The following is a 56,697-nucleotide window of genomic DNA, read 5'->3' on the forward strand; positions in this document are numbered from 1 at the left end:
CCCTCTTTGTGCGCCTCTCTCCCCTCAAAGATGCAGAGCAGGCCATCGCGCTACTGCAACAAAATCTCTTCTCGGCCAATCCCGCCAGCCCGCGTATCGCACTCTCTCCGGATAATCATCTCATCCTCTGGAGCCAGCATCCCCTGAGCGCCATGGATGGCAGCACCCTCTATCAGGCCCTGACCACCCTGCATCACCATAGTCTGAGCGGATTATCGGCCTCCTCTGACATCAGTGAGTCAGACAGACATGACTACTCGCCATCCCCTCTGCTGAAGGTCTAGACAACCGAAAAACCAATACAGGGCCGCTTGCAACGGGCGGCCATGTCACCGGCCTGTGATAGCAAAACCGTTCGCCAAGCTGGCCACTTCGCCATCAATCTGGCCTGCTCAATGTGATCCTCTTCACGCTTGGGGGCCAAATCGGACAAAACTAGGAAAATTTCCTAGCCCCACTAGGGATGGCTCTCAAGCCATTTATTTCCCCCCTGATTAGAGTCACCTCACCTGATGTCGTGACCCGCACCGCGACGGGCAATGTGCCCCGTCATCCCGTGCCGGGCCCGGGTTTATATGGATGGAATGTCGAGCGCAGCAACGGCTGGCAGCCCCTGACGTTCCGTTCCCCCTTCCGTGGCGTGACCTCTTACAACCTATTTACAAATGAGGGGCGCGGCGGAAATACCGTCTATCTCGCAGAGGATGAACGAAGATGTTGAAATTTCTCCAACAGGTCCGGGTCCCCACCCTGGACCTGCCGGTCGAAGCCCGGCGCAAGCTCTGGTTCAAGCCGTTTATGCAATCTTATCTGGTTGTATTTATTGGCTATTTGACCATGTATCTGATCCGCAAGAACTTCAACATTGCGCAAAACGACATGATCCAGGAGTACGGTCTCTCCATGACCGAGCTCGGCATGATCGGTCTTGGCTTCTCCATCACCTACGGGGTGGGCAAGACCATCGTCTCCTACTACGCCGATGGCAAGAACACCAAGCAGTTCCTGCCACTGATGCTGATCCTCTCCGCGCTCTGCATGCTGGGCTTCAGTGCCAGCATGGGCGGCACGGGTTTTAGCCTCTACTTCATGATCTTCTTCTACGCGGCCAGCGGTTTCTTCCAGAGCTGTGGCGGCTCGTGCAGCTACTCCACCATCACCAAGTGGACCCCTCGCAACAAGCGCGGCACCTATCTGGGTATGTGGAATCTCTCCCACAACGTGGGCGGTGCCGGTGCGGCCGGTGTGGCGCTGTTCGGTGCCAACTACCTGTTTGATGGCAACGTGCTCGGCATGTTTATCTTCCCGTCCATCATCGCGCTGGTCGTCGGCTTTATCGGCCTGCGTTTTGGTAGCGATTCACCGGAAGCCTATGGCTTGGGCAAGGTGGAAGAGCTGTTTGACGAAGTGGCGAGCGAAGAAGATATCGCCACCGAAGAGCAGAAGCTGACCAAGGGTCAGATCTTCGTGAAGTACGTGCTGCTGAACAAGGTGATCTGGCTGCTCTGCTTTGCCAACATCTTCCTCTACGTGGTGCGCATCGGTATCGACCAGTGGTCCACCGTCTACGCTCACCAGGTACTGGGCTTCTCCAAAGAGATCGCCATTCAGGGCTTCACCTTCTTCGAAGTGGGCGCACTGGTCGGCACCCTGATGTGGGGTTACCTCTCCGATCTGGCCAATGGCCGTCGTGGTCTGGTGGCTTGCGTGGCGCTGGCGCTGATTATCGCAACCCTGGGTCTCTACCAGCATGCGACCACCCAGTTCATGTTCCTGGGCTCCCTGTTCACTCTGGGCTTCCTGGTGTTTGGTCCGCAACTGCTGATCGGCGTGGCCGCCGTGGGCTTCGTACCCAAGCAGGGCATCAGCGTGGCCGATGGCGTCAAGGGCACCTTCGCCTACCTCATCGGTGACAGCTTCGCCAAACTGGGTCTGGGCATGATCGCCGATGGCACCCCCATCTTCGGTCTGACCGGCTGGACCGGCACCTTCGCTGCGCTGGACATCGCCGCAGCCACCTGTCTGGTGCTGATGGGCTGTGTTGCCGTGGCCGAAGAGCGCAAGATCCGCCGCATCAAGCGCGAACTGAAAGCCACCGAGCTGGCTGCCCAGACCGCCTGATCCCCTCAAGATTGTCGCTGATTGTTCAGGGCCACCCACACGGGTGGCCCTTGTTGTTTTGGGAAACCAGACACCCGACTGGCCCGACATCTGCCTGCACTGCCGCTCAAGGGGCAGGCATATCCCCATCAAGATCCCACTTTTCATATGGACTTTTGGTAAAAGCCCCCCGCTGGCGCTATCTTGTGGCTCCCCCTTGTCAGCATCACAGAGAGCAGATGAAGATCGTCGCCGTCACCGCTTGCCCGACCGGTATTGCCCATACCTATATGGCTGCCGATGCCCTGCAAAAAGCCGCCACTGCGCTGGGGCTCAAGATCAAGGTCGAAACACAGGGCGCCATGGGCATGGAGAACATGCTGACCGCCCGCGATATTGCCAGCGCCGATCTGGTGCTGATTGCCTCCGATATCGAGATCGAGCAGAAAGAGCGTTTCCTCGGCTGCCCCGTCCATCAGGTGACACTGGAAACCGTGCTGCTGGATGCCAACGCCGTACTCAAGGCCCTGCCGATCCCGGCCTGATGCTGACCCGCGAGATCACCTTCTACTGCCAGCAGGGGTTGAGCATCACCCAGGCCAAGCAGTTGAACCGGCTGGCGGGGATGTTCAAATCCACCATCCGCTGCGCCAACCTCACCCGGCGCCAGACCGTTGCCGCCAGCAACCAGCTCTCCCTGCTGACCCTCGCCACCCAGCCCGGCGATCTCTGCCAGTTGCAGATTGCTGGGTGCGATGCCGAGCTGGCCCATATGGCCTTCACCTGCTGGTGCGGCGAACTGGGTCAACCGCTGGTGCGCCCGCGCACCGCCGCGCTGGCGGAGTTGCGACTGGCCAACGCCCTGCCCGACTACCATTTTGCCCTGCGCCAGCTGGCCCACAGCCCCGAACCGCTGAGCAAGGCCGAGGCCCTCGAGCATCTGATCGATCTGCTGCCCGCCGAGCTGGTCACCAACCGCGCCACCCTGACCGCCTCAGTGGAGCGGCGCGAGCAGGTCTCTGCCACCATCATTCGCCCCGGCCTTGCCATGCCCCATGTATTGAGCGAAGGAATAAGCCAGCCAGCGCTGACCCTGCTTAGCTGCAAAGAGTCCATCGAGTGGGGCTCTCAAATCGGGCCGGTGCAGACCATCATTCTGCTGGCGGTGCCGGTCGGCTGCGGACGGGAGACCCTGCGCCCCCTCACCCGACTGGCGCAGGCGATGATCGACGATGTGGTCAGCCACGCCCTGTTGCAGGCAGGCTCGGCCCCCGCCCGTCAGGCTATCGTGATCGAGAGCCTGCTGAGCTAAGCCTGCGACACTAAACCACCCGGCCCCATGTCATACGGGGCTCTTTGCACGCGTCTTGTCACGCAGCCATTCATCCTGCCCTCAGCACCCTGTGGTACACTCGCTGCCATCGTCTGTCTGAAGTGTGTATCCGATGAAATCTCCCCGTTCCCGTCTCTCTGTCAGCCGTTCGCCGCGCGATAACGCCCCGCGCTCGGCGGCCAACCCAGCCGCACCACACCATGCCGCCACCCGCAAACCGGAGCTGGCGCCAGCGGATCGCAAGCTGTTGCTGCTGAACAAGCCCTACATGGTGCTCTGCCAGTTCACCGACGAGGCGGGCCGGGAGACCCTCAAGGATTACATCACCGAACCCGGCATCTACGCCGCCGGGCGGCTCGATCGCGACAGCGAGGGATTGCTGCTGCTCACCAACGACGGCAAGCTGCAGGCTCGCCTCACCCAGCCGGGGGAGAAGACCCCCAAGACCTACTGGGTGCAGGTGGAAGGGATCCCCAGCGAAGAGAAACTGGCTACCCTGCGCGCCGGCGTCGAGCTCAATGACGGCATGACCCTGCCCGCCGGGGTGCGCATCATGGATGAACCTGCGGTGTGGCCGCGCAATCCGCCCATTCGCGAGCGCAAGGAGATCCCCACCAGCTGGCTGGAGATCACCATCATCGAGGGGCGCAACCGCCAAGTGCGGCGGATGACCGCCCATATCGGTCACCCCACCCTGCGCCTTATTCGCTACGCCATCGGTGACTGGACGTTAGATGGTCTGGCGCCGGGGACAAGCCGCAGCCTGCCCGCCCCCGAGCTGGCACTGCTCTCCACCAGCCGCCCGCAGCCATCGTCCTCCCGTTCGGGCGCTCATACCGCCAAACCGGCAGGGGCTGCACCACGGCGGGCCAGCCAGCCGGGACGGGACGAGCGTCCCCGCAGCACTCACCCAACCGAGCGCGTAACCCCAAACCCGACCGGCGGCAAACCCCGCAGCAGCGGGCGCGGTACGGCCCGTAGACCGGCGCGCGCAATCAATCCCAATAGCAGCGACAAGGAGTCATGATGAGCAATCAGGCAGAGCAATCGTCCACCAGCCATGCCCGCATGGAGGCGCGCCTGACGGTCGCCGCCCTGGTGCAGTGGCAAGGCCGCTTTCTGGTGGTGGAAGAGGAGATAAAAGGCCAGCGCCGCTTCAACCAGCCCGCCGGTCATGTGGAGCCGGGGGAAAACCTGCTGGAAGCGGCCTGCCGCGAACTGAAAGAGGAGACGGGGCTGACCGCCACGCCGACCGCTTGGCTCGGCACCTATCTGTTCAAACCGGCCGACAGCGAGGCCACCTATGTGCGCACCGCCTTGATCTTCGACCTTGAAAAAGCGCCCGGTCAGCACCATCCAGAGGATCCTGACGGCGATGTGCTGGCGTGCCACTGGCTCACTCTGGAAGAAATAGCGGAATGCAAACCGGTCCTGAGAAGCCCGCTGGTGTGGCAGTGCATCGAGGATTATCTGGCCGGCACCCGCCTGCCGCTCTCGGCGCTCAAGGCCTTTATTTGAGGCCATTTGACACTCTTTTTTGGCGACACAGGCCAACAACAGAAAAACGATTTCCTGCTATCAGGTTCCTGATGGGAACTGCGGCATGGATATGTGACCGGGGGCGCAAAACTCTGGTAGAATACGCCCCGTTTAAACGAACTGGTAACTTCGACTAATGACAGACAACAGCCAAATCAAGGTGATCGTCGGCATGTCCGGCGGCGTGGATTCTTCCGTCTCGGCCTACCTGCTCCAGCAGCAGGGCTATCAGGTCGAAGGCTTGTTCATGAAGAACTGGGAAGAAGACGACACGGACGAGTACTGCTCTGCCGCCCAGGATTTGGCTGATGCCAAGGCCGTCTGCGACAAGCTGGGGATGAAACTCCACACCATCAACTTCGCGGCCGAGTACTGGGACAACGTGTTCGAGCACTTCCTCGAAGAGTACAAGGCAGGCCGCACGCCGAACCCGGATATCCTGTGCAACAAGGAGATCAAGTTCAAGGCGTTCCTCGAATTTGCCGCCGAAGAGCTGGGTGCCACCTACATCGCCACCGGCCACTATGTGCGCCGTGACGACAGCACCGGCCGCCCGCGCCTGCTGCGCGGTCTCGATACCAACAAGGATCAGAGCTACTTCCTCTATACCCTGAGCGAAAAGCAAGTGGGTCAGAGCCTGTTCCCGGTTGGCTGCCTGGAAAAGCCGGAGGTGCGCCGCATCGCCGAGCAGCTGGATCTCATCACCGCCAAGAAGAAAGACTCCACCGGCATCTGCTTTATCGGTGAGCGCAAGTTCAAGGACTTCCTGGCCAAGTTCCTGCCCGCCCAGCCCGGTAAAATCGAGACCGTGGATGGCAAGGTGATCGGTGAGCATCAGGGTCTGATGTATCACACCCTGGGCCAGCGCAAGGGGCTCGGTATAGGTGGTCGCAAAGATGCCACCGAAGAGGCCTGGTATGTGGTCGACAAAGAGGTCGAACGCAACGTGCTGGTGGTGGCGCAGGGCGAGCATCCCCGTCTCTACTCCGATGGTTTGATTGCCAGCCAATTGCACTGGGTGGATCGCACTCCCATTCGCGAGCCGCGTCGCTGCACCGTCAAGACCCGCTACCGTCAGCAGGATATCCCCTGCCTGATCCAGCCCATCGACGACGAGACCATCCGGGTCATCTTCGACGAGAAGCAGGCTGCGGTGACCCCGGGCCAGTCCGCCGTCTTCTACGACGGGGAAGTGTGTCTGGGCGGCGGCATCATCGAACAGCGTTTCAGCCATCCGGTTTGAATCCTTAACAGAAGGCAGCAGACGTGAGCGATACATTCCAAGGCCGGATCATGACCTGCTGCGGGCATCTGCCAGTGAATGAACAGAACAGGGCCGTGAAGATATGAGCGACAAATTCCAAGACAGAACTATGGCCTTTGCCGGCATCTGCCAGGCCGCGTATCTGGTGCAGAAGGTGGCCCGTGACGGCAGCTGTGACGAGGCCGCCCTGCGCGAGAGCCTCTCCAGCATTCTGGTGACCAACCCGAGCCAGCCGCTCGAGGTGTTCAACAACACCCATCTGGCCATTCGCGACGGCTACCGCGCGCTGGTCGAGCAGCTGGGTGCCGATGGCAGCCAGAAGAATGCCGAGCTGACCCGCTACGTGGTGAGCCTGATTGCGCTGGAGCGCAAGCTGGCCAAGCGCAAGGACATTCTCAACATGCTGGGTGAGCGGATCAGCCAGATTGGCCGCCAGCAACAGCACTTCGATCTGCTCGACGAGCAGATCCTGGCCAACATGGCGAGCATCTACAGCGATCTCATCAGCCCCATCGGCCCCAGAATCCAGGTTGCGGGCACCCCGCTGTTCCTGCAGCAGCCGCTGGTGCAGCACAAGGTGCGCGCCCTGCTGCTGGCGGGCATTCGTGCCTGCGTGCTGTGGCGTCAGCTCGGTGGCAGCCGGACCCAGATCATCTTCGCTCGCAAGAAGATGGTGGAGCTGGCCAAACGTTACTAATCATCGGCTCGCGCGGGCAAGTCGAGGTCGACATCAGGGTGAACAGCCGCACATCCGCCTTGATGACGACTCAGCCCCACGCGCGAGTGGATACGGATACCCCCACACAAATCATCAGGAGTTCACCCCATGGAGCTGTCCGCGCTGACTGCTGTTTCCCCGATTGACGGTCGTTATGGCGACAAGGCCGATGCCCTGCGCCCTATCTTCTCCGAATTCGGCCTGCTGCGTTTTCGCGTCGAAGTCGAGGTGCGCTGGTTGCAAAAACTGGCCAGCCACGCCGGGATCCCGGAAGTCCCTGCCCTGAGCGCGGCCGCCAATGCCCTGCTCGATGGCATCGTCAGCAACTTCAACGAGAGTGACGCCGCCCGTATCAAACAGATCGAGCGCACCACCAACCATGATGTGAAAGCGGTGGAGTACTTCCTCAAAGAGAAAGTCGAAGTGAACCCGGAGCTGGCGGCTGTCAGCGAGTTCATCCACTTCGCCTGCACCTCGGAAGATATCAACAACAACTCCCACGGTCTGATGCTGAAAACCGCCCGCGAAGAGGTCATCAAGCCTTATTGCGAGAAGCTGATCAGCGAGCTCAAGCGTCTGGCTCACGAGTACCGTGACATGCCGCTGCTCTCCCGTACCCACGGTCAGCCGGCCACTCCAAGCACCATGGGCAAGGAGATGGCCAACGTCGCCTACCGTCTGGAGCGCCAGTACAAGCAGATCATGGCAGTGGAGATCCTCGGCAAGATCAACGGGGCGGTCGGCAACTACAACGCCCACATCAGCGCCTACCCGGATGTGGACTGGCACCAGTTCTCCGAGGAGTTTGTGACTTCCCTGGGCCTTTCCTGGAACCCCTACACCACCCAGATCGAGCCGCACGACTACATCGCCGAGCTGTTCGATGCCATGGCCCGCTTCAACACCATCCTGATCGACTTCGACCGCGATGTGTGGGGTTACATCTCGCTGGGTCACTTCAAGCAGCGCACCATCGCGGGCGAAATTGGCTCCTCCACCATGCCGCACAAGGTCAACCCCATCGACTTCGAAAACTCCGAAGGCAACCTGGGTCTGGCCAACGCCGTGTTCCAGCATCTGGCGAGCAAACTGCCTATCTCCCGCTGGCAGCGCGATCTGACCGACTCGACCGTGCTGCGCAACCTGGGTGTGGCGGTGGGTTATTCGCTGATCGCCTATCAGGCGACCCTCAAGGGTATCTCCAAGCTGGAAGCCAACAGCGATGCCATGGCCGCTGATCTGAACGCCAACTGGGAAGTGCTGGCCGAGCCGATCCAGACCGTGATGCGCCGCTACGGTATCGAGAAGCCTTACGAGAAGCTCAAAGAGCTGACCCGTGGTCGCCGCGTCGATGCCGAAGGGATGCGTACCTTTATCGACACGCTGGAGTTGCCGGAAGCGGTGAAGGTTGAGCTGAAAAAGCTGACCCCGGCCAACTACATCGGTGACGCCCAGCGTCTGGTTGATCTGCTGAAATAAGCGGATAAATGACACAACCGGGGCCCTGTGCATGATCTGCAACAGGGCCCCGGTTATTTTATGTGGCACCCTATACAGGGTTTGCAAGAGGGCTTGCCCGAGCTTGGCAGCCGCCTCTGGCAAGACCTCTCCTGACCTTTGTCGAACCCTTTGACGAGAAGATCTATGTACGAACTCAATCTGGATATCGCTCACTTCCTCGAGCACTACTGGCAGAAGCGCCCGCTCCTTATCAAGGGCGGCTTCACCGACTTTCAGGATCCCATCAGCCCGGACGAGCTGGCCGGTCTGGCCATGGAAGAGGTGGTCGAGTCCCGCCTCGTCACCCGTTTCGACGGCAAGTGGGATGCAGCCCACGGCCCCTTCGAATCCTACGACCATCTGGGCGAAGAGAACTGGACCATTCTGGTACAGGCTTGCAACCACTGGGCGCCCGAGGTGAACGAGCTGGCCGTGCCGTTCCAGTTCATCCCCGGCTGGCGACTGGACGATGTGATGGTGAGCTTCTCCACCCCCCACGCGGGTGTCGGCCCCCACATCGACCACTACGATGTATTCATCACCCAGGGCCTGGGCAAGCGTCACTGGCGGGTTGGCGATGCGCTGCCGCTCAATGAGTTTGCCGCCCATGCCGCGCTGCTGCACTGCGAACCGTTCGAGGCGATCATCGACGTCATCATGGAGCCGGGCGATATCCTCTACATTCCGCCCGGATTCCCCCACGAAGGCTACGCCATCGAACCCTCCATGAACTTCTCGGTGGGCTTCCGCGCACCGGATGCCAAGGCACTTATCTCCTCCTTTGCCGATCATTTGATCGACAACGAGGTGCGTACCGAGCGTTACACTGACCCGGATCTCAAGCCTCGTGCCCGTCATGGCGAGATCCAGCCCCACGAACTGCACCATCTGCGTGAGCTGATGCAGCAGGCGCTCGATGACGAGACCCTGTTCAAGGAGTGGTTCGGCACCATGATCTCCGAGGCCAAACACGATCTGGATGTCAATCCGGTCGAGCCGGACTATAGCGCCGAAGAGGTCGCCGATCTGCTGACCCAGGGCGAGCCCGCCATCAAGGTGCCGGGTCTGCGCAGCGTCTGGTTCAGCGGCGATAGCCAGCAGTGCTATATCGACGGCGAAGCCTGGACCCTGCAAAGCGAAGATGCGGCAGCTATTTCGCTGCTGTGCGACAAAGACATCATCACTCAGGCAGACATGGTGGAGCTGGCCGATCAGGCCGGTTTCCTGCAACTGCTGACCCGTCTGGTCAACCGCGGTTACTGGTTCTTCAACTGATCCTGCGGTAACCGAAGGATAAAAAGGCGCCTTTTGGCGCCTTTTTAATGGCTCCGCAGCTGCTCAATTAACAATCTATTCGCGAAGCTGAACCTACTCTTGATGAACCGGCAAGTGGTGCTTTGTTGAACGAAAGCGGCCACGTATCATGCGGCCGTTCCTGTTCAGAAGAGAAGCGCCACCATGCAGATCACCTCCCAGCCCATGCCACTGCCCGATTACAGCAAATACCCCTCCTACCCCGATGTGACACCCGAGCAGATCAATAAAGCCCGCAATGAAGCGTTGGCCAAGAAGGATGAATTGCAGGCGCAGAGCGAGGAGAAAGCAACGGCTCGCAGAACCATGGCCGTCTCCTATACCGCCCACCAGCAGGATAAAGCCGTGGTGGAGCGCTACCTGGAAGCCAGCGGTCAGGAGACCGACAGCAAGTCGGGCCCGAGCACTGCTGAAGTGTATCAGGCGGCGAATCGCTACCAGCGCCAACAGAATCTGAGCGACTACATGCAATTCCAGCAGAGCCCGCTCGCCCGGCAGATGGGCGACATAGTGGGCGAAGATAATCGCAAGGGCACCCAGCTCGACATTATCGCCTGAGTGAACTGCTCGAATAAGCCCAGCAGGGACCGATATAAACTGAAAAAGCCCTCGATGAGGGCTTTTTCGTTATGGCTTGTCGCTGCGACTTCTCGCTATAGATGGGCCTCTTCTGTCAGCGCATCCGGTAACTCGTCGGGAAGTTCATCAAACAGCGGGTGGTAGAGCACCTCACCCTGCACTCCCGCAAAACCGCGTTCCTGCAGCTCCATCGCCATAAAGCAGTCGGCAGGCACCTCATAGATGCAGTGCAGGCCAAACTCGCTGGCCGGGCGGAAACCGAAACGGCTGTAGTAGACCGGATCCCCGAGTACCACCACCCCTTTCCAGTCCATCTCGAGCGCCGTATCAAGCCCTTCACGGATGAGATCAGAGCCAATCCCCTGACCTTGCCAGTCGGGATGAACCGCGACCGGCGCCAGACCGAGCCAGGGCCCTTCCATGCCGTTAATGGTGATCGGGCTTAGCATCAGGTGCCCCATAAACTCGTACTCTTCCTCTTCGACCATGGTTACCACGGCAGCGCCACATTCGCGCAGGCGGTTGACCAGTTCGGCCTCATCGGAACGACCGAAGGCGGCACTCAGCAGCTCATAAACCGGCAGCATGTCACCGGGGCGCTCGGTTCTCAACATCTGGTATTACTCCTCGTACAGCAGAGCAGGCATTATTCCACATAACGGCTGGTCACTCTGAGTACCTTTGTCCAAAAATGGGAGGGTGCACTCAGGAAAACGAGCTGCAAACTGCTGCTGCAAGGCTGACAGCGTAGCCGGGGTGACCCGGTTCATCGCCTCGCAGTAGGCCAGCCAGAGGGCGGGAACCTCCTTCGCCAACCGCGCGAAGGTCAATTCGCGCGCTTGATGCCAGCAGCCATCCAGCTCGTCGACCAGCTCCGGCAGCTCCACAAGCAGCCGTAACTGCTGATAACGTATCTGCGGCGAGTCACCCTGTTCCTCCAGCGCCTGCGCCATCAATTGGTTGAACCAGTGGAGCCGTGATGCGCGCTCCTCGCGGCTAAGCAGATCGGGCCCCTGGCGCTGCAGCGCAGCCAGTTGCAGCAGCCATGCCAGCCCCTGTTCGTCCCTGTCTTTCAGCAACACACCACCAAGATGGGACAACTGCTCCGGCTCGGCCTGCTCCAGCAGATCAACGGGGTAACAGCGCTGCTCCAGCGCCCCCTCAGGAGGCGGTGGACAGCAGGGCTCCTCCCCCGTTCCGGTCTCATCCACAAAAAGCGAGATGGCCAGCTTGCCGTTGGCACTCTGCCGATCGCTCATTGCGGGATCCCACAGGATCACCACGGCGATCCGCTCATCAGCAAGCCAATGGGCAATGTCTGCGGGCAAGGGATTGGGCAAGGAGAAGGCGCGATCCAGCCGCCAGTAGCTCACCTCGCACGGTTGACGACCGCTGAGCTGGCGCAGCCCGCGATAGTGCATCCCCAGTTTTGCCATCACCCGGCCGGAGGCTAAATTATCTGGCATATGGCGAGCCGTCAGCGCGGGCAGTTGCAGTTGGTCAAAGGCGAACCCCTTGACCAAGCGTGCGGCCCGGGTGGCCAGACCGCGATTCTGCCAGGGCACGCCAACCCACCAGGCCAGCTCGCCATTCCAGTGCAGGGAGATCACCCCGACCAGCGCAGTCCCTTGCTCCTCTGGCAAGGTGATGGCCCAGCTCCAGCCAAGACCAAGCGCCGCCTTGCGCCAGCTGAGCGCCAGCCAGTCGCGGGCCCCCTCCGGCGGATAGGGATGAGGAATATTGAGGGTGTAGCGGGCCAGCGCCTCGTCGTTGCAGTAGCGCACGATCTCGCGGTCATCGGCGGCCTGCAGTGGTCGCAGCACGACACCTGATAGCGGATGACCCTCAACCAGGGTCGGCACCGTCACGCGGCGCGCCAGCAGGCGATTGAGCACGGCGCCCAAATCGGCCTCGGGGGTGAGCGGCAGGTCAGCCCCCACCGGGCCAAGGGTCAGCAGCCCCTGCTCCCTGGCGAGGGTCAGCAGCGAGGTGGAGGCGCTGATCAGGATCTGGCTGCTGGGATCGACATGAAAATCCGCCAGCAGATCGCCATCGAGCCAGGCGGCCAGCAGGGCCCCCGGGCAGAGCACCCCGTCAGGGGGACAACTCGCCCAGGGAGCATCGCTTTGATCGAGGGCGGACGCCGCCTCTTTGCCCAGCAGCAGTTGCCAGCGATGGCCTCGCTGCTGCCAGTGCCGCAACAGCGCAGTCCACTGCGGTTGCCACAGAGTCGCCTCGATCAGCAGTTCCATCAGCTGGCCTGACAGGCCGCAGGCAGCGTCAGGTGACGGGGATGAGCTTCGATACGGGCGATCCAGCTACGGATAGCTGGCCACCCCTGCAGGGAGAAGATCCCCTCCTCTGCCACGTGGGTGTAGGCATAAAGGGCGATATCGGCAATGGTCGGCGCATCACCGCACAGGTAGGGGCTCTGTTTCAGCTGCTGTTCCATTACCGCCAGCGCCTTCTCGCCACCGGCTTTCAGCCCGTCGAGCCGCGCCTCCTGAGACTCGGGGCGGCCAAGATAGTGAACGATAAAGCGGGCCACCGCGATATAGGGCTCATGACTGTACTGCTCGAAGAACATCCATTTGAGCACCTCGGCCTGCTGGCGCGGATCGGTGGGCCACAAGGCGCTGCCTTGCGCCAGATAGAAGAGGATGGCATTGGATTCCGCCAACGCATCGCCTTGGCCCATCTCCAGCACCGGGATCTTGCCGTTGGGGTTCATGGCCAAAAACGCGGGGGTACGGATATCCCCCGCCTGAATATCCACCGCTACCCACTCAAGGGGCAGATCCAGCCAGCGGGCCAGCAGCCACACCTTGTAGCAGTTGCCGGAACGCAGATCACCATACAGACGCATACACACTCCTTGTGAAAACGAATTTGAACAGCGCGATCAGGGGGCCAGACGCTCGATATGCCAGCCATCCCCTTCGCGGGTGTAGTAGAAACGGTCGTGCAGCCGGTGTTCGCCACCCTGCCAGAATTCCACCGTTTCGATCACCACCCGGAAGCCGCCCCAGAAGCTCGGCAGCGGCACTTCGCCATTGGCAAACTTCTGCTTGAGCTCGAGGAACTTGGCCTCCAGCACGCCACGGGCCGAGATGCGGGTCGACTGTTTGGAGACCCAGGCGGCGATCTGGCTATCCTTGGGACGGCTGTGGAAATACTTCATCACCTCGAAGGTGCTCATCTTCTCCACCCGGCCAGTCACATGAACCTGTCTGTCCAGCGTGTGCCAGGGGAAAAGCAGGCTGATACGGGGGTTGCCTTCCAGCTGCTGCGCTTTGCGGCTGCCCATGTTGGTGTAAAAGACCATCCCCTGGGCGTCGTAGTGCTTGAGCAGCACGGTACGCTGCCAGGGCTGACCCTCGGCATCGACGGTCGCCACCACCATGGCGGTGGGATCGGTCAGTTTGGCCTCACAAGCCTGCGCCAACCACTTCTCGAACAACACCAGCGGATCGCTCGGCAAGTCGGCCCGGTGCAGCCCGCCACGGGAGTATTCACGGCGCAGATCAGCAACATCCATCATCTTGATTTTCCTTCAAATAAATAATGGTTCCACGACCATCAAGAGAGTGACGCAGGCATTGTGCTCCGCCCGTCTGCCAGTGACAAGCCATAACGCAGCCGAGCATTCGACCGATGAACATAGAACGCTTCGGCAATCGCTCTTGCCAATTTTCAGGCGTAGTCACTGTCAAAAACAGAGTCACACTCAACCACACCTTATATATCCACCTTGCACCGCATGACCCTTACACCTATCATTGCGCCGGTTTATCTGTTTTAGAATCATCCCCAGCTACTCGGATGGTTCATCTTTATCTGGCCAAGGTTAATCTCATGCTCAAATCCCCACTGTTGCCCCGTTTCGGGGATCTGGTCGTTGCCATTGTTGACGATGTGCTCGGTCAGGGTCTCACCCTCGACCGCGCTTATGCCCGTCACTTCTCCGGCATCGAACTCAAACCGCAAGAACAGGCAAGGATTGCCCTGGTCACCGGCGATCTGCTGCGCCGTCTCAGCCTCTATTGCTTCCTGACCGGCATCCAGGTCCGTCAGGCCGAGAAGAATGTCTGGCCGCTGCTGCACAGCTGGCACGCCTTCCACAAAATTGCCCAGCCCAACAACCCGACCCTGGATCGCTTCAATGAAGAAGCATTCCGCCGCCGTCTGACCGAGGCGAAGAAGAACCCGGTATTGATGGATGGTTGCCCGAGCTGGCTGGAGAAACTGGGCAGCGAGCAGCTGGGTGAAGCCTGGCCTGCCGAGCGTGCCGCCCTGGCCTGGATGCCCAAGCGCTACCTGCGGGTCAACACCCTCAAGTGCACCCGTGATGAGCTGCAAGCCATTCTGGCCAAAGAGCAGGTCACCACCATTCCGGTTGACGGTGTGGAGACTGCCCTGCAGGTCACCTCCGATGCCGCCCTGTTCCGCACCAAGGCCTTTGCCGATGGTTGCTTCGAACAGCAGGACGCTGGCTCCCAGCTGGTTGCTGCTGCGCTGGAAGTGACCCCGGGCATGCGCGTTATCGACGCCTGCGCCGGTGCCGGTGGCAAGACCCTGCACATCGCCGCCATGATGCAAGGCAAAGGCCGTCTGCTGGCGATGGATGTGGAAGAGTGGAAGCTGGAGAACCTCAAGCAGCGCGCCCGTCGCGCCGGTGCCCACAACGTGGAGACCCGGGTCATCACCAGCAGCAAGACCGTCAAGCGCCTCAAAGAGAGCGCCGACCGCGTACTGCTGGACGTGCCCTGCTCCGGTCTTGGCGTCCTCAAGCGCAATCCGGATGCCAAGTGGCGCGATACCGCCGAGCGCCTGCCGGTGCTGGTCGCACTGCAAGAAGAGATCCTGCAGCGTTACAGCCAGATGGTGAAGGTGGGCGGTCTGCTGGTCTATGCAACCTGTTCCATCCTGCCCCAGGAAAACCGCCAGCAGGTGGACAAGTTCCTCGCGGCCAACGAGAACTTCCGTCTGCGTGACGATCACACCGTAAGCCCGTCCGAGACCGGCTTCGACGGTTTCTACATGGCTCGTATCGAACGGATCGCCTGATCTGCCAGATGACCAGATAGAAAAAGCGGCTGCCTATGGCAGCCGCTTTGTTTTGGCTTGCTGACCCACACCCGATGGGCTTACAGCGCAGCAATCGCCTCAATCTCGATCTTCACATCCTTCGGCAAGCGGGCCACTTCCACGCAAGAGCGCGCCGGATACATGGCATCGTGCTTGGTGAAAAAGTCGTTGTAGACCTGATTCACCGCAGCAAAGTCGTTCAGATCCGAGACAAACACCGTGGTCTTGATGATGTTGCGCACCTGGCCGCCTGCCGCCTCGACAATCGCCTGAACGTTTTGCAACGAACGCAGGGTCTGCGCCTCGATGCTCTCCGGGATCTCGCCACTCACCGGGTCCAGCGGGATTTGGCCCGAGGTGTAGATCATGTTGCCGGTCACGCTGCTTAAGGTAACGCCCTGCACATAGGGGCCGATGGCACCCGGTGCCGCTTTGGTACTGATAACCTGTCGCATCTTTAGCTTTCTCCTTGATTTCATATAAGTGGTCAGCCCGGAGCAAACCAGCTCACTCCGGGCACATCAATCAGATCATGTTGGTGAAGGTTCTGGAGATGACATCCTGCTGCTGCTCGCGGGTCAGGGCGTTGAAGCGCACCGCATAACCGGAGACCCGGATGGTCAGACTGGGGTACTTGTCCGGATTCTCGATGGCATCCAGCAGCATCTCGCGGTTCATCACGTTGACGTTGAGGTGCTGACCCCCTTCTACATCCCGCTCATGGTGGAAGTAGCCATCCATCAGCCCCACCAGATTGTTCTCACGATTGGCGGGCTCCTTGCCGAGCGCCCCCGGCACGATGGAGAAGGTGTAGGAGATCCCGTCCTTGGCATATTTGAACGGCAACTTGGCCACCGAGGCGAGCGAGGCAACCGCCCCCTTGCGATCCCGACCGTGCATCGGGTTGGCCCCCGGCGCAAACGGCGCACCGGCGCGGCGACCATCCGGGGTGTTGCCGGTCTTCTGGCCATAGACCACGTTGGAGGTGATGGTCAGGATCGACTGGGTCGGCACCGCATTGCGGTAGGTCGGCAGTGCCTGGATCTTCTTCATGAAGCGCTCGACCAGATCGCAAGCGATGGAGTCGGCCCGCTCGTCGTTGTTGCCGTACTGGGGATACTCCCCCTCAATCACGAAATCGACCGCCAGCCCGTCAGCATCGCGCACCGGCTTGACCCGGGCGTACTTGATGGCCGCCAGCGAATCGACCGCCACCGACAGACCGGCAATGCCGCAGGCCATGGTGCGATAGACGTCGCGATCGTGCAGCGCCATCAGCGAGGCCTCGTAGCTGTACTTGTCGTGCATGTAGTGGATAAGGTTGAGCGCGCTGATGTACTGCACCGCCAGCCAATCCATAAAGCTGTCGAGGCTGGCCATGACGGTCTCGTAATCCAGCACCTCGTCCATGATGGGCGCCACTTTCGGGCCAACCTGGATCTTCAGCTTCTCGTCCACCCCACCGTTGATGCAATAGAGCAGGGTTTTGGCGAGGTTAGCGCGGGCGCCGAAGAACTGCATCTGCTTGCCGACCACCATGGGGCTCACGCAGCAGGCGATGGCGTAGTCATCGCTCTCGAAGTCGGTGCGCATCAGGTCATCGTTCTCATACTGCAGGGATGAGGTATCGATGGAGACGCGGGCCGCATAGGTCTTGAAGGCACGTGGCAACCCTTCCGCCCAGAGGATGGTGAGGTTGGGTTCGGGTGCCGGCCCCATGGTCTTGAGGGTATGGAGGTAACGGAAAGAGTTCCTGGTCACCAGCGTGCGACCATCCAGCCCCATGCCGCCGATCACCTCGGTGGCCCAAATGGGATCACCGGAGAAGAGGGAGTCAAACTCGGGGGTGCGCAGGAAGCGCACCATGCGGATCTTCATGATGAAGTGATCGACCAGCTCCTGGGCATCCTGCTCGCTGATAAGCCCCGCCTTCAGATCCCGCTCGATATAGATGTCGAGGAAGGTGGCGGTACGACCGAGGGACATGGCCCCGCCATTTTGCGACTTAACCGCCGCCAGATAGGCAAAGTAGAGCCACTGCACCGCCTGCTGGGCGGTGCGGGCCGGGGCGGAAATATCACAGCCGTAGCTCGCCGCCATCTGCTTGATCTGCACCAGTGCCCGCTTGTGCTCTGCCAGCTCCTCGCGCTGACGGATCACCTGCTCCAGATTCTCGCCACGCTCGAGGGCCGGCTGCAGATCAGCGAACTGCAGATCCCGCTCACGGATAAGATAATCTATGCCATAGAGTGCAATCCGACGATAATCTCCGATAATGCGACCACGGCCATAACCGTCCGGCAAACCGGTCAAAATTCCCGACTTCCGGCAGCGCAACATCTCGGGAGAGTAGACATCGAACACCCCCTGATTATGGGTTTTGCGCAATTCGCTGAAGGTATATTCAAATTCAGGATCCATCTCCCGACCATATGCCTCAAAAGAGCTTCTGATCATATTTACACCACCAAAGGGGTGCAGCGCTCTTTTCAGCGGTTTATCTGTTTGCAGACCAACGATCTTTTCCAACCCCTGCTCGATATAACCGGGTCCGTGGGCAGTAATGGTCGTGGCAATATTGGTATCAAAATCGACCGGCGCGTGGGTCGCATTCTCGATGCGGATCCCATCCATCACCTTGCTCCACAAGGTGGTGGTCGCCTCGGTGGCATCGGCCAGAAACTGTTCATCGCCTTCATACGGGGTATAGTTTTGCTGAATGAAATCACGAACATTGATTTCATGTTTCCAGTTTTCACCGGCAAAACCTTGCCACGCCTGGATATAACTATCCTGCTCCAATTGCACATCAATTTTCATTCAATAAACCTCGTTCACGATTCATGACATTACAGTTGAAATATTCAGACACACTCGGCCTGACGGATCTCTTGACCCAGGCGAATGGCATCCAGCGCAATCATTTTTTCTTCATTGGTCGGAATGACGGCGGCGAATATTGCCGAAGCAGGTGCAGAAATAATCCGGCATCCCATGGCATTGGGTTGTTTATTCAACGCCTCGCTCATGGCGATGCCAAATACCTGCAGCCGTTCGCACACCAGTCTTCTGATAAACGTGGAGTTCTCGCCAATACCGCCGGTGAAAATAACGGCATCCAGTCGGCGCAATGAGGTGGCATGACCGCCAATATGGCGGGCAATACGGTGGACAAAGGCGTGGATCGCCAGTTTCGCCCCAGGGTGCCCTTCGTGATAAGCAGCCTCCAGTACGCGCATATCCGAGGAGAGGCCGGAAATACCGAGCAAACCGGAGTGCTTATTCAATATCCGCTCGATATCCTCGATGGATTGCCCGGTCTTGCTGGCGATATAGGCCAGCGCACCAAAGTCGATATCACCGCTGCGACTGCCCATAATCAGCCCCTCCAGCGGCGTCATCCCCATCGAGGTATCAACGCTCTTGCCATCCTGCACCGCGCAAATAGAGGCGCCATTACCGAGATGAGCGATGACCAGACCGACATCTTTGCCATTCAACCCAAGGAAGGAGACCGCCTGCTCGGCGACATAGCGATGAGAGGTGCCATGGAAGCCATAACGGCGCACACCGTAATCCTGCAAATATTGATAAGGTAGCCCATAGATATAGGCTTCCGGCTTCAAGGTCTGGTGAAAGCCGGTATCAAATACCGCAATTTGGGGCTGTGTCGGAAATAGCTGACGAGCAGCCATCACACCGCTCAAATTGGCGTGGTTGTGCAGCGGGGCCAGTGGCGAGACCTGCCTGATTTTGGCCAGTACCCGCTCGTCAATGATGGCCGCTTCGCTGAACTCATTGCCGCCATGGGCAATGCGATGGCCCACCAGGGTGATGGCATCGAGTAAACCGCGCAGTTTCAGCTCTTCTGCAATCGCCGCCAGTGCGCAGCTATGGTTGTTTTCCGGCAAGGGAGTGGCCGGGTTTTTATCAATTTTCAGCTGGGGATGTTCGGTCTCGATACCATCGGCCATGCCGGAGATCACCACCTCGCAGGTTTTACTATCCAGTACCGAGAATTTGACCGACGAAGAGCCGCAATTGATAACCAGAACCAACGAATCACACTTCATTACATCGCCTCGATATTTATGATGTCGAGTCACTGCAGTCAGAACATATTTACCACTGCGTGGTGGCCAAATAACGGATAGCCTTGCCCTAGGCCCAAATAATTGGGCCAACCAAGAACCGGTTATTACGCGCTTCTGACTACGCCATGCAGACCCCGCCAAGGGGTCAGGGTCTGAATGGCTGGTGACTTGCAGAAAAGGTTTTCAGAACAGCTTGGAAACAATATTCAGGATGGTCAGCACACCGATGATGGTGACAAACACGTTGCTGGCCTGGCCTTTATATTTGGCCAGCGCAGGTGTCTTGTTGACGGCATACATCGGCAGCAGACAGAGCAGGGAAGCGATGATCGGCGCCCCCATTGCCTCAATCAGGTCGAGGATGTTGGGGTTCACATAAGCGACCAGCCAGGTCGAGCCCATGATGAACAACATACTGACCATGTTGAGTTTTTTACTGGAAACCTTGCTCTTGTCGCCCTGGTATCCAAAGCGGAGGATCAGGCCGTTCAACCCTTCCAGCGTCCCCAGATAGTGGCCGAAGAAGGATTTGAAGATGGCAACCAGCGCAATGATGGAAGCGGCATACTCCAGGGTGGTGGCAAATGCAGACTTGCTACCAGCCAGCGAGGAGAAGTGGTTGGCCAGATAGGAGAGCACCGGAATATTCTGGGCCTTGGCTTCCGCCATATTTTGCGGCGACAGGGTAAACAGGCAGCTGAAGGCGAAAAACATCACCACGGCAACCATCAGCATGCTGGCACCGGAGATGATTTTGGAGCAGCGCTTCTCGGTAAAATCGCGACCGAACTCGTGCTCATACTCTTCCCGCTTGGAGACGATGAAAGAGGAAACAATCGGCGAGAAGTTGAAGGAGAAGACCATGATGGAGATGCCAAGCCAGACGGTAACCAGAATACCATCGTGACCAAACATGGATATTTCACTCAGATTGACCTGGTCAAATACCGCACTGTTCCAGTAAGGCACCAGCGACAGGGAGATGATGATCAGGCTGGCGATAAAGGGAAACACCAGATAACTCATCACCTTGACCATCAGATCCTTACCGAAGTAGATCACAAAGGCCATCAATAGCAGAAGTCCAAGAGCAACAACACCCCGATTGAGCGGAACCAGTTGCAGTTGATGTTCCCAGAACGCCATAAAGGTATTGGTAATGGTGACCCCATATATCCAGAGCAGGGGGCAGATGGCAAAGAAATAGAGGAAGGTAATCACCACACCGCCCATCTTGCCAAAATGCTCTTCGACAGTTTCGGTGATATTGGCGGAAGGGTTGCTGCCGGAGAGGCACAATCTGGCAAGAGCCCGGTGACAATAAAATGCGATGGGATAGGCCAATATCATCATAATCAATATCGGGATCAGGCCACCATATCCTGCCCGGATCGGGAAAAATAGTACTCCGGCACCAATTGCCGTACCGAACAGACCCAACCCCCAAGTGGTATCAGATTTACGCCAGGCACGCGTATTCTCTTTACTATTACTGGTCGCAACACTGTCTAATATCATGACTGCATTCCTTACAGGCTAAATTGACGAATATTGTTCTGTTCGATAATTTCAGCAATTCGGGTCAGATCGATGTTGCCACCAGAAATAATGCTGACAGTCTTTTTACCTTCTACATAATGTTTCAGCTTGCCGCTGAGCAGCGCTGCAGAGGCAAGTGCACCCGCCCCTTCCGTAATGATTTTATTGCGCTGGATCATGTCGACCATGCTGTGACGAATATCGTCCTCGGTAACCAGCACAATATCGTCCACCAATTGCTTGACGATTTCGAAGGTCAGTGAACCGGGTCTTGCCACATCACAACCATCTGCCAACGTGCTGCTGGTTCTGTGATTGGTCATGGTACCGGCATAGAAAGAGGCCGCCATACCGTGCACATTCTCGGATTGCACACCGATGACCTTGATAGTCGGATTGATGGATTTGATAGCCATGGCAACGCCAGCAATCAAACCACCGCCACCAATCGGCACTATGATGTTATCGACATCATATAAATCTTCGATAATTTCCAGGCCAATCGTTCCCTGGCCAGCAATCACTTTTTCGTCATCGAAGGGAGGAATAAATACCCGACCTTCCATTTCAACTATTTCACTGACTTTGGCGATGGTATCGTTGAAGCTATTGCCGTGGAGGATCACTTCCGCTGAATAATCACTGGTTGCAGCAATTTTAGATTTGGGGGCGCAGCAGGGCATGACCACCTTGGCGTCGATGCCAAGCATGGCACTGGAGAGCGATACACCTTGAGCATGGTTGCCGGCCGAGCAGGCGACAACACCTTTTTGCCGGTCTTCAAGACTTAATGAACTGAGTTTGTTGAAGGCACCACGGATTTTAAACGATCCGGTACGTTGCATGTTTTCCAGCTTGAGGTAAACCTCGCCATGGCAACGTTCACTGATGTAATTTGAGGGTAGTTGCGCGGTCTTGTATATATGATTGGTCAGTCTTTTTTTGGCTTCAGTAATATCATGAAGACCAATGGGCAGATTGCTATACATCTTCATCGCAAATCTCTTTTTATTTATTAATTTGTAGGGTTTTATTTCACTAGGCGCAGCGATACTAGGTTTTATCACCTGCAATTAATGTGAGCATCAACACAAAAAAACATGCAAAGAGACTAGCTCATTGTGAAATTATCAAAAAATGTGACAACGGCAACACTCGAATCCCAATGGATTAGAAAATATAATCAATCATACTGAAATTATATAATTAACAACTACCAAACAAAGCATTAAAGATTAGATTTATTAATGCAAAAATAGCTCTATCCTTCCGTCCCTATGAGCACAGATATCCTGCTCGCGATGTTTGCACAGCTCGGGGGGTTGGCAAATAAAAAAGGGAGCCGTGATGGCTCCCTTTTCAGCGATGTGAACACCCGCTTATTCTGCGGCGGCGTCATCCTGCTTGTACTTGGCGGCAGTTTCCTTGATCAGGGTCTGCAACTCGCCAGCCTGGAACATCTCGATCATGATGTCACAGCCGCCGATCAGCTCACCCTCAACCCACAGCTGGGGGAAGGTCGGCCAGTTGGCGAATTTTGGCAATTCGGCGCGGATATCCGGATTTTGCAGGATATCAACGTATGCAAACGGCTCGCCGCAGGACATCAGAGCCTGGGAGGCCTGGGCAGAGAAGCCACAGCTGGGTAGCTTGGGGGAGCCCTTCATGTAGATGATGATGGGGTTGTCAGCCAGCTGCTGCTTAATCTTTTCAATAGTTTCCATAGGTGCCTCACTAGAGCGATTTCGGCGGCCATTCTACTGCAATCTTGCCCGAGCACAAACTGACAAAGGGGTGACCCGGTTAGAATTGCGCAAAGAACCCACTCAGGCTTGATCGCGATCATGGCGCCAATCAAGAGTTGTTAGGCCATCTTTGATACTGCTACAATCCCTTGGCTTTGGGCTACCCAGCCCCATCATTTTAAAAACAACTCTTTTCACATATAGAAAAGAGTACGCAATGTCTTGCAACCGTCGCCTTCGCACGGTCCAGCCAATGGAGAGTAGAAAATGGCATTCGAACTTCCCGCTCTGCCCTATGCAATCAACGCTCTGGAACCGCACATCTCCCAGGAAACTCTGGAATATCACCACGGCAAGCACCACAACACCTACGTGGTCAACCTGAACAATCTGGTGCCGGGTACCGAGTTTGAAGGCAAGTCTCTGGAAGAGATCATCAAGACCTCCAACGGCGGCATCTTCAACAACGCCGCCCAGATCTGGAACCACACTTTCTACTGGCACTGCCTCTCCCCGAATGGCGGTGGCGAGCCGACTGGCGCACTGGCTGATGCCATCAACAAGGCATTCGGCTCCTTCGCCGAGTTCAAAGATGCCTTCACCAAATCTGCCATCGGCAACTTCGGTTCCAGCTGGACTTGGCTGGTGAAGAAGGCTGACGGCTCTCTGGCCATCGTCAACACCTCCAACGCCGGTTGCCCGCTGACTGAAGCCGGTACCACTCCGCTGCTGACCGTTGACCTGTGGGAGCACGCCTACTACATCGATTTCCGCAACCTGCGTCCGAAGTACATGGAAACCTTCTGGACCTTGGTGAACTGGGAATTCGTGGCCAAGAACCTGGCTGCCTAATCAGCCTCGCTTGCCAAAACGCCCCGCACTGCGGGGCGTTTTTTTATATCTAGATGGCTGCGGAAATGAGTAAGGCGCCCGCAGGCGCCTTGTCACATATCGGGATGGCCCGTTTACTGGTCCAACTCGTCCATATATTCATCCAGATTGGCATCGTCGGCCTGCTCTTGCTGAGACGCTTTCAGCTCGGTCTGCTTGCCCGTCACCTTGCCCTGGCTGTACTGCAGATAAAAGTCCTTGGTCAGCGCATAGGGGTCAAGGGAGTTGTCGATGATCCGCTCCTGATCGATCAGCTTGGCGCGTGTGCCCAAGCCATCCAGCACCCAATGGGTAACCCTTAGCGGGATTGTCAGCAAGGCATAGGGGAAATAGATGGTATCAATGGTATCGCCAACCAGCTCCCGGGTGGTGGTCGGGCCGTAAACAGGCACCATGATGTAGGCACCGTCACCGATATCGGCCCTGCCCAGCACGGTATCCATCTCCAGCTTGTTGCGCTCGAGGCCGGCATGTTTGGCCACATCGAAGATACCCAGCAGACCGACCGTGCTGTTGAGAGTAAAACGTCCCAGGTTGGTGCCTGCCCCTTTCAAATCACCGGTGATCAGATGGTTCACCATGCTGCTCGGTTCATCAAAGTTGGCTACAAAGTTGGCTATGCCATCCTTCACACCCACTGGCACATAACGGGCATAGCCATGTACCACAGGACGTGCCACATAGGGCTCCAGCACATCATAGTTGACCGCCCACATGGCCCGGTTGGCCCCCTGGAAGGGGTCGCGCGGATCGGCCGCCGTACTGGTGGCCCCCGGATTATTCATGCCGGGATTGAGATCCAGGCTCTCTGGGCCAGGCTTGGGCGGGCCCCCGGCACAGCCAGCCAGCAAGAGGGCTGCCAGTATGGCCCCTGAACGAAGATACATATGATTGTCCTGACGTTTTATTTTGATTTATCAGAAGTATAGATAACCCGGCCCCCATCCAGGGGCCGGGTTATCCAAAGGCATATTAGAGGGCGTGATCGATGCGGATGTCAATCGGAGCAGCAGGGATCTCGGCCGTCTTGACCGGCACGGATACTCCTTCGAAGGCTCCTTCCTTGTTCATCACATTGCCACCGCGCGAGAGACGCGCCTTGAACTGCAGCTCCGGATAGGCCGCCAGCTTGCTGCCTTCCATCATGGCATCGCCATCCCCGAGTGACAGGGTAACAGGCAGGGTTGGCCCTGCGATACGCTTCACGGCGATGGGCATGGGCGGCCCGTTGGGCACCACGGCAAAGACAAAGAGATGGGCATCTTCCGGCAGCTGAATGCCCGCCGCCAACGTGATATGGATGGGGAATTCCCCCTCTTTCACCGCGAGCGGTTGCTCTTCAATTGCGCCCGCTTTGACTGCGCCTGAATTCGTCACCTCGATGCCGCGCTGCTTGAGCTGCGCACGGGCATACTCCATGGAGCGCTCGACCATCACGTAACGGGGGGTACCTTTCTCCATCAGTGGCAACATCGCCTGCCAGCGATCCAGCGCGGTCTGGAAGTCCTCTTTTTGCAGCGCCATAAAGGCATAGACGGAGCGCGCTTCGATATTGTCCGGATCCTGAGCGATAGCAGCCTGCAACAGGGCATCCGCTTGCGCCTCATCCCCCGTCATCATCAGCGCCTGCGCGTAGGGCACCGCCACCAGCGATTTCTGGGGAGCAAGTGTGTAGGCCCGCTCCAGCGCCTCGCTGGCCATTTCAGGATCATTGCCATCCAGCGCCAAGCGCCCCAGCAGCAGCCAGCCGCGGTAGTCATTCGGTTCATCCTTGAGGCGGGTACGCAGTGCCAGCGTGAAATCCAGCAGATCCTGCTCGGTCACCTGGGCATCCCGCTCCACCAAAATGCGGTTGCTCAACTCGCCAAGACGGCTGCTGGCATCTTGCCAGCGACTCACCTCTTGCCAGGAGCCCAACTTGTAGTAGAGCCCCAGGCTCACCACCACCAGCACCAGGACTCCCGGGATCCAGATCAGACTCTTGCCACTGCGGGCGGTCTGCTCCACATCAGGGATATCATCCAAGAGGCTTCGTTGCAGCTCGACCAGCGAATCGGACTCCTCGGCCAAGACACCCTGATCACGCTCTTCACCAATCTCCAGCAGCCGCTGGCGATAGAGCTGTTTGTTGAGCGCCGAGCGACTGATGCTCTGTTTGCCTTCACCACGCCACAGCGGCACGACGAGCGCCAGACTCACCAGCACCAGCAAACCCGCAATCACTATCCAAAAAGCGGTCATTGTTTCTCTTCCTCTTTGAGCAGCTCGGCCAGTCGGCGCTGCTCCTCCTCGCTCAGGGCGTTATCCAGTTGTTTTTTCACCGCAGGAGTCCGGCGGCTGCGCATCACGACCACGGCGCCACCGATCAGGATCACCAGCAGCGGGCCGAGCCAGAGGATCAGGGTGGAGGCCATCAGAGGCGGGTTATAGAGGATAAAGTTGCCGTAGCGGGCCACCATGTAATCCACGATCTCCTCTTTATCCTTGCCCTCGCGCACCATCTGGTAGGTCTTGTCGCGCAAGTCCTTGGCCAGCCCCGCATTGGAGTCGGCGATATCCTGGTTCTGGCACTTGGGGCAGCGCAGCTCCTTGGTCAGTTCGCGAAAGACCTGCTCCTGATTGTCGTTATCGAAGGTGTAGACATCGATAGCGGCCATGGCCGGCGCTTGCACCACCCATCCCAGCAACAGCAGCAGGGAAGCAATAAATACTCTCATCAGGACTCCCCTCACTTCATGGCATCAAAGATGGGTTTGAGGGTCGACGCCCAGTTCTCGGGGTTGATATCCCCCACATGGCGATAGCGGATGATCCCCTTGCTGTCGATAAAGAAGGTTTCCGGCGCGCCATATACCCCGAGATCCAGTCCCAGCATGCCGTCCGGATCATAGAGGTTAACCTGATAGGGGTTGCCCAACTCTGCCAGCCATTTGATCGCCTTGTCGCGCTCATCCTTGTAGTTCATGCCGATGATGGGAATACCCTGCCCCGCCAGTTGTTTGAGGTAGGTGTGCTCGCCATAGCAGGTCGGGCACCAGGTGGCCCAGACGTTGAGCAGCATGGGGCGACCGGTCAGGATGGTGCGATCGTGCTGTTTGTTCAGATCGTAAATGTCCTGCAGGGTGAACACCGGCACCTCTTTGCCCACCATCACGGATTCAAGCTTGGTGGGGTCGGAGTAGAGCCCCTTGAACAGGAACACAGCCCCCAGCAAAAAGACGATAAAGGGGATTAAAAACAACCAGGTCTTTTTGTTCATGCCTTGGCCTCCTCCTCACGACGGCCGAAACGGTAACGCTTGTCGAGCATCGCCAGCACGCCACCGATGGCCATAAAGACGCCGCCGAACCAGATCCAGCGCACGAACGGCTTGTAGTAGATCCGCACCGCCCAGGCTCCGTTGTCGAGCTGTTCCCCCAGCGCCGCATAGAGATCACGGGTGATACCGGCATCGATGGCCGCTTCGGTCATCGGCATCCGGGTCACCTTGTACATCCGCTTCTCGGGCTTGAGCAGGGCGACCTGCTTGCCATTCTTGTGCACTTCCAGCACACCCTTGAAGCCATCGTAGTTGGGGCCGTTCTTCTCTTTGATCCCGGCAAAGACGAACTCGTAATCGGCAAAGTGCACCCGATCACCCGCCTGCATCCGCAGATCCTTCTCGATGCTGTAGTTCTGGGTGCAGGCGATACCTATGATGCTGACTGCCAGCCCCACATGGCCGAGGATCATGGCCCAGTGGCTATTACCCAGCTTGCGCACACCGACTGCAAAGCTGTGCTTGTGGGTCGCCCGCGCCCAGGTCTCCTGCACGCTGGTGACGATGATCCAGGCCCCCAGACCAATCCCTACCGCCGCCCACGGCTTGAAGGTTTCGGCAAAGGCCAGCGGCAACAGCAAGGCTGCAGCCAGACTCAGGATCAGCGCAATCACGACCTTGCTCTTGAGCTCGCCCAGCTCTTGGCGGCGCCAGCGAAACAGCGGGCCAACCCCCAGCAGCAGGGCAAACGGAATGATCAGCCAGCTGTAGATGTGGTTGAAGAAGGGAGTACCAATAGAGATGCTCCCCAGCCCCAGCTCCTTGTGCACCAGCGGCAGCAAGGTGCCGAGCAGCACGGTCAGCAGACCCGCAACCAGCATGATGTTGTTGCAGAGCAGCAGGGTCTCGCGGCTCCACAGCTCGTGTTTGCCGTGGCTCTTCACCTGCGAGCCTTTGAAGGCAAACAGCAGCAAGGATGAGCCGATCACCGCCAGCAGGAAGCCGAGAATAAACAGACCGCGGGTCGGATCGGAGGCAAACGCATGCACCGACACCAGCACGCCGGAGCGTACCAGGAAGGTACCGAGCAGGCTCAGCGAGAAGGCTGAGAGGGCCAGCAGCACGGTCCACGCCTTGAAGGTGGCGCGCTTTTCGCTCACCGCCAGTGAGTGCAGCAGAGCGGTACCCGCCAGCCAGGGCATGAAGGAGGCGTTTTCTACCGGATCCCAGAACCACCAACCGCCCCAGCCGAGCTCGTAGTAGGCCCACCAGGAGCCGAGCACTATGCCCAGGGTCAGGAATACCCAGGCCGCCATGGTCCAGGGGCGCGACCAGCGAGCCCAGGTCGCATCGAGACGTCCGGTCATCAGCGAAGCAATGGCAAAGGCAAACGCCACCGAGAAGCCCACATAACCCATGTAGAGCATCGGCGGATGGAAGATAAGACCCGGATCCTGCAGCAGTGGATTGAGGTCACGGCCATCGACCGGAAAATAGGGCAAGGTGCGGGTGAAGGGATCGGAGGTGAACAGCACGAACGCGGTGAAGCCGACCGAGATCAACCCCAACACGCCGAGTACCCGCGCCACCGCATCGAGCGGCAGACGGCGACTAAACATGGCCACCGCCGCAGTCCAGCCACCCAGGGTCAGTACCCACAGCAGCAGGGAACCTTCGTGGGCACCCCACACCGCCGAGATGCGATAGGCCAGCGGCAGCAGGCTGTTGGAGTTAGTGGCCACATATTGCACGGTGAAGTCGTTATCGATAAAGGCCCAGGTCAGGCAGAGAAACGACAGCAGCAGCAACAAGAACTGGGCATAGGCGAGCGGACGGGCCGCCGACATCATGCCAAGACGCCCCCAACTGGCGCCAAGCAGCGGGTAGCTGCCCAGCAGCAGGGCGGTGGCAAAGGCCAGGATCAGCGCAAACTGACCTAATTCCGGGATCATGAAGGCATTCCTTTCAATTGAACGGTGACAACAGCCGCATCACGCACGGCAGGCAAAGCGAAAAAGGCAACCACCACAGGGATCACTGCTTGGCTCCCTTCAACTGCGCCTCGGAGTACTCCGGCTTGAAGTGCATGCCGTTGGTGGCATCGGCCACTTCCGGCGGCATGTAGTTCTCATCGTGCTTGGCCAGCACCTCGAACGCCTCTACGGTCGTGGCATCCTTGAGGGTCCCCTGGGCAACAATCCCCTGCCCTTCACGGAACAGATCCGGCAGGATGCCGTCAAACTCGACCGTAACCAGATGACCGCCGTTATCCACCAGCTTGAAGGCCACCTTGAGGCTCTGGGGATCCCGCTGCACCGATCCCGGCACCACCAATCCACCGATGCGCAGGCGCTGCCCCTCTTCCGGCTTGATCTTGTCCGGGCCCTTGCCCTCCACCAGCTCGCTCGGGGTATAGAAGAGGTCGATATTCTGACTGAGGGCATAGAGCACCAGCCCGCTGACGGTCGCCAGACCCAGGGTGATGGCCAGAATGATGGTGAGGCGTTTTTTGCGTCTCGGGTTCATAGGGTGTTCTCCATCTGCTGGGCCGCCTTGCGACGGGCCTCACGCGCCTGTTTGCTGCGCAACTCGCCGAGCAGGCTGCGGGTTTTCATGCGGGTAGAAATGATGATGGCGAGCAGGCACACCAGCGTCAGGCCAAAAGAGAGCCAGACATAGAAGGCGTAACCGCCCATCGCCATAAAATCACTGAAAGAGGCAAAGTGCATGCTTACTTCTCCTGCTCTGCAATCTCTTTGACCCAGGGACGATGCCACTCCCGCATCAGGAGTTCATTGCGAAAACGCATCAGGGTCAGGGCCCCGAGAAACGCGGCAAACGCCAGGATCATGATCAGCAGCGGCCAGAGCATCTCGGGTGAAATGGAGGGTTTGTCAAATTTGGTGATGGTAGCCCCCTGATGCAGGGTATTCCACCACTCCACCGAGTAGTGAATGATGGGCAGGTTGATCACCCCCACCAGCGCCAGAATGCCGGCAGCACGGCCAGCAACCACCTTGTCGCTGAAGGCGTTGTAGAGGGCAATCACGCCAAGGTAGAGAAACAGCAGGATCAGCTCGGAGGTGAGCCGTGCATCCCACACCCACCAGGTTCCCCACATCGGCTTGCCCCAGGCGGCACCGGTAAAGAGGGCGATAAAGGTAAAGACGGCGCCGACCGGTGCAATGGCTGCAACCGTCATGTCCGCCATCCGCAGTTGCCACACCAGGCCGATAAAGGCAGCTACCGCCATGGTGGAGTAGGCCCCCATGGAGAGGATGGCGGAAGGCACGTGAATATAGATGATCCGGAACGAATCCCCCTGCTGGTAATCCGCCGGCGCAAACGCGAGACCCCAGACAGTACCGATCACAAACGAGAGCAGACTAATCACCGCAAACCAGGGCAACAGCGTGCCTGCCAGCTGATAGGCCCGCTCCGGTTTGGCATAAGGGTGCAACCATTTCCACATAGCTCACAAAACCTTTTTGTTATTAATCGTTTGGCGAGGCCTACCATACCGACCACGGGGCAGCATCAAATACCCCGAAAGCAATAAGCGGCGCTCTCCTTGATCCATCGCAACATTATTTTTTGCAAAAAGACTCCGTTCGGAGCCAAATTTAGTTCAGCTCACGGCCATCAGTTGAGGCTGACCCGCAACGCCGCCGACACAGCCAGCGGCGTCAGCGTCAAAGCCCCCACCAGCATGGCGGCCAGAATGGCAAGCTGCCCGCCATAGGGCAAGCTCATCCCCGCGGCATCGATGGCGGAGGTGGCAAAAATCAGTACCGGAATATAGAGCGGCAGGATCAGCAGACTGAGCAATACCCCGCCTTTGCGCAGTCCCACCGTCAACGCGACCCCGACCGCGCCGAGCAGGCTCAATACAGGAGTGCCAAGTGCCAGCGTCGCGACGACGGCCAGATAGGTGTTCATATCCAGCGACAGCAAAATCGCCAGCAAGGGAGAGATCAGCAGCAGCGGCAAGCCGGTCAGCAGCCAGTGAGCAACCACTTTCGCCAGCGCCAGCAAGCCCAGCGGGTGCGGCATCAGCATCATCTGCTCCAGCGCGCCATCGGCAAAGTCGTCGCGAAACAGCCTCTCCAGCGACAACATGGCCGCCAATAGCGCCGCCACCCAGATAATCCCCGGGGCAATACGGGCCAGCAGCTTGGGCTCCGGGCCAATCCCTAGCGGAAACAGGGTGATGACAATGAGGAAAAACCAGAGCGGATTGAGAATATCGGAACGCTGGCGCAGGGCCATCAGCAGTTCACGATGAATAAGGTGCATAACAGCGCGCAACATGGCGTTACTCCTGCAATGTCGAGGCGAAGGGGGTCAACGAGATACTCTTCAGCCGTCCCTGCATCAGGGTCAGATCCTGATGGGTGGTGAGGATCACCATGCCGCCCCGTTCGGCGTGGGCCAGAAAGAGCTGCTCGAGCACCTTGACCCCCTGCTTGTCGATGGCCGTAAAGGGCTCATCGAGGATCCAGATCGCCGGTTTTTGTGACAGCCAGAGTCTGGCCAGGGCCACCCGGCGTTGCTGACCGGCAGAGAGTTGCCCGGTCGGGTTCTCCTCAAAACCAGCCAGCCCTACCCGGGCCAATATCTGCCACAAGTCAGTCTCTGTTTGCTGCGGGTGATGCAACTGCTGGTAGAACTTCAGGTTTTCAAAAGGGGTCAGCGCCGCTTTGACACCGGGCTGATGACCGAGATAGAGCAGATTGGCATGATACTCATCACGACAGTGACGAATATTCTCCCCATTCCAGCACACCTCACCGGCAAACGGCTGCGACAGCCCGGTCAACAACCGCAACAAACTGGTCTTGCCGACACCGTTGGGCCCTTCGATTTGCACCAGATCGCCGGGCGCAACAGAGAAAGAGAGGTGTTCAAACAGAGTGCGATCTTCGCGCACGCAGCTCAGATTGTTAACTTGAAGCAGCATGGGGATTTTTTCAGAGAAAATGAAGCGGTCTGCATCTTAACACAGTATTGGAATACGTCTTTTCAAAGATGCAACAATTGAACTGACTGGCGACCGGGATCACAAAGAAAATGCGGTAGAAACAACCCGCTCAACGCAGCTGGGGGGAAAGCGACCAAGCGCCATAAAATTCAGGAAGGCAGTTGCCTTCCTGAATCATCAAGAGCGACCTTTTCGCAACGATATCAAGAGCTCGGCCTCTGCCTTTGGCAACTCGCACTCACTCATGACTTCATCAAGATCGGCGCCCAGTTCGACCATCTTGGCCGCTCGGCTGTAGAGCCTGCGCTCGGGATCCTGCAGGGTCAGCTCTTGCTGGCGATCATTGACCTGCTGCATCGCCCCTTCCACCGACTGCAGACGCTGCCCCATGCCAATGGCACCGGTATGCAGCTCCATCATCTGCTTGCGCAAGCTTTCCAGCTGACCTTGCAGCGTTGCCACACTGGCCTCGGACTCCTGCTTGCTGCGCTTGCTCTTGAACCAGATATAAGAGGCAAACACCAAGGCAATCAGGGACAACCCCAAGGCAACCATCTCGATTATCAAAACATCACCTTACTTATCAGAGGGAACCGATATCTTCCCACTCTTCATCAGAGAGCAGCTTGTTCAAGTCAACCAGGATCAGCAGCTGACCATCACGGTTGCTGACCCCCTGAATAAACTTGGCGCTCTCTTCAGTGCCGACAGCAGGAGCCGCATCGATCTCGGAAGAACGTAGATAAACCACTTCTGCCACGCTGTCGACCATGATGCCGATCACCTGCTTCTCGGCCTCGATGATCACAATGCGGGAGTTTTCACTCACATCACCGGAAGGCAGACCAAAACGGGAACGGGTATCGATGACAGTCACCACATTGCCGCGCAGGTTGATGATCCCCAGTACGTACTCGGGCGCACCCGGCACCGGTGCAATTTCGGTGTAGCGCAACACCTCCTGAACCTGCATCACATTGATGCCGTAGGTTTCGTTTTCCAGTTGGAAGGTTACCCATTGCAGCACTTCATCTTCGGCCAGATTCTGTGCAATATTGCGCTTTTCTGTCATGTTTTTATTCCTTTTATGAAAACGTCTACTGCTAAAACTAGCAATAAAACAGCTCGATTGCAGAAGTTATCAGCGACCTTCTATGTTCACCCCACGCTCCAGCAACAGGAGCAGTTCGCGAACATGTAACAGGGCACACATTTTTTCTTTGACCATGCCAGCCAACCAGGGGCGCTTGCCCTCCTGATGACGCCACTTCACCTGATCACGGTGTAACAATTCGGTCCCTTTCAGGTGATGACACGCCAGCCCCCAAGGGGATTCACCCAACATAATCAGATACTTGTAATCATCCATCTCGAGATGCTGACCCGGCATGACCCATTGGGCCGTATCGACTACATTCATCTTCTGCTCGCGGGAGGTCATGATCCCCTTGTACCAGCCCGGCTGGCCAAACAGGGAGGTGATCTCGCCCAACTGGTGAATCCCGCCAAGCTCGGTCAACGGCACCGCAAACGTCACGCCCGCGACTTCAAAAAAGAGGGCCTGAAACTCTTTGCCGGTATCGATATTTTCCCAGGCAACAGGTTCACTGGCCTCGACCGGAGCAACCTCCAGCGCCGTCTCGGTCAGGATAGTGGTATGAGGCTCTGCAACTTCGGGAGCCAGCACTTCAGCTGGCCATTCCGGCTCCACCGGCAACAGTGACTCTTCCGCGACAATCTCCAGCGGTACGGTGAGTGTTGCTTCCTGGGTGAAAGCATCATTCTCAAACTGGACTTGTCCTACCTGAGCCAGCAACTCACCGAGCTGAGCAAGCCGTGGATCACTTTCGAGGTAAGGTGCAGCGACCACATCGGGGACACTCTGAGGCTGACGTTGCAACTGCAGAACCGGGGCAGATTGAACCTCTTCCACTTCATCCAGCACCAGCGGCTCATCGAGCAGCAGGGAGTGGAAATAGTCATCCATCGCCCGGACTTGAATAGTATCTCTCATGGCGTCACCTCATGAACCCGTTGCCGCTCAAGGGCATCAAGATGGTTGAGCAGCGTTTCGTATGCATAGGTTCCGCGACTCCCGGGAGAATAGATAGACGGGGGGATATGCAGCAAGCTGGCATCCCGAAACTTGGTATCAATCGGAATCACCGCATTCCACACCGAATCACCGTATTGATCCTTGATCGATTTCAAGGTCATCAGAGAGGCACGGGTGCGCTTGTCGAACATGGTCGGGATCACGGTATAACGAAACTTGTCACGCTTGGAACGCTGCATGATCTCGAATGTTTTCATCATCCGCTCCAACCCCTTGAGGGCCAGAAACTCGGTCTGGACAGGCACCAGAATGCGATCGCAGGCAGCCAGCGCGTTGACCATCATCACCCCCAGCACTGGCGGGCAATCGATCAGCACGTAGTCATATTGATCCTGAATACGCAGCAGTGCCCGCTTCAGTACCAATCCCATTCCCTCACGATTGCCCATCACCCGATCAAGGGTCGCAAGGGTAATTGAGGCAGGCAGCAAATGGATATTTTCAAACTTGGTTCTGAGCGTCAGTTTATTGACAAGCTCGGCGGTCGGTTTGACAGCCTGAAACAGCTCATAGAGAGTGCCATCGAGGCGATCGGAATCAAAATCAAGATATGCAGTCAGCGAGGCATGGGGATCGGTGTCAATCAACAGCACCCGCTGGCCACGTTGGGCCAGGATCCCGGCAAGCGAGACCACTGTGGTGGTTTTACCCACTCCACCTTTCTGGTTGGCAACCGTCCAAACAATCACTGTATCAATCCTGCCTTGTTGTTATGCGTATGCCACCACCGGGCAAGGTGATCACCTTTATCTCTCCTGCATCCACCGCTTGCTGTACCGCAGGAACCGGCTCGGCAACCACCGTGGGCGTTGCAACCACAGGCGCCGGCGGCACCCAGGCAAATTTGGAGATAGCGACCACAACCTTGCGATTCTGCAGTCTGCCCTGCTCGCTGCCGTTGTCAGCAAAGGGGGAAAACTCGCCATATGCCTCGAACGCCAGACGCTGGGGCGCAATACCATCGGCGATCAAACCATTGAGTACCGCCTCGGCCCGAGCTGCAGAAAGCGCCCAGTTAGAACGATAAATTTCATTATTTATCTGCTGGTTATCGGTATAACCCCGAACTCTTACATAGTTATCGACCGGTTTGAGAATACTTGAAAGAGTATTAATGACCGGTGCTGCATTTGGCCCCATAAAGGCGCTGCCGCTGCCAAACAACAACCCGGAGCTGAGTTCAACCGTCAGCCAGTTCTCATCTTGCGTCAATTTGACGATACCGGCATCCACCAGCGAGCCCATGCTCTGTTGCAACTGCATATCGAGTTTCGCAAGTGTCGTGCCATCTTGCAGCACTGGCACACCAGAAATGGGTGCAAGTGAAGGAGAGGGGGATGCAGGGCTTTCCAGCAACGAGGGGGATGCAGAGACCGCATTGTCCAGCAGGGAATTGCCCTGCCCCTCAAGCAAACCATGGCTCCCGGGTTGCATGACACTGAACGCCTGACTCATGCCGTCGATCACCGCGCGGTATTTGTCCTTGTTCACCAGCGCAACGGAGTAGAGCACCACAAACAGAGCAAAGATCAGCGTCATATAATCGGCATAGGAGACCAGCCAACGGTCAAGATGCTCGCGACCCTGCAAGTGCAACCGATAGCGCTTGCGCATGGCTACTCTCCTTTCAAATAGGCTCTGAGCCGACGCTCAACCTGCACACCATTTTCACCATGGGCGATGGCCAGTAGCCCTTCCAGGGTCATCTCCTGAAAGAGTGCGTAATGATAGTGAAATGCACGCAATCGGTTGGCGATCGGCAGATAAATGAGGTTGGCAAAGCCCACCCCATAGATGGTTGCCACAAATGCGACTGCGATACCCGCCCCCAGCGCTGACGGATCTTCGAGATGAAACATGGCCTGGATCAGGCCCAGCACGGCACCGATGATGCCGATGGTCGGACTGTATCCCCCCATGGCTTCAAAGACCTTGGCGGCATGTTCATTGCGCTCCTGCTCGATATCGATGTCCGCTTCCAGCAGCATACGGATATCCTCTGTGGATACCCCATCGACAATCATGCCAAGCCCTTGGCGGGTAAAGTTGTCCTCCTCCTGCTCGGCCTGATTTTCAAGGGCCAGCAGCCCTTGCTGGCGTGCAAAGACGGCCCACGACTGCAACCGTTCAGCCTGCGTCGAGAGATCTTGCCGGGGAGGGGTAAAAATCCATAACAACTGGCGCAACGCCAGCAGAATGTACTTGGCAGGAGTCTGCAATGTAACGGCACCGACAGTACCGCCCAGCACGATCAGAAATGCGGGCCCGTCCACCAGCGTCAACAGGGAGCCACCATGCCACAGCTGGGCAATAGCAATAGCCCCCAATGCCAGGAGCAGACCGAGCAAGCCCATGATTAGCGCCCCAACTCAACCAGAATGCGCTGGGCCACCTTGTCCAGAGGAAGTGATTCGCTGGCAATCCCTGCCTTGGCAACCGCTTGGGGCATACCATATACCACGCAGGAAGCCTCATCCTGAGCCCAGATGGTAGAGCCTTGCTCTTTCAGCAGTCTGGCACCATCACGGCCATCGGCGCCCATACCGGTCAACACAATCGCCAGCACCTTGTCGGCATAGGTTTTGGCCGCCGAGGCAAAGGTAATATCTACACAAGGCTTGTAGTTCACCTTGTCGTTGCCATCAATGATACGGATACGGGCACCTGCACCACGCCCTTCCAGCAGCATCTGTTTACCACCAGGCGCCAGATAGGCATGGCCCGGTTTGAGCACATCGCCATCCTCGGCCTCCTTGACGCCAATCTGGCACAAGCCATTGAGACGGGCGGCAAATGCGGCGGTGAAGGTGGCAGGCATATGCTGGATAAGCAGGATGGGATGGGGAAAATCCCCCGGCAACTTGGTCAGCACGTTTTGCAGCGCAACCGGCCCACCGGTAGAAGTACCGATCGCCACCAACTGGTAAGTCTTGCCACTGCGCTTGAATGAGGCGCTTGGCACTGTGCGTTGCAGATCAGACTGACGCTCAGGCATTCTGGGCGCAGTGCTGCCCAGTGGAGCACGAGCAACCGGTTCAGGTGCTTTGGGGCGGGTGGCAGACGTCATCAGGAAGCGCTTGCGGGAGATCTCCTTCACCCGCTGTTGCAACAGTCTGACCGCTTCGTCCTTGTCTCTGGCAATGTCCTCAAACTTCTTGGGCAAAAAGTCGAGGGCACCGGCGTCCAGTGCATCCAGCGTCGCCTTGGCCCCTTCATGGGTCAGGGAGGAGAACATCAGAATGGGAGTCGGACACTTGGCCATGATCTCGCGCACCGCACTGATGCCATCCATCACGGGCATCTCGATGTCCATGGTGATCACATCAGGGCGCAGCGACATCGCCTTGTCCACCGCTTCACGTCCATTCTGGGCCGTGTCGATCACCGTCAGCATGGGATCCTGATTGATGATTTCACTCACCCGACGGCGAAAGAAGCTCGAATCGTCGACAACTAATACCTTGACTGCCATTGTTATTTTTCTAACTCCTTGGGCCTGAGCTATTAATGTCTACGCGCATATGCTTTGAGCAGACTCGGCACATCCAAAATAAGAGCAATCCCGCCATCGCTGGTAATCGTCGCTCCGGCCATCCCCGGCGTACCTTGCAGCAGGTTATCGAGTGGCTTGATCACCACCTCTTCCTGACCAATCAGGCTGTCTACCACAAACCCGATTTGCTGAGTGCCAATCTGCACGATCACCACATGCCCGGTATCCTGACGAGAACGCTTGTTTGAACCACGGATCAACCATTTGTGCAGATAGAAGAGCGGTATCGCCTTCTCGCGCACAATGATGGTGAGCTGGCCATCAACCATGTTGGCCTTTTTCAGGTCCAGATGGAAAATCTCGTTCACACAGCCAAGGGGCAATGCGAAAGTCTGCTCACCCACTTCCACCATCAGGGTTGGCAGGATCGCCAGCGTCAACGGGACCTTGATTTCGAGACGGGTACCTTTCCCCCAGGTGGAGTCGATGTGCACCGAGCCATTAAGGCTGACAATGCTGGTTTTAACCACGTCCATCCCGACGCCACGACCAGATATGTCCGAGATCTCGGCCTTGGTTGAAAAGCCCGGGGCAAAGATCAGGTTATAGGCATCGTTGTCGCTCATGCGAGCTGCAGTATCTGCATCCAGAACGCCGCGACTAATTGCGATGGACTTGAGCTTCTCCGGGTCCATCCCTGCGCCATCGTCCTCAATGCAAAGCAGGATATGGTCACCTTGCTGTGAGGCGCTAAGGGTAATCGTCCCTTGCCGCGGTTTGCCCGCTTTCTCCCGCACATCCGGCATTTCTACCCCGTGATCGCAGGAGTTACGAACAAGGTGGACCAGAGGATCGGCAAGCGCCTCCACCAGGTTTTTATCAAGATCTGTCTCCTCCCCCACCATCACCAGCTCAATATCTTTCTTGAGGGTCCTGGCCAGGTCACGCACAACGCGAGGGAAACGACCAAACACTTTCTTGATGGGCTGCATGCGGGTTTTCATCACCGCACCTTGCAGGTCAGCCGTTACCACATCCAGATTGGCAACAGCCTTTGACATCTCTTCATCATTGCTGGCGATACCAAGGCTAACCAAGCGGTTACGTACCAGTACCAGCTCACCCACCATATTCATGATGACATCGAGGGTCTTGGTATCCACCCGAACGGTGGTATCGCTCTGTACCGCACTGCTTTCAGCTGGCGCTGGTGCCGCCTTGGCTGCGGGAGCGGGTGCCTTGGCTGCTTCTGCGGGTTTTGCCGGTGCTGCCGGTGCGGGTTTCGCTACAGGGGCTGCCGGTTTGGGCGGCGTCACCGCGGCAGGTGCGGCAGGTGCGGCAGGTGCGGCAGGTGCCATCGTACTCTGCGGCCCCTGGCCGCGACCATGCAATTCATCAAGCAGACGCTCAAACTCATCATCATCGATAAGCTCGTCCACCTCTTTTTGCACGGACTTCAAGGGGTTAACCTCTGGCGCCCCCATGTGCTGGCCCTGACCATGAAGCTGATCCAGCAAGGCCTCAAACTCATCATCGGTAATATCACCAGAGCCGCCAATAACAGGAGGGGCTGTAGTCGTTTTGGTGGGTGTACCACCCACGCCATGAAGTTCATCCAGCAGACGCTCGAATTCATCCGCAGAAATCTCGTCGATCGATCCACCACCATTGACAGGTGCTGGCTCACTGCTGACGATGACGGGCTCGACAATTTCGGGGATAACCTCGACGATCGGCGCAACAGATTCCGGCTCGGCGGCACCAGCAGAGCTGGTAGCAGTACGCAACTGCTCTTCACCTTCAGGCTTGCACAGCTCATGGAGATCATGAAGCAAATCATCCGACGCAGGGCTAGGCGCTTCGCGATTTTGAACTTGGGTGAACATGACATTGATGGCATCCAGCGCTTGCAGGATCACATCCATCAGCTCGGCGGTCACGGTTCGCTTGCCATTGCGCAAGATGTCGAACACGTTTTCCGCACCGTGACACACATCAACCAGTTCACCGAGCGACAGGAAGCCTGCCCCCCCTTTCACAGTATGGAAACCGCGAAAGATGGCGTTCAACAGGTTCTTGTCATCGGGCCGCTTTTCCAAGTCGACCAGTTGTTCAGACAACTGTTCCAATATTTCGGATGCTTCGACCAGAAAGTCTTGCAGTATGTCTTCATCAACTTCGAAGGCCATGCGTCACTCCATTAGAATCCCAGGCTAGACAGCAGATCGTCCACATCATCCTGACCATTAACCACATCGGCGCGAGCCTCGGGGTTCATAATAGGGCCCTCTGCTTCAATCCCGCTGACAGGAAGAGTACGAGTTGAATGCTCAGCAGAAGCCTCACCAAACATGGTCAGCATTTCTATTAATTTTGTTTCAACTTCCTGAACAAGCTTGATGACCTTGCGGATCATCTGGCCTGTCAAATCCTGAAAATCTTGCGCCATCAGGATTTCTGTCAGCAGTTGCCGTAATTTATCGGCATCAGACTCCGAAGCCTTAATAAAATCATCAAGTTGATGACATAAAGCTTTGAACTGTCCCACGCTCATGTCACGGGACATCAAGGCATTCCAGTTCGGCATCACCAGCTGGATATTGTCATTCAGGCGATCCGCTATCGGTAAACTGGCTTCCACCGCATCCATGGTGCGATTGGCCGCCTTGTCGGTCATATCGATAACGTAGCTCAAACGTTCCCGTGCATCGGGAATGTCATGAGTAGCCAAGTCAGGAATACGGGGGTCAATGCGAAATTCTTGAAGTGAATCATGCAGTTGTCGGGTCAGCTTACCTACTTTTTCAAACAGATCAGCTGCGTTGGGGGCACATACTTCGGCAAGCAGTTCATCGGCCAGCTCAAATTCGCCTTGCTCCAGATGAGCAACAAGCATCCTTGCCTGGTCGAGCGAAATCATTGCTCTCGTTTTGGCCATCATCCCTGCAGCTCCTTAGCCAATTCGTTCGAAAATTTTGTCGAGTTTTTCTTTGAGCGTTGCTGCAGTGAAGGGCTTGACGATGTAACCGTTGACGCCAGCTTGAGCGGCCTCGATGATCTGCTCGCGTTTGGCTTCAGCCGTTACCATCAGAACCGGCAGATGCTTGAGCTTCTCATCGACGCGAATAGCTTTAAGCAGGTCAATACCTTGCATGCCTGGCATGTTCCAGTCGGTAACCACAAACTGAAAATCACCATTTTTCAGCATCGGCAGCGCTGTATTGCCGTCATCCGCCTCATGGGTGTTGTTGAATCCCAAGTCGCGCAGCAAGTTCTTGATAATCCGGCGCATCGTTGAAAAATCGTCAACAATGAGGATTTTCATGTTCTTGTCCAAAATTCCCTCCTAAATAGCCACCAGAGTGGCTCACTTACATGATGCTAAAAACGGGTTGTGTCGTGCGGATTATGCCTTAGAGTTTCATCTCAGTGTAGCCAGTACAAACACTTATAGATGCCAATCTCTCAAACGAGCTCGCAATCTGTGCATCGCCTGACTGTGGATCTGGCTCACACGCGACTCGCTCACATTCAAAACCTCGCCAATTTCACGCAAATTCAGCTCTTCATCGTAGTAAAGAGAGAGAACCAGAGCTTCTCTCTCGGGTAAGCGACCAATTTGCTCCGCTAATTGAATTTGAAATCGCTCGGCAGCCAATTCATCGAATCCGGAGCCTGACGGGGCATCATCGGGATTACCGATGACATCCTCGCTGACACCCAAATCCTCGATGCCGATGATCTTGCCGCAAGAGACATCCTGCAACATCACGTGGTAATCGGTGATGGAGACCCCCATCTCGGCGGCAACCTCGGTATCCCGCGCGTCACGCCCATGAGCCTGTTCGACATTCTCGATCGCTTCTGCGATAGCCCGGCTGTTGCGATGCACTGAGCGGGGCACCCAGTCACCACGCCGGATCTCGTCCAGCATGGCACCACGGATGCGGATCCCGGCATACGTCTCGAAACTGGCACCCTTGCTGCCGTCAAAGTTACGGGAGGCTTCAAGCAGCCCAATCATACCTGCCTGGATCAGGTCATCCAGCAAGACACTGCTGGGCAGGCGAGCCAACAAATGCTGGGCAATCCGCTTGACCAGGGGAGCATGACGCTCCACCAGCACGTAGGAATCCTGATGACGCAAGTACGCTTGGGCTTTATTCACGGGAACCTTCCTGTGTTGTGGCCGGTTTCTGCAACAAATTTTCCAGGAAAAACTCCAGATGGCCGCCCGGCTGGTTGGGAACCGGCCAGCTCGCCGCCTTGTTGGCAAGGGCCCGGAACGCCAGCGCGGCCGGCGACTTGGGAAACGCCTCGACAATCAATTTTTGCTTGCGCACGGCGGCGCGCAGATTGGTGTCATAAGGCACACAGGCAACCAGCTCCAGCGAGGTGTCGAGGAAACGATCCGTGACCCGGGTCAGCTTGGCAAAGAGCTCCTGCCCCTCGCGCAGGCTGCGCACCATATTGGCCACCACCTTGAAGCGGAACACGCCGTGATCCTTGGAGAGGATCTTGATGAGTGCGTAAGCATCTGTAATGGAGGTTGGCTCGTCACAGACCACCACCATGATGTCCTGAGCGGCACGAGTGAAGCTCAGCACCATGTCGGAGATACCCGCCGCCGTATCCACCATCAGAATGTCGACCTGGGTCTTCATCTCGCTGAAGGCGCGGATAAGCTCGGCATGCTGCACCGGCGAAAGCTCGACCATCGACTGGGTGCCCGAGGTCGCAGGCACAATCATCATGCCGTAGGGACCCTCGACGATGATGTCGTCGATGGTGCATTCACCAGCCAGCACGTGAGAGAGGTTGCGATGAACCCGCAGCCCCAGCATGACGTCGACGTTCGCCAGACCCAGGTCGGCATCCAGTACCATCACCCGCTTGCCTTGGGCTGCCATGGCTCCAGCCACGTTCAGGGTCACGTTGGTTTTGCCCACGCCACCTTTGCCACCGGACACGGCGATTACTTTTACTCGATTGTTTTGACGCATTTTGCGCAGACCACTCGCCTGATCCATATACATGTTACTCATAAAACTCCGAATCTTCGGCCTCGCCAAAGCCTGCGCCCCAGAAATAGGGCTCATCTGTTTCTCGCTCCAGCGAGCCCATGGCCGCTCCGACGAGCTGCGCCGCATTGGCAACCTGAATATCTTCCGGAACCCTTTGTCCGTCAGTGATATAGCTGATGGGCAAGGCATTCTGGATACACACGTTAATCACTTCGCCCAGATTCAGACTTTCATCCAATTTGGTAAGTATGCAGCCGCTTAATGGAATACGCCGGAAATGGTCCACCGCCTCCTGCATCACCCGACGCTGGGAGGTTGCCGACATCACCAGATAACTGCGGATCCGCACCTTGGCATTCTTGACCAGGGTATCGAGCTGCTCGGTCAGGCGGATATCCCGCTGACCCACCCCGGCCGTATCGATAAGTACCAGCCGACGATGGCGGAACTGATAAAGCGCATTGGCCAACTCTTCGGCATCACGCACCTGGCGTACCGGGCAACCCATGATGCGGCCATAGGTCTGCAGCTGCTCATGGGCACCGATCCGGTAGTTGTCGGTGGTGATCAGCGCCACCTGCTCGGCGCCATACTTCATGGCGAAACGGGCAGCCAGCTTGGCGATAGTAGTGGTTTTGCCCACCCCGGTCGGACCAAGCAGCGCAACCGCGCCGCCCTGACGCAAAATCTCGTCTTCGCTGATCTTGAGCTGGGCCGTCAGCACCTCGGCCAACTGGGCCATCGCCTGATGGATGGACATATCTTCGGGGATAAGCCCCGCCAGTTGATCGGCAAACGCATCGTCAAAGCCGAGCTTCTTGAGCTCCTTGATCAGCAGGGCCCGCATCGGTTCGCGGCGCTCCACCTCTTGCCACATCAGACCGGAGATCTGGTGCTCCAGCAATTTGCGGATGCTGGCCATCTCCTTGCGCATCCCCTCCATCTCCTGATCCCGCTGGGCAGGTTGAGGGGGACGCTGACCGGAGGCAACCCGGGCCTTGGGCTTGGCAGGTTCCGGGGCTGCGCCCCACTGCCCTTGCTCGGCCAAGGTTCTGGGCGCTGCATTGGCAGCAGCCAGACCGGCCGATTGGGTGTTGCCCATTGGCGCCGCATTGCCCGGCTTGAGCTTCTGCTGGCGCGCCAGCAAGGCGGCCAGGGTATCGGCATAATGTTCGTTCTGCTCCTTCGCCGGTGTCGGCTCGGGACGGATCATCTGCCGTGCGGCAGACGAAATATTGACGCTCTCATCGTTCAGCTGACGGCGAACCGGCGCATCTTTGGGCCCCGGAACCTGGGATTGATAATCGACTGCGGCGACTATCTCTACCCCTCCGGTGACTTTTTTGTTGGACATGATGACGGCGTCAGGCCCGAGAGTCTCCTTGACCTCGGCCAGAGCCGTTCGCATGTCCTTGGCAAAAAACCGCTTAATCTTCACCCGTCGTCTCCGCTAACTAGTTCTGCCCCACCGCACTGACGATGCGAATTTGCTTGTCGTCGGGCACTTCCTGATAAGACAGAACGCGCAATCCAGGAATGGCATTCTTCACAAACTTGGCCAGGGTATTGCGCAAGATCCCCGATGTCAGCAGCACGGCAGGTTGACCTTCCAACTCTTGCCGCTGTGTGGCCTCCACCAGTGAGCGCTGCATCCGCTCTGCCAGACCCGGTTCAATACCGGCACCATCACCGCCACCTGCCTGCAGGGATTGATGCAATATACGTTCCAATTCCGGAGCCAAGGTAATCACCGGCAGCTCAGGATCCGGGCCTGCAATCTCCTGCACAATCAGGCGACGCAGGGCAATCCGGCAAGCGGCGGTGAGCACTTCCGGATCCGGACTGCGCGGCGCGTATTCAACCAGGGTCTGCAGGATAGTGCGCATATCGCGGATTGGCACGCCTTCATTGAGCAAATTCTGCAATACCTTCACCAGGTTACCCATGCTGATCACTTCCGGCACCAGCCCTTCGACCAGCTTGCTCTGATGTTTGCCAATCATGTCCAGCAGCTGTTGTACCTCGTCATGACCCAGCAGCAGAGCCGCATGGTTGGTGAGGATCTGGCTCAGATGGGTAGCTACCACGGTCGCGGTATCCACCACCGTATAACCCAGCGTCTGTGCTTGAGAGACCATCTCCTTGGCAACCCAGACCGCTTCCAGCCCGAAGGCGGGATCCCGGGTGGCTATCCCCTGGATCTGGCCAAATACCTGCCCCGGATTGATGGCCATCTCTTTATCATGGTAGACATTGGCCTCGCCGGTACTGACCCCCATCAAGGTGATGCGATATTGGTTTGGCGCCAGATCCAGATTGTCGCGAATGTGCACGGCCGGGACCAGAAAGCCCAACTCTTGCGAGAGTTTCTTGCGTACCCCTTTGATCCGGTTGAGCAGTTCACCACCCTGATTGCGATCCACCAGCGGGATCAGCTGATAGCCGACTTCAAGCCCTATGATGTCCACCGGCATCACATCGTCCCAACTCAGCTCTTTCTGCTCATGAGGCTGTTCGGCAGTGGCAGGCAACAGCTCGCCCTTGGCCGCTTTGGCGGCCGCCAGTTTCTCGCGGCGCAGCAGCCACCAGGCGCCGGCGGCCGAGAGAGCCCCCAAACTCAGGAAGGCAAAATGCGGCATCCCCGGCACCAGTCCCATCATCAGCAGAATGCCGGCAGAGATGATCAGCGCCTTGGGATTGTCAAACAGCTGACCCAATACCGCAGTCCCCATGTCCTGATCGGTATTCTGACGGGTCACTATGATGGCGGCGGCGATGGAGAGCAGCAGGGAGGGGATCTGCGCCACCAGACCGTCACCTATGGCCAGCAGGGTATAGATCTCGGCAGACTCGCTGAAGGTCAGCTGGTGCTGCATCATCCCGATGATGAAGCCACCGATGATGTTGATAAAGAGGATCATGATGCCCGCGATGGCATCCCCTTTGACAAACTTTGAGGCACCGTCCATGGAGCCGTAAAAGTCGGCTTCCTGGGTCACATCCTGACGACGCTTCTTCGCATCTTCCTGATTGATGAGACCGGCGTTCAAATCGGCATCGATAGCCATCTGTTTGCCCGGCATCGCATCAAGGGTAAAACGGGCACTCACTTCCGCGATCCGCCCGGCACCCTTGGTGATCACCACAAAGTTGATGATCATCAGGATGGTAAAGACGATGATGCCGACCGCATAGTTGCCGCCGATCACCACATTACCGAACGCCTCGATCACATGGCCCGCAGCGGCAGTACCATTATGACCTTCCAGCAACACCACCCGGGTCGAGGCGACGTTCAACGCCAACCGCAGCAAGGTAGCGAGCAGCAATACGGTCGGGAAGGCAGCAAATTCGAGGGGACGCCGGGTATAGACGGCCACCAGCAGTATCACGATGGAGAGGGCAATGTTGAAGGAGAAGAGCACATCCAGCATCAACGGCGGGATGGGCAACACCACCATGCCGAGCGCAGCCAATACCAGCAGAGGGGTACCAAGGCCTTTGCCCAATACTCCCCGGTACTCTTTGAACTGGCCCAATACTGCCTTGAATTCCATCGCGCTTCTCAATTTCAACCTGCTGGTGCCAGATTAAAGCAAACATCAAGCCAACAATACAAGACATTGAAATACAATGGATTTATTTTGACTACGTCAGAACTTTGTCATTTGCGATATTCGGTCGGGATGGGGAGATCCTTGGCCAGCGGCTGGGGACGACGCCCCTGACCACGGCGGAATTTTTTGAGCTGGAAAACATAGGCGAGCACCTGGGCAACCGCCGCAAACAGCCCTTCCGGGATCTCGTGGCCCAGCTCGGTTGAGTGGAAGATAGCCCGGGTCAAAGCCGGTGACGGCATGATCGGGATCTCGTACTCTCTGGCTATCTCCCTGATCTTCATTGCAATTTCATCGGTACCCTTGGCCACGACCTTGGGCGCGGCACCGGGTTTGCTCGCATCATACTTGAGCGCCACCGAGTAGTGGGTCGGGTTGGTGATCACCACATCGGCCTTGGGCACATCGCCCATCATCCGGCGCATCGCCATCTGCATCTGCAACTGGCGGATCTTGCCTTTTACCTCGGGCTTGCCTTCGCTGTCCCTGAACTCGTCCTTCACCTCCTGCTTGGTCATCTTGAGCTGACGCATATGGTTCCACTGCTGGAACGGCACATCGATGGCCACGATGGGAAGCAGGGCGCAGCAGAGGATGATCAACATCCAGAGAAACAGCTCCAGCGCATCGATAATGCCACCGGGAAATCCCTCCATGGAGAGGTTGAGCAGGTGATTGAACTGGCTGGATAACATCCACCAGGCAAACAGAGTGATGAACACCACCTTGGCGATGGACTTGACCAGCTCGATCAGCGACTGCACCCCGAACATCCGCTTGAGGCCACTGAGCGGACTCAACTTGCTCATCTTGGGCATCATGGCTTCGGTGGAGAAGTTCATCCCCCCCATCAGGGTGTTGCCGATAAAGGCGGCAATCGCCACCAGCGCGAACAACAACCCCAGCGGAAGAACCAGTTCCCCCAGCAGCGCCGGCAACATGGCGATCATGGCATTGGGATCGAAAGCCTGCTCCCGATCCAGAGTAAAGCCCATGGTGACGACCTTGATCATGGCGGTCGCCAGCGAGCCCTTGAGCATCAACAGGCCAAATACCGCCGAGAGCAGAACGCTGGCGGTTCCCAACTCTTTTGAACGTGCTATCTGCCCTTTTTCACGGGCCTGTTGCAGTCGTTTGCCCGTGGGTTGTTCGGTACGTTCCTGGTCGGTATCAGCCATGAGCGCCCCCGAAGCACTGGGTGTTGATCAGCTCGCAGCTGACCTCCTGCACCCGCTCCCACATCATGTCGAAGTGGCCGAGGAACCCGCCGATAGTGAGCCAGAGGATCAGCAGACCCGACATCATGCTGACCGCAAAACCGATACTGAAAATATTGAGCTGCGGCGCCGCACGGGTCATGACACCAAAGGCGAAGTTGATCAGCAGCAGGGCGACGATGGCAGAAAGGGCCATCACCAGTGAGGCCTGATACATCACTCCGAGAAAACCGATCAGGGTACGGATGGCCGGTAAAGTGAGTCCAGCGTCCGACACCGGCAAGGTTTCAAAGCTGAGGATCACCAGCCGCAGCATCACCAGATGACCATCCAGCGCCAGAAACACCAGGGTCGCCAGCATCAGATAGAACTGGCCCACCACGGGGGCCGACTGGCCATTCATCGGATCCACCAGGGTGGCAAAGCCGAGGCTGGTTTGCATGGCGATGACCTGACCGGCCATCACGAAGCTCTCCATCAGAAACTGGGTCATCAGACCGAGGGCAATACCGATCAGTAGCTGCTGGCCCAATACCAGAAAACTGCCAGCAGAGAAGAGCTCGATAGGGGGCATTTTCGGGAGCAGCGGGGCGATCAGAAAGGTGATGGTCAAAGCCAGCCCCATCCGTACCCGCGCAGGGGCGAGGCGACTACCAAACACCGCCATCACCATCAGCAGACTGCTCACCCGCGCCAGCGGCCAGAGAATGGAAGACAACCACTCCATGATCAGAGCGGTTGTATAGGTCATCCCACCACCTCGGGAATTTGGTTGACCATCAGTACGAAGAAGTCCATCAGACTCTGCAAGCCCCAGTGAGCGCCCGCCCCCAGCGCAAATAGCGTCACGATGAGACGGGGCAGAAAGCTCAGGGTCTGTTCGTTGATGGAGGTCGCAGCCTGAAAGATGGCAACGACCAAGCCAATCATCAGGCTGGGCAGGATCACGGCGCACACCATGATGGTCACCAGCCAGAGCGCCTCACGAAAGACGTCGACAAAGGTTTCAGGACTCATGTTCGGGCTCCTTGCGCTCGACCGGCTAACCGGCACCCAGTCCGAAACTGTTGGCCAGCGACCCCAGAATGAGGTTCCAGCCATCCACCATCACAAACAGCATCAGCTTGAAGGGCAGCGAGACGATCATCGGCGAGAGCATCATCATCCCCATCGCCATCAGAATACTGGCGACCACCAGATCGATGACCAGGAACGGCAAGAACAGCATAAAGCCAATCTGGAAGGCGGTTTTCAGCTCGCTGGTGACAAAGGCCGGGATCAACACCCGCAACGGCACATCGGCCGGTTTCTCCACCTGCACGTTGGCGATCTCCATAAAGGTGTTGAGATCCTTGATCCGGGTCTGGGCCAGCATGAACTGGTGGATGGGCAACTCGGCTCGCTCCAGCGCCTCCTTTGCCTGAATGGTCTCGGCCAGATAGGGCTGCAGTGCCTCATCATTGATGCGATCCAGCACCGGCGACATGATGAAGAACGACATGAACAGAGCGATGCCGATCAACACCTGGTTGGAGGGGCTCTGTTGCAGACCGATCGCCTGACGCAAGATACCCAGCACAATGATAATGCGGGTAAACGAGGTCATCATGATCACCATGGCTGGCAAGAAGGAGAGCGCAGTCATCAGCGCCAGCACTTGCAGGGTCAGGCTGTATTCCTGAGAGCCATCCCCCATGGTCTTGACGGTCACCGCCGACATGGCGTCCTGTGCCAGCGCGGGCCAGGAGCAGAACAGGGGGATCAGCAGGCCGACCAGCAGCCCTGTTTTCAGCAATAAGCCGTTAGCTTTTTTCATGCTTGCCCATCAATTTGCCAAGCTGCTGTGAAAACGCCTGTGGCTGATTTTCATCCAGCGGCTGTTCCAGTCGATAGAGGAAGTTGACCTGCTGCGGCGTTACACCGACCAGCAACTGCTGTTCCCCTACCTTGACCACCAGCAGCTTCTCTTTGTAACCCACCGGCAACGAGGCGATGACCCGCATCTGGCCGCCACCCATAGCGGTCGCCAGCTTGCTCTTCTTGAGCAGAAAGCCCAGCACCAGAATGAGGCCGATCACCATCAGACTGGAGAGCAACCAGGAGCTCAGAGTGGGCGCATTGGCGGATGCCACTGTCTCGGCAAAGGCCGGAACAGGCAGCAATAACAACAGGAGGCGCGTCATTTGAGCTTCTTGATCCGTTCAATCTGGCTGATGACGTCGGTCAGGCGAATACCGAACTTGTCGTTCACCACCACCACCTCGCCGTGAGCGATCAGGGTACCGTTGACCAATACGTCCAGCGGCTCGCCTGCAACGCGATCCAGCTCTACCACCGAGCCCTGGTTCAGCTGCAGCAGGTTGCGGATGCTGATTTGGCTGCGGCCCACTTCCATGGCAATGGTGACCGGGATATCGAGAATAGTGTCGAGCTTGCGCCGCTCCTCGGCACTGATGGGGGCATCGTCGGTCAGCTCCTCAAGCGGAGCTGGCTTGGCTTCAGCAATCACCTGCTCTTCCAGCGCCGCAGCCCAGGCATCAGCCATCAAATCCTCTTCCTCAGTTCCGCTCATCTTGTTTCCTTATGCTACTTCGTGACCGTTTACCGCAATAAACCGTCGATTATCGCTGTTGATCTTCTATGCTGCGCTCGAGCTCTTCCAGCTCGGCCTCGCCATCAATTCGTACCCCGCCGCGGGTCACCAGATGCATCTCTGTCTTGACCCCTTCCGGGCGCTTGAGCTTGTCGGTGATCTTGAGCGCCACATTGTCTTTGGTGCGACCCATCTTGGCATGGAAGGTGGGCAAATCTTCCACATAGACCAGCAGATTTTCCGGCATCTCGACCGGGATGATATCGCCAGGTCGCAGCTCCATCAGTTCACGCAGGGTAAGTTCGGTCTCCAGCAGCTTGGCGCGCAGCTCTACCTTGACGTCCATGATTTCGTCACGCAGCGCCTTGCTCCAGCGCACGTCGGTATCCCCCTTGTCACTCTGCACACCGGCATCCAGCAGTTCGCGGATCGGCTCCAGCATGGAGTAGGGCATCGCGACGTGGAAGTCGCCGCCACCGCCATCGAGCTCGATGTGGAACGAGCTGACCACGATCACCTCGGTCGGGCTGACGATGTTGGCCATCGCCGGGTTCACTTCCGAGTCGAGATACTCGAAGCCCACGTCCATTACCGGCGCCCAGGCATCCTTGTAATCCTCGAACACCAGTTTGAGCAGCATCTGGATGATCCGCCGCTCGGTCGGGGTGAACTCGCGCCCTTCAATCTTGGCGTGATAACGGCCATCGCCACCGAAGAAGTTCTCCACCAGGATGAAGACCAGCCGGGCCTCCATGGTGATGAGCGCCGTCCCCTTGAGCGGACGGAAGCGCACCATATTGAGACTGGTCGGTACAAACAGGGTATGGACATACTCGCCAAACTTGAGCATCTGCACGCCGTTGATGGAGACCTCGGCGGTGCGACGCATCATGTTGAACAGGCTGATCCGCATGTGGCGGGCGAAACGTTCGTTCACCAGCTCCAGCGTCGGCATGCGACCACGGACGATGCGGTCCTGGGAGGAGAAGTCAAACTGGGCAACGCCGGGATCCCCCGCCGAGCCTATCTCTTCCTCTTCGACATCATCGACACCGTGCAAGAGGGCATCAATTTCGTCCTGACTTAACAGATCGCTCACGCTTCACCTACTGCATTACAAAGCCGGTAAACAGCACTTGTTCGATAACGGGGGAAGAGACCAGGTCCTTGAGCACCCGACGGCACTCTTCCAGTGAATCCTTGCGCAGCTTCTCCTTGCCTTCGAAGGTCATCAGCTGTTCGGCACTGGCTGCACTGAATACCCGCAGCAAGGTACCTTCAATCAGGGGAATATTCTGTTTGGCCAGCGTCTCGTCGGCAGTACCGCGCACCATAAGCTGGATCTTGATCTGCACCAGTCGATCCCGCTGGGCACCCGCGACGTTAAAGACAAAGGGTCTTGGCATCCCGACATACAGGGAGGGTTGAGGCGCTTCCACCTTGGGCTTGCCCTCTGCGCCCTCCGCCGCTTCAGCGGGCGGTTTTTCCGAACCGGAGAGCATCAGGAAGGCACCCGCACCGCCACCGCCCAGCAAAATAACCGCCAGGGCAATGATAATGATCAGCTTCTTTTTCTTGCCCGCAGCCGGGTCTTTTAGCGTCAACTCGTTATCGTCAGCCATCCCTTGTCCACCCTAGTCTCAAACTTGTTCGATATCATAAACTTACTCGGGATTGCATCAAGCATAGAAATCAATTCCGGAACCGTTTGTCGATTCCACCAGCAAACTGAGGTTGGCAGTGGTGGCTTCCCCCTCAACCAGCCCGTTACCGGCATGTGACTGACCGCCACTCTGACCCTGCTGCCCCTGCCCGTTAAAGGTGGGCTGACCCTGTTGTTGCTGTTGCTGCGACTGCTGTTGCACCTGCGTCTGGCCAAGCTGGATCCCCTGCCCCGCCAGCATGTCACGCAGCCGGGGCATCGCCTGCTCCAGCATCTCGCGAGTCTGTCCATGTTGTACCACGAAATGGACGTTGGCCTGGCTGTCGGCTCCAATCTGGATCTGGATCTTCATCTTGCCAAGGCCGAGGGGGTCGAGCTGAATTTCCGCCTGTTGCAGTTTTTCGGCCAGCATCACGTTGACCTTCTGGTGCAATTCGGCAGGCGCTTCCTGACTGGCCAGTTTCAAATGGGGTAAATTCTGCGGTTCACGGCGCAACGTACCCTCAGCGGCGGGCGCCCGGCTGTCGGCCACCTGGGGCTGGAGCTGGCTGTTCTGGCCATGCTGTACGGTCTGGCTCTGGCTGCTCTCGCTGCTCGATGTCGTAACCACAAGACTCTTCTCCGCCTCACCGACCTTCGGTTTCACCTCCAGCTGCACCGCCTTGCGCACCTCGTCGGTACCCGTCACTTCCATCTGCTTGATACCGGCAGAAATACTCGACAGCGGCGCTTGCGGCCCCTGAGATTCGGCCTGTGCCAACACCTGCTGCGGCGCCACCATCACCGGGGCGGCAGCGCTATCGGCCTGAGTCGTCGCATTTGGCGTCACGCTGCTCTGGGCTGCGGCACTTTGCGCCGTCGTCACGGACGCCGAACCTTGATTGGCGGCTGTGGCTGGCTGCTGGCTTCCCTCGGCGGCACTCTTTTCTGCCCCCTTACCAGCCGCACCACTGCCCTCTGCGGTGGCGGAAGTGGTTACGGTGCCCGCATCAGATTGCTTAAGCCCCTCGTTGAATGCCTTGAGCGCAGCCCCCTGAGTCGCGGCTTGCGCCGCCTGTCCCTTGCTGGTCACGGCGCTGCTGGCTGCGGAGTCGGATTTGCTGTCGTCTGTTTCTTTTGTTGCGAGTGACTCAGCGGGTTTGGTAGTACTGGCCGACTCATCGATCGGCAGCACCTTGGCCAGCTGGGCCATCCGCTCTGCCCCCGTGAGGGGCTTGGTGTGCTTGCCATCCGCGGGGGTTTCTCCCTTGGCTGAGGCTTTTTCCCCGGACTGCCCATCCGCAGTAGTGGCGGCATCTTCACCTTCAGAGGAGAGAACGGCAGAAGAGGCATCGCCCTGCGCCACTACTCGCGCCGCAGAGGGCGATACGGTGGATTCAGGAGTCGATTGGGCGGTCGTGGCCAGCGGCGATTGCGCCCCGGTCTGACCGGCAAGCTGGCGGGCGATCCTGGCAGCGGCAGGGGCTGGCTCGCTTTCATCAAGCGCAATGCCCTCCTGCTCACCCTCTTGCGGCAACGGATTGCCGTCTAGCGCAGTGGCGCTCTGTTGGGCCGCCACCGCCAGCTGGGGCGTCACTAGCGAGGTATCGAGCTTGAGGGAGTCTTGCAGGCGCAGCAGAAAGTCGGTGGCGGGAACCTCTTCAATCTTGCTGTCGGCGTCAGGATCCTGCTCCTTGCTGGCCTCCTCGTTGGGAGAGGCGCTCTCGGTCGCCAAAGATTTGGCTGATCGGACATTGTTATCGCCCTGACTGGCCTCGGCGGCCCCCTGCTCGCTGTTCTGGGCCTTGGCAATCAGGGTGGCGAAATCCCCCTTGCTGTCACTGCTTGCTCCCCCATCGATGCTTTTGCTCTCGACGGAACCGCTCAGAGGCGCTTTGTCCAACCCGTTGGCCGGAGCCGAAGGCGTTTGTGTCAACAGTGTCTGCATCATGATGGGATCCCTGAATTCTGGTGGCCCCCAAAGAGATGGCCGCCGACAATGTCCAGTTCAAAGCAAGTTACAGGCCAGATTGATGAAAGCGCCGCAACATGGCGTACTCATCCAGCATCTTCTGCTCCTGACGCTGAGCTTTCTGCTGCTCGCGGCTCGCCTGCTTCTCCAGCAGAAGCTCTACCGCCTTGCGCCGCTGCTGGGCCGCCAGCCACTCTTCACGGCGCAGTTCGAGAGCCTGACGCACCTGCAGCACCCCTTCGTACTGCTGTGTCGCTGCCTGTTCGAGCTTGTTGATAAAGGCGTGATACTGGCTGTTTTGCTGGGGCGAAATCCCCTGCAGGCCGCGATCGGTCCACTGCTGGTGATAGATCTGGCGGTACTGGTTGAGGGCATTTTGCTGATCCATGAACAGCTTGAGATCCTGCTGCGCCTTCACCAGCGCCAGCGCACACTGTTGCTCCGCCTCCACCAACCGCTCGGCCAACAACACCAGTCCTCTACTCATCGTCGACCTCTCTGTTACCGACCATCATCAGCGCATCAATGGCATCGCCACCATCTGCAAGGCTTGCAGGCCATCATCGTAGTGAATGACCTCGCGCATCCCCTGCTGCAAGAACTGATCCAGATAGGGTTTTTGAATGATGGCGCGGTCGATGCGCGGATCTGATCCCTGGCTGTAGGCGCCGATGGTGATGAGATCCCGGTTCTGCTGATAGAGGGAGTAGAACTGCTTGAGGGTGCGCGCCAGATCCATGTGTTCCGGCGAAGTCACCATGGGCATGACCCGGCTGATGGACTTCTCGATATCGATGGCCGGATAGTGGCCCGCATCGGCCAGCTCACGTGACAGAACTATGTGGCCATCGAGGATAGCCCGCGCCGCATCGGCGATGGGATCTTGCAGGTCATCCCCCTCGGTCAGTACGGTGAAGAAGGCAGTGATGGAGCCCTGGCCATCACTGCCGTTACCCGCCCGCTCCACCAGCGCCGGTAATTTGGCAAATACCGAGGGCGGATAGCCCTTGGTCGCCGGCGGCTCGCCCACCGCTAGTGCAATTTCACGCTGGGCCTGGGCATAACGGGTCAGTGAATCCATCAAGAGCAGCACGTTGAGCCCCTGATCGCGGAAATACTCGGCGATGGCCAGCGCCGTTTCACACCCCTTGAGCCGCATCAGCGGCGAGGCATCGGCGGGAGCCGCCACCACCACGGAGCGGGCACGCCCCTCCTCCCCCAGAATGTCTTCGATAAACTCTTTTACTTCCCGCCCCCGTTCACCGATGAGGCCGACCACCACCACATCTGCCACCGAGCCGCGGGTCATCATGCCCAGCAGCACCGATTTACCGACACCTGAACCGGCAAACAGCCCCATCCGCTGGCCCTGACCGACCGTCAGCACGGCGTTGATGGCGCGAACCCCCACGTCCATCGGCTGATGGATCGGGCGGCGAGAGAGCGGATTGATGCGATGCTGGGCAAACTGCACGGTCTGGGAGGAGAGAATGGGGCCGAGGCCATCGAGTGGCTGGCCGATGCCGTCGATGACCCGGCCAAGCAGGTTCATGCCGACCGGAATGCCGTGCTCTTCGGTGATGGGCACCACCCGGGCACCGGGGATCACCCCCTTGAGCTGTTCGCTCGGCATCAGAAACAGGCGATCGCCGGAGAAGCCCACCACTTCGGCTTCCAGCATGCCGTCCTGGGTATCGATGCGACAGAGCGCACCTATGGCGGCGCGGCAGCCGATGGCTTCGAGTGTCAGCCCCACCACCCGGGTCAATTTGCCGGCGACCGGTGGTTTGGGGGCGCTGTCGCGTACCTTGTACCCTTGCAACCGGTTCAGTAGCGAGCCGCTCATCTGGCCTCCTGGAAGCTAAAAAGTGCAGCCGGACAGCAACGTCCGGCATCGGTTATGGGCGTGAGTCCGGCGAGGCCGGGTTCTGCGACGCATTGTCCCGCAAGAAGTTGCGCAGCAGCTGATCGATGCGCCCGGAGAGGGTCAAATCGATGCTGGAGAGCTCGGTCGCCAGTTGCAGATCGCCGGGGGAGAGGGTGGGATCGCTCTGCAATCGCCAGTGGCGCTTGGCACACTCTTCGGCGCCAAATGCCTGCTCGATTCGCGCGATATCGTCGGGATGCAACATCAGAGTCACCCCCTGTTCGGCGGCGGGCAGCAACGCCAGCCCCTCTTTAAGCGCCTCCAGCAGAATGCGGGGGGAGGTCTCTGCTTCGTGGCGAATAAGCGCGCGGGCCAGTTGCATCACCAGCGAGACCAACTGCTGCTCCACCGCCTGATCCAGCTCATTGAGCGGATTGGCAAGGCGGGCGGCAAGCCCCTGCCAGTGGGCGATCTCCTGCTCCACCAGCTCGCGACCCATGGCCAGCCCCTCCTCGCGTCCCTGTTCGAGACCGGCAGAGTGGCCCTGTTGCAATCCTTCCAGCTTGCCCTCTTCCATCCCCTTGGCATAACCGGACTCGCGTCCCTCGGCCATTCCCTCTTCCCAGGCGGCTTGGCGGATTGCTTCGAGCTCTTCGGCGGTGATGCTGGGGGTCGGCTCCTGTTCGGGCTCCGGCTCCACCACCTCCTCTTCCTGCTGATACCAGTCAGGGGCCAGGCCGAGGGCATTGGTGGACGCACCCGGCTCCACTTCGACTGCCATCTCGGGCCAGCCCCAGGTCTCTACCCGGGCATCATCGCCGTCCGGGCGCACATAACCACGCAGTTTGTTGTTCATGCTTTGCGCGGCTCCTCGCCACTGCCTGATGCGGGCTTGGCATCGCGGTTCTGTTTATGGGCCATGGCTTAGAGGAACTCCTCGCCACCACCGGCACCCAGCATGATCTCGCCGGCATCCGCCAGACGGCGGGCGATGGAGAGGATCTCTTTCTGGGCTGCTTCCACTTCGGAGACCCGGATCGGCCCCATGGCCTCCAGATCGTCCGCCAGCATTTCGGCCGCCCGTTTGGACATGTTCTTGAAGATCTTCTCGCGCATCTGATCGTCGGAGCCCTTGAGGGCCCGCTGCAGCAGATCCCCCGGCACTTCCCGCAGCATGGTCTGGATGCCACGGTCGTCCACATCGATGAGGTT

General features: G+C 58.0%; 60 protein-coding genes (2 of these 60 cut by a window edge). 13 read left to right on the forward strand and 47 right to left on the reverse strand.

Translation table 11 applies throughout. The annotated features are described in order from the left end of the window. The 11 genes from I6G90_RS09660 to I6G90_RS09710 form a co-directional block, all read left to right on the forward strand. Window positions 1-284 carry the 3' portion of a CesT family type III secretion system chaperone gene (locus I6G90_RS09660; RefSeq protein WP_197931037.1) on the forward strand. It extends 142 nt beyond the left edge of the window, so 284 of the gene's 426 nt are visible here — the last part of the coding sequence; its start codon lies off the left edge, out of view; its stop codon occupies window positions 282-284. 430 nt (window positions 285-714) lie between these two features. Next, entirely contained in the window at window positions 715-2,121 is a 1,407-nt protein-coding gene (gene uhpT / locus I6G90_RS09665) for a hexose-6-phosphate:phosphate antiporter (RefSeq protein WP_042063684.1), read from the forward strand. 218 nt (window positions 2,122-2,339) lie between these two features. Further along, window positions 2,340-2,645, forward strand: coding sequence for a PTS fructose transporter subunit IIB (locus I6G90_RS09670; RefSeq protein WP_111807860.1), 306 nt, complete (start codon window positions 2,340-2,342; stop codon window positions 2,643-2,645). After that, window positions 2,645-3,412, forward strand: a complete 768-nt coding sequence (locus I6G90_RS09675; protein ID WP_197931039.1) for a PTS sugar transporter subunit IIA — start codon at window positions 2,645-2,647, stop codon at window positions 3,410-3,412. The genes I6G90_RS09670 and I6G90_RS09675 overlap by 1 nt, the downstream gene beginning before the upstream one ends. A gap of 133 nt (window positions 3,413-3,545) precedes the next feature. Next, a complete protein-coding gene (gene rluE / locus I6G90_RS09680; protein ID WP_197931041.1) occupies window positions 3,546-4,460 on the forward strand; it encodes a 23S rRNA pseudouridine(2457) synthase RluE in 915 nt (304 codons plus the stop codon). Beyond that, the gene (locus I6G90_RS09685) at window positions 4,460-4,951 is read left to right on the forward strand and encodes an NUDIX hydrolase (RefSeq protein ID WP_197931043.1); all 492 of its coding nucleotides are present in this window, start codon (window positions 4,460-4,462) and stop codon (window positions 4,949-4,951) included. The genes rluE and I6G90_RS09685 overlap by 1 nt, the downstream gene beginning before the upstream one ends. Window positions 4,952-5,108: 157 nt before the next feature. Continuing rightward, window positions 5,109-6,215 (forward strand): tRNA 2-thiouridine(34) synthase MnmA, encoded by a 1,107-nt coding sequence (gene mnmA, locus I6G90_RS09690; RefSeq protein ID WP_197931045.1) that lies wholly within the window; start codon window positions 5,109-5,111, stop codon window positions 6,213-6,215. Between the two features lie 103 nt (window positions 6,216-6,318). Continuing rightward, complete coding sequence (hflD, locus tag I6G90_RS09695; RefSeq protein WP_005334622.1) at window positions 6,319-6,933, forward strand: high frequency lysogenization protein HflD; 615 nt, start codon at window positions 6,319-6,321, stop codon at window positions 6,931-6,933. A gap of 129 nt (window positions 6,934-7,062) precedes the next feature. Continuing rightward, window positions 7,063-8,433 (forward strand): adenylosuccinate lyase, encoded by a 1,371-nt coding sequence (purB, locus tag I6G90_RS09700; RefSeq protein ID WP_197931047.1) that lies wholly within the window; start codon window positions 7,063-7,065, stop codon window positions 8,431-8,433. Between the two features lie 165 nt (window positions 8,434-8,598). Beyond that, entirely contained in the window at window positions 8,599-9,729 is a 1,131-nt protein-coding gene (locus I6G90_RS09705; RefSeq protein WP_197931049.1) for a ribosomal protein uL16 3-hydroxylase, read from the forward strand. Between the two features lie 183 nt (window positions 9,730-9,912). After that, on the forward strand, window positions 9,913-10,326 hold the full coding sequence (locus I6G90_RS09710) for a hypothetical protein (RefSeq protein WP_197931051.1): 414 nt from the start codon (window positions 9,913-9,915) through the stop codon (window positions 10,324-10,326). Window positions 10,327-10,421: 95 nt separating this feature from the next. On the opposite strand, the gene I6G90_RS09715 is transcribed toward I6G90_RS09710, so the two are convergent. From I6G90_RS09715 to pdxH, 4 genes are read right to left on the reverse strand one after another with little or no spacing between them, the layout of a single operon-like run. Continuing rightward, window positions 10,422-10,961: a GNAT family N-acetyltransferase gene (locus I6G90_RS09715; protein WP_197931053.1), complete on the reverse strand. Its 540-nt coding sequence runs from the start codon at window positions 10,959-10,961 to the stop codon at window positions 10,422-10,424. Window positions 10,962-10,967: 6 nt separating this feature from the next. Next, the gene (locus I6G90_RS09720; RefSeq protein ID WP_197931055.1) at window positions 10,968-12,599 is read right to left on the reverse strand and encodes a GNAT family N-acetyltransferase; all 1,632 of its coding nucleotides are present in this window, start codon (window positions 12,597-12,599) and stop codon (window positions 10,968-10,970) included. Beyond that, a complete protein-coding gene (locus I6G90_RS09725) occupies window positions 12,599-13,213 on the reverse strand; it encodes a glutathione S-transferase family protein (protein WP_058052866.1) in 615 nt (204 codons plus the stop codon). The genes I6G90_RS09720 and I6G90_RS09725 overlap by 1 nt, the downstream gene beginning before the upstream one ends. Window positions 13,214-13,249: 36 nt before the next feature. Beyond that, a complete protein-coding gene (pdxH, locus tag I6G90_RS09730) occupies window positions 13,250-13,888 on the reverse strand; it encodes a pyridoxamine 5'-phosphate oxidase (RefSeq protein ID WP_058052865.1) in 639 nt (212 codons plus the stop codon). Between the two features lie 314 nt (window positions 13,889-14,202). Between pdxH and I6G90_RS09735 the strand changes: the two genes are divergently transcribed. Continuing rightward, entirely contained in the window at window positions 14,203-15,414 is a 1,212-nt protein-coding gene (locus tag I6G90_RS09735; protein WP_058052860.1) for an RsmB/NOP family class I SAM-dependent RNA methyltransferase, read from the forward strand. 80 nt (window positions 15,415-15,494) lie between these two features. On the opposite strand, the gene I6G90_RS09740 is transcribed toward I6G90_RS09735, so the two are convergent. From I6G90_RS09740 to I6G90_RS09765, 6 genes are all read right to left on the reverse strand, one after another. Beyond that, entirely contained in the window at window positions 15,495-15,890 is a 396-nt protein-coding gene (locus I6G90_RS09740; protein ID WP_197931057.1) for a RidA family protein, read from the reverse strand. 70 nt (window positions 15,891-15,960) lie between these two features. Continuing rightward, the gene (gene pflB, locus I6G90_RS09745; protein WP_197931059.1) at window positions 15,961-18,255 is read right to left on the reverse strand and encodes a formate C-acetyltransferase; all 2,295 of its coding nucleotides are present in this window, start codon (window positions 18,253-18,255) and stop codon (window positions 15,961-15,963) included. Window positions 18,256-18,299: 44 nt separating this feature from the next. Then, a complete protein-coding gene (gene tdcD, locus I6G90_RS09750; protein WP_197931060.1) occupies window positions 18,300-19,508 on the reverse strand; it encodes a propionate kinase in 1,209 nt (402 codons plus the stop codon). Window positions 19,509-19,712: 204 nt separating this feature from the next. Beyond that, entirely contained in the window at window positions 19,713-21,047 is a 1,335-nt protein-coding gene (gene tdcC / locus I6G90_RS09755) for a threonine/serine transporter TdcC (RefSeq protein ID WP_197931061.1), read from the reverse strand. Window positions 21,048-21,058: 11 nt separating this feature from the next. Further along, window positions 21,059-22,063: a bifunctional threonine ammonia-lyase/L-serine ammonia-lyase TdcB gene (gene tdcB / locus I6G90_RS09760; RefSeq protein WP_042656214.1), complete on the reverse strand. Its 1,005-nt coding sequence runs from the start codon at window positions 22,061-22,063 to the stop codon at window positions 21,059-21,061. Window positions 22,064-22,447: 384 nt separating this feature from the next. Further along, a complete protein-coding gene (locus I6G90_RS09765; RefSeq protein WP_042658726.1) occupies window positions 22,448-22,792 on the reverse strand; it encodes a Grx4 family monothiol glutaredoxin in 345 nt (114 codons plus the stop codon). A gap of 288 nt (window positions 22,793-23,080) precedes the next feature. Here I6G90_RS09765 and sodB point away from each other — a divergent pair, with 288 nt between their 5' ends. Then, window positions 23,081-23,665: a superoxide dismutase [Fe] gene (sodB, locus tag I6G90_RS09770; protein WP_075111992.1), complete on the forward strand. Its 585-nt coding sequence runs from the start codon at window positions 23,081-23,083 to the stop codon at window positions 23,663-23,665. 113 nt (window positions 23,666-23,778) lie between these two features. On the opposite strand, the gene I6G90_RS09775 is transcribed toward sodB, so the two are convergent. The 37 genes from I6G90_RS09775 to fliG form a co-directional block, all read right to left on the reverse strand. Then, on the reverse strand, window positions 23,779-24,591 hold the full coding sequence (locus I6G90_RS09775) for an MlaA family lipoprotein (RefSeq protein ID WP_058052855.1): 813 nt from the start codon (window positions 24,589-24,591) through the stop codon (window positions 23,779-23,781). A gap of 85 nt (window positions 24,592-24,676) precedes the next feature. Continuing rightward, a complete protein-coding gene (gene ccmI, locus I6G90_RS09780; protein WP_197931063.1) occupies window positions 24,677-25,945 on the reverse strand; it encodes a c-type cytochrome biogenesis protein CcmI in 1,269 nt (422 codons plus the stop codon). Beyond that, window positions 25,942-26,421 (reverse strand): cytochrome c-type biogenesis protein, encoded by a 480-nt coding sequence (locus tag I6G90_RS09785; protein ID WP_197931065.1) that lies wholly within the window; start codon window positions 26,419-26,421, stop codon window positions 25,942-25,944. The genes ccmI and I6G90_RS09785 overlap by 4 nt, the downstream gene beginning before the upstream one ends. An 11-nt stretch (window positions 26,422-26,432) precedes the next feature. Continuing rightward, entirely contained in the window at window positions 26,433-26,963 is a 531-nt protein-coding gene (locus I6G90_RS09790; protein ID WP_197931066.1) for a DsbE family thiol:disulfide interchange protein, read from the reverse strand. After that, entirely contained in the window at window positions 26,960-28,915 is a 1,956-nt protein-coding gene (locus I6G90_RS09795) for a heme lyase CcmF/NrfE family subunit (RefSeq protein ID WP_197931067.1), read from the reverse strand. Before I6G90_RS09795 ends, I6G90_RS09790 begins: the two co-directional genes overlap by 4 nt. Window positions 28,916-28,997: 82 nt before the next feature. Further along, window positions 28,998-29,489, reverse strand: a complete 492-nt coding sequence (gene ccmE, locus I6G90_RS09800; RefSeq protein WP_042658721.1) for a cytochrome c maturation protein CcmE — start codon at window positions 29,487-29,489, stop codon at window positions 28,998-29,000. After that, window positions 29,486-29,692, reverse strand: coding sequence for a heme exporter protein CcmD (gene ccmD, locus I6G90_RS09805; RefSeq protein ID WP_197931068.1), 207 nt, complete (start codon window positions 29,690-29,692; stop codon window positions 29,486-29,488). The genes ccmE and ccmD overlap by 4 nt, the downstream gene beginning before the upstream one ends. 2 nt (window positions 29,693-29,694) lie before the next feature. Next, window positions 29,695-30,435 (reverse strand): heme ABC transporter permease, encoded by a 741-nt coding sequence (locus I6G90_RS09810; RefSeq protein ID WP_005334687.1) that lies wholly within the window; start codon window positions 30,433-30,435, stop codon window positions 29,695-29,697. Between the two features lie 170 nt (window positions 30,436-30,605). Next, the gene (ccmB, locus tag I6G90_RS09815; protein ID WP_005353658.1) at window positions 30,606-31,274 is read right to left on the reverse strand and encodes a heme exporter protein CcmB; all 669 of its coding nucleotides are present in this window, start codon (window positions 31,272-31,274) and stop codon (window positions 30,606-30,608) included. Between the two features lie 4 nt (window positions 31,275-31,278). Then, window positions 31,279-31,923 (reverse strand): cytochrome c biogenesis heme-transporting ATPase CcmA, encoded by a 645-nt coding sequence (gene ccmA / locus I6G90_RS09820; protein WP_197931069.1) that lies wholly within the window; start codon window positions 31,921-31,923, stop codon window positions 31,279-31,281. 198 nt (window positions 31,924-32,121) lie between these two features. Further along, on the reverse strand, window positions 32,122-32,499 hold the full coding sequence (locus I6G90_RS09825; RefSeq protein ID WP_042011720.1) for a DUF2802 domain-containing protein: 378 nt from the start codon (window positions 32,497-32,499) through the stop codon (window positions 32,122-32,124). A 28-nt stretch (window positions 32,500-32,527) separates the two neighbouring features. Next, on the reverse strand, window positions 32,528-33,016 hold the full coding sequence (locus tag I6G90_RS09830) for a chemotaxis protein CheW (protein WP_005298836.1): 489 nt from the start codon (window positions 33,014-33,016) through the stop codon (window positions 32,528-32,530). A gap of 69 nt (window positions 33,017-33,085) precedes the next feature. Further along, the gene (locus I6G90_RS09835; RefSeq protein ID WP_197931070.1) at window positions 33,086-33,958 is read right to left on the reverse strand and encodes a chemotaxis protein CheW; all 873 of its coding nucleotides are present in this window, start codon (window positions 33,956-33,958) and stop codon (window positions 33,086-33,088) included. After that, on the reverse strand, window positions 33,955-34,749 hold the full coding sequence (locus I6G90_RS09840) for a ParA family protein (protein WP_042060512.1): 795 nt from the start codon (window positions 34,747-34,749) through the stop codon (window positions 33,955-33,957). The genes I6G90_RS09835 and I6G90_RS09840 overlap by 4 nt, the downstream gene beginning before the upstream one ends. Before the next feature lie 4 nt (window positions 34,750-34,753). After that, a complete protein-coding gene (locus I6G90_RS09845) occupies window positions 34,754-35,674 on the reverse strand; it encodes a flagellar motor protein MotB (RefSeq protein WP_042658717.1) in 921 nt (306 codons plus the stop codon). Between the two features lie 2 nt (window positions 35,675-35,676). After that, entirely contained in the window at window positions 35,677-36,414 is a 738-nt protein-coding gene (locus I6G90_RS09850) for a flagellar motor protein (protein ID WP_197931071.1), read from the reverse strand. Window positions 36,415-36,416: 2 nt separating this feature from the next. Next, window positions 36,417-37,532: a protein-glutamate methylesterase/protein-glutamine glutaminase gene (locus tag I6G90_RS09855; protein WP_197931076.1), complete on the reverse strand. Its 1,116-nt coding sequence runs from the start codon at window positions 37,530-37,532 to the stop codon at window positions 36,417-36,419. A 32-nt stretch (window positions 37,533-37,564) separates the two neighbouring features. Further along, window positions 37,565-39,742 carry a chemotaxis protein CheA gene (locus I6G90_RS09860; RefSeq protein WP_197931078.1) on the reverse strand — a complete coding sequence of 726 codons (2,178 nt, stop codon included), beginning with the start codon at window positions 39,740-39,742 and terminating at the stop codon, window positions 37,565-37,567. An 11-nt stretch (window positions 39,743-39,753) separates the two neighbouring features. Further along, window positions 39,754-40,494, reverse strand: coding sequence for a protein phosphatase CheZ (locus I6G90_RS09865; RefSeq protein WP_042060525.1), 741 nt, complete (start codon window positions 40,492-40,494; stop codon window positions 39,754-39,756). A gap of 12 nt (window positions 40,495-40,506) precedes the next feature. Continuing rightward, window positions 40,507-40,878 carry a chemotaxis response regulator CheY gene (gene cheY / locus I6G90_RS09870; RefSeq protein ID WP_005334709.1) on the reverse strand — a complete coding sequence of 124 codons (372 nt, stop codon included), beginning with the start codon at window positions 40,876-40,878 and terminating at the stop codon, window positions 40,507-40,509. A 123-nt stretch (window positions 40,879-41,001) separates the two neighbouring features. Further along, window positions 41,002-41,721: an RNA polymerase sigma factor FliA gene (locus I6G90_RS09875; protein ID WP_197931080.1), complete on the reverse strand. Its 720-nt coding sequence runs from the start codon at window positions 41,719-41,721 to the stop codon at window positions 41,002-41,004. Next, window positions 41,714-42,589 carry a MinD/ParA family protein gene (locus I6G90_RS09880; protein ID WP_042011658.1) on the reverse strand — a complete coding sequence of 292 codons (876 nt, stop codon included), beginning with the start codon at window positions 42,587-42,589 and terminating at the stop codon, window positions 41,714-41,716. Before I6G90_RS09880 ends, I6G90_RS09875 begins: the two co-directional genes overlap by 8 nt. Before the next feature lies 1 nt (window position 42,590). Further along, the gene (gene flhF / locus I6G90_RS09885; protein ID WP_182969466.1) at window positions 42,591-44,015 is read right to left on the reverse strand and encodes a flagellar biosynthesis protein FlhF; all 1,425 of its coding nucleotides are present in this window, start codon (window positions 44,013-44,015) and stop codon (window positions 42,591-42,593) included. A gap of 16 nt (window positions 44,016-44,031) precedes the next feature. Then, a complete protein-coding gene (gene flhA, locus I6G90_RS09890; RefSeq protein ID WP_075111978.1) occupies window positions 44,032-46,134 on the reverse strand; it encodes a flagellar biosynthesis protein FlhA in 2,103 nt (700 codons plus the stop codon). A 107-nt stretch (window positions 46,135-46,241) separates the two neighbouring features. After that, on the reverse strand, window positions 46,242-47,372 hold the full coding sequence (gene flhB / locus I6G90_RS09895) for a flagellar biosynthesis protein FlhB (RefSeq protein WP_075111977.1): 1,131 nt from the start codon (window positions 47,370-47,372) through the stop codon (window positions 46,242-46,244). Continuing rightward, window positions 47,365-48,162: a flagellar biosynthetic protein FliR gene (fliR, locus tag I6G90_RS09900; protein WP_197931082.1), complete on the reverse strand. Its 798-nt coding sequence runs from the start codon at window positions 48,160-48,162 to the stop codon at window positions 47,365-47,367. Before fliR ends, flhB begins: the two co-directional genes overlap by 8 nt. Further along, complete coding sequence (gene fliQ / locus I6G90_RS09905; RefSeq protein WP_042011652.1) at window positions 48,159-48,428, reverse strand: flagellar biosynthesis protein FliQ; 270 nt, start codon at window positions 48,426-48,428, stop codon at window positions 48,159-48,161. Before fliQ ends, fliR begins: the two co-directional genes overlap by 4 nt. A gap of 25 nt (window positions 48,429-48,453) precedes the next feature. After that, window positions 48,454-49,227: a flagellar type III secretion system pore protein FliP gene (gene fliP, locus I6G90_RS09910; protein WP_042658707.1), complete on the reverse strand. Its 774-nt coding sequence runs from the start codon at window positions 49,225-49,227 to the stop codon at window positions 48,454-48,456. Continuing rightward, complete coding sequence (gene fliO / locus I6G90_RS09915) at window positions 49,214-49,594, reverse strand: flagellar biosynthetic protein FliO (protein WP_197931083.1); 381 nt, start codon at window positions 49,592-49,594, stop codon at window positions 49,214-49,216. The genes fliP and fliO overlap by 14 nt, the downstream gene beginning before the upstream one ends. Then, on the reverse strand, window positions 49,591-49,983 hold the full coding sequence (fliN, locus tag I6G90_RS09920; protein WP_042011648.1) for a flagellar motor switch protein FliN: 393 nt from the start codon (window positions 49,981-49,983) through the stop codon (window positions 49,591-49,593). The genes fliO and fliN overlap by 4 nt, the downstream gene beginning before the upstream one ends. A 49-nt stretch (window positions 49,984-50,032) precedes the next feature. Continuing rightward, the gene (gene fliM / locus I6G90_RS09925) at window positions 50,033-51,103 is read right to left on the reverse strand and encodes a flagellar motor switch protein FliM (protein ID WP_042658705.1); all 1,071 of its coding nucleotides are present in this window, start codon (window positions 51,101-51,103) and stop codon (window positions 50,033-50,035) included. Between the two features lie 7 nt (window positions 51,104-51,110). Then, the gene (gene fliL, locus I6G90_RS09930) at window positions 51,111-51,626 is read right to left on the reverse strand and encodes a flagellar basal body-associated protein FliL (RefSeq protein ID WP_042060542.1); all 516 of its coding nucleotides are present in this window, start codon (window positions 51,624-51,626) and stop codon (window positions 51,111-51,113) included. A 57-nt stretch (window positions 51,627-51,683) separates the two neighbouring features. Beyond that, complete coding sequence (locus I6G90_RS09935; RefSeq protein ID WP_197931084.1) at window positions 51,684-53,597, reverse strand: flagellar hook-length control protein FliK; 1,914 nt, start codon at window positions 53,595-53,597, stop codon at window positions 51,684-51,686. Between the two features lie 67 nt (window positions 53,598-53,664). Next, entirely contained in the window at window positions 53,665-54,105 is a 441-nt protein-coding gene (gene fliJ, locus I6G90_RS09940; RefSeq protein WP_042060546.1) for a flagellar export protein FliJ, read from the reverse strand. A gap of 27 nt (window positions 54,106-54,132) precedes the next feature. Next, window positions 54,133-55,464, reverse strand: a complete 1,332-nt coding sequence (gene fliI, locus I6G90_RS09945) for a flagellar protein export ATPase FliI (protein WP_042060547.1) — start codon at window positions 55,462-55,464, stop codon at window positions 54,133-54,135. Between the two features lie 52 nt (window positions 55,465-55,516). Beyond that, window positions 55,517-56,341, reverse strand: a complete 825-nt coding sequence (gene fliH, locus I6G90_RS09950) for a flagellar assembly protein FliH (RefSeq protein ID WP_197931085.1) — start codon at window positions 56,339-56,341, stop codon at window positions 55,517-55,519. 68 nt (window positions 56,342-56,409) lie between these two features. After that, window positions 56,410-56,697, reverse strand: partial view of a flagellar motor switch protein FliG gene (gene fliG / locus I6G90_RS09955; RefSeq protein WP_005334749.1) — the end only. The gene runs 774 nt beyond the window's last position; only the last 288 of its 1,062 coding nucleotides appear in the window; the start codon falls outside the window, past its right edge — the gene reads right to left on this strand; its stop codon occupies window positions 56,410-56,412.

The organism is Aeromonas allosaccharophila, from assembly GCF_016026615.1.
In the GTDB taxonomy this organism is placed as follows: Bacteria; Pseudomonadota; Gammaproteobacteria; order Enterobacterales; family Aeromonadaceae; genus Aeromonas; species Aeromonas allosaccharophila.

Bases quoted from the DNA above. Each gene is read 5' to 3' on its own strand.
- fliQ (WP_042011652.1), bottom strand. From the start codon at position 48,428: ATGAGTCCTGAAACCTTTGTCGACGTCTTTCGTGAGGCGCTCTGGCTG.
- I6G90_RS09685 (WP_197931043.1), top strand. From the start codon at position 4,460: ATGAGCAATCAGGCAGAGCAATCGTCCACCAGCCATGCCCGCATGGAG.
- fliH (WP_197931085.1), bottom strand. From the start codon at position 56,341: ATGAACAACAAACTGCGTGGTTATGTGCGCCCGGACGGCGATGATGCC.
- purB (WP_197931047.1), top strand. From the start codon at position 7,063: ATGGAGCTGTCCGCGCTGACTGCTGTTTCCCCGATTGACGGTCGTTAT.
- I6G90_RS09835 (WP_197931070.1), bottom strand. From the start codon at position 33,958: ATGAGAGATACTATTCAAGTCCGGGCGATGGATGACTATTTCCACTCC.
- ccmE (WP_042658721.1), bottom strand. From the start codon at position 29,489: ATGAACCCGAGACGCAAAAAACGCCTCACCATCATTCTGGCCATCACC.
- I6G90_RS09675 (WP_197931039.1), top strand. From the start codon at position 2,645: ATGCTGACCCGCGAGATCACCTTCTACTGCCAGCAGGGGTTGAGCATC.
- I6G90_RS09865 (WP_042060525.1), bottom strand. From the start codon at position 40,494: ATGATGGCCAAAACGAGAGCAATGATTTCGCTCGACCAGGCAAGGATG.
- I6G90_RS09790 (WP_197931066.1), bottom strand. From the start codon at position 26,963: ATGAACAAAAAGACCTGGTTGTTTTTAATCCCCTTTATCGTCTTTTTG.
- cheY (WP_005334709.1), bottom strand. From the start codon at position 40,878: ATGAAAATCCTCATTGTTGACGATTTTTCAACGATGCGCCGGATTATC.
- fliJ (WP_042060546.1), bottom strand. From the start codon at position 54,105: ATGAGTAGAGGACTGGTGTTGTTGGCCGAGCGGTTGGTGGAGGCGGAG.
- hflD (WP_005334622.1), top strand. From the start codon at position 6,319: ATGAGCGACAAATTCCAAGACAGAACTATGGCCTTTGCCGGCATCTGC.
- flhA (WP_075111978.1), bottom strand. From the start codon at position 46,134: ATGGAATTCAAGGCAGTATTGGGCCAGTTCAAAGAGTACCGGGGAGTA.
- I6G90_RS09720 (WP_197931055.1), bottom strand. From the start codon at position 12,599: ATGGAACTGCTGATCGAGGCGACTCTGTGGCAACCGCAGTGGACTGCG.
- I6G90_RS09710 (WP_197931051.1), top strand. From the start codon at position 9,913: ATGCAGATCACCTCCCAGCCCATGCCACTGCCCGATTACAGCAAATAC.
- I6G90_RS09705 (WP_197931049.1), top strand. From the start codon at position 8,599: ATGTACGAACTCAATCTGGATATCGCTCACTTCCTCGAGCACTACTGG.
- tdcC (WP_197931061.1), bottom strand. From the start codon at position 21,047: ATGATATTAGACAGTGTTGCGACCAGTAATAGTAAAGAGAATACGCGT.
- I6G90_RS09860 (WP_197931078.1), bottom strand. From the start codon at position 39,742: ATGGCCTTCGAAGTTGATGAAGACATACTGCAAGACTTTCTGGTCGAA.
- flhB (WP_075111977.1), bottom strand. From the start codon at position 47,372: ATGGCTGATACCGACCAGGAACGTACCGAACAACCCACGGGCAAACGA.
- I6G90_RS09810 (WP_005334687.1), bottom strand. From the start codon at position 30,435: ATGTGGAAATGGTTGCACCCTTATGCCAAACCGGAGCGGGCCTATCAG.
- fliR (WP_197931082.1), bottom strand. From the start codon at position 48,162: ATGACCTATACAACCGCTCTGATCATGGAGTGGTTGTCTTCCATTCTC.
- I6G90_RS09795 (WP_197931067.1), bottom strand. From the start codon at position 28,915: ATGATCCCGGAATTAGGTCAGTTTGCGCTGATCCTGGCCTTTGCCACC.
- I6G90_RS09775 (WP_058052855.1), bottom strand. From the start codon at position 24,591: ATGTATCTTCGTTCAGGGGCCATACTGGCAGCCCTCTTGCTGGCTGGC.
- rluE (WP_197931041.1), top strand. From the start codon at position 3,546: ATGAAATCTCCCCGTTCCCGTCTCTCTGTCAGCCGTTCGCCGCGCGAT.
- ccmB (WP_005353658.1), bottom strand. From the start codon at position 31,274: ATGTTGCGCGCTGTTATGCACCTTATTCATCGTGAACTGCTGATGGCC.
- I6G90_RS09830 (WP_005298836.1), bottom strand. From the start codon at position 33,016: ATGACAGAAAAGCGCAATATTGCACAGAATCTGGCCGAAGATGAAGTG.
- I6G90_RS09740 (WP_197931057.1), bottom strand. From the start codon at position 15,890: ATGCGACAGGTTATCAGTACCAAAGCGGCACCGGGTGCCATCGGCCCC.
- ccmD (WP_197931068.1), bottom strand. From the start codon at position 29,692: ATGCACTTTGCCTCTTTCAGTGATTTTATGGCGATGGGCGGTTACGCC.
- I6G90_RS09715 (WP_197931053.1), bottom strand. From the start codon at position 10,961: ATGTTGAGAACCGAGCGCCCCGGTGACATGCTGCCGGTTTATGAGCTG.
- I6G90_RS09785 (WP_197931065.1), bottom strand. From the start codon at position 26,421: ATGAGAGTATTTATTGCTTCCCTGCTGCTGTTGCTGGGATGGGTGGTG.
- fliO (WP_197931083.1), bottom strand. From the start codon at position 49,594: ATGACGCGCCTCCTGTTGTTATTGCTGCCTGTTCCGGCCTTTGCCGAG.
- I6G90_RS09765 (WP_042658726.1), bottom strand. From the start codon at position 22,792: ATGGAAACTATTGAAAAGATTAAGCAGCAGCTGGCTGACAACCCCATC.
- ccmI (WP_197931063.1), bottom strand. From the start codon at position 25,945: ATGACCGCTTTTTGGATAGTGATTGCGGGTTTGCTGGTGCTGGTGAGT.
- I6G90_RS09850 (WP_197931071.1), bottom strand. From the start codon at position 36,414: ATGGGCTTGCTCGGTCTGCTCCTGGCATTGGGGGCTATTGCTATTGCC.
- I6G90_RS09855 (WP_197931076.1), bottom strand. From the start codon at position 37,532: ATGGCAGTCAAGGTATTAGTTGTCGACGATTCGAGCTTCTTTCGCCGT.
- I6G90_RS09880 (WP_042011658.1), bottom strand. From the start codon at position 42,589: ATGTATATGGATCAGGCGAGTGGTCTGCGCAAAATGCGTCAAAACAAT.
- tdcD (WP_197931060.1), bottom strand. From the start codon at position 19,508: ATGAAGTGTGATTCGTTGGTTCTGGTTATCAATTGCGGCTCTTCGTCG.
- I6G90_RS09845 (WP_042658717.1), bottom strand. From the start codon at position 35,674: ATGCGCAAGCGCTATCGGTTGCACTTGCAGGGTCGCGAGCATCTTGAC.
- pdxH (WP_058052865.1), bottom strand. From the start codon at position 13,888: ATGATGGATGTTGCTGATCTGCGCCGTGAATACTCCCGTGGCGGGCTG.
- I6G90_RS09735 (WP_058052860.1), top strand. From the start codon at position 14,203: ATGCTCAAATCCCCACTGTTGCCCCGTTTCGGGGATCTGGTCGTTGCC.
- fliP (WP_042658707.1), bottom strand. From the start codon at position 49,227: ATGAAAAAAGCTAACGGCTTATTGCTGAAAACAGGGCTGCTGGTCGGC.
- I6G90_RS09935 (WP_197931084.1), bottom strand. From the start codon at position 53,597: ATGATGCAGACACTGTTGACACAAACGCCTTCGGCTCCGGCCAACGGG.
- I6G90_RS09825 (WP_042011720.1), bottom strand. From the start codon at position 32,499: ATGGTTGCCTTGGGGTTGTCCCTGATTGCCTTGGTGTTTGCCTCTTAT.
- fliI (WP_042060547.1), bottom strand. From the start codon at position 55,464: ATGAGCGGCTCGCTACTGAACCGGTTGCAAGGGTACAAGGTACGCGAC.
- fliN (WP_042011648.1), bottom strand. From the start codon at position 49,983: ATGAGCGGAACTGAGGAAGAGGATTTGATGGCTGATGCCTGGGCTGCG.
- fliL (WP_042060542.1), bottom strand. From the start codon at position 51,626: ATGGCTGACGATAACGAGTTGACGCTAAAAGACCCGGCTGCGGGCAAG.
- tdcB (WP_042656214.1), bottom strand. From the start codon at position 22,063: ATGAAGATGTATAGCAATCTGCCCATTGGTCTTCATGATATTACTGAA.
- sodB (WP_075111992.1), top strand. From the start codon at position 23,081: ATGGCATTCGAACTTCCCGCTCTGCCCTATGCAATCAACGCTCTGGAA.
- ccmA (WP_197931069.1), bottom strand. From the start codon at position 31,923: ATGCTGCTTCAAGTTAACAATCTGAGCTGCGTGCGCGAAGATCGCACT.
- mnmA (WP_197931045.1), top strand. From the start codon at position 5,109: ATGACAGACAACAGCCAAATCAAGGTGATCGTCGGCATGTCCGGCGGC.
- I6G90_RS09670 (WP_111807860.1), top strand. From the start codon at position 2,340: ATGAAGATCGTCGCCGTCACCGCTTGCCCGACCGGTATTGCCCATACC.
- I6G90_RS09725 (WP_058052866.1), bottom strand. From the start codon at position 13,213: ATGCGTCTGTATGGTGATCTGCGTTCCGGCAACTGCTACAAGGTGTGG.
- pflB (WP_197931059.1), bottom strand. From the start codon at position 18,255: ATGAAAATTGATGTGCAATTGGAGCAGGATAGTTATATCCAGGCGTGG.
- uhpT (WP_042063684.1), top strand. From the start codon at position 715: ATGTTGAAATTTCTCCAACAGGTCCGGGTCCCCACCCTGGACCTGCCG.